This window comes from Altererythrobacter sp. KTW20L (assembly GCF_023501975.1).
In the GTDB taxonomy this organism is placed as follows: Bacteria; Pseudomonadota; Alphaproteobacteria; order Sphingomonadales; family Sphingomonadaceae; genus Alteraurantiacibacter.
On sequence record NZ_JAMFLH010000003.1, the window covers coordinates 168,309 to 223,741 of the forward strand.

Sequence of the window (55,433 nt, forward strand, 5' to 3'; positions counted from 1 at the left end):
CAAGCCCCTGGGCCGGGGCACGCGGCAGGCGGACCGGAGCGTCTTCAAGCGGCTGCCCGACTGCGTCGGGCAAAATAAGCGGATCTTCCGATCGCACTGTTACCGCAGTCAATTCCATGATTGCGCCGGACGCCCCCCAAGAAAAACGATTCCTTGCGTGTAAACACCTATATCAAGTGCATTGTTCCTTAACCAGCCGATATTGCACTTGCGAGAAGACCCGAAACGGGACTCGCCGCGTCCCGCGCACCGGTGGTCGCAGTCCGAATTGTCCCGTTCGGGATCGGATCAATGCCGGCGGACTGAAGCGAATCGGGCGATTCGGGTCAGTTCGTGAGCCAGGATCAGTTCCGCCGACTGGCTATTGGCGAGCAGGTCGCGGTGCAATTGCGCCAGGCGCGGAACCAGCCGCTCGAGCTTTTGCGGGGGCCAGGCGGGTAGCTGCTTGCGCAGGTCGCGCTTGTCGCGGAAAAATACCTTCTGCCGGTCGAGCAGCGCATCGACATCCAGCCCCGGTTCGCGTTTGGCGGCAATTGCCGCGATCTGCGCCACCCGCCGTTCGAGCGCCAATGCCACACCCACCGGGTTGAGCCCCAGTTCCCGCAGGCGTGCCAGCTCATGCGGCAGCTTCTTCGTCTCGCCCGCCAGCACCACGTTGACTATCGGCCCGAAGCCTTCATCCTCGGACGAGGCACCGATGGCCGCAAGATCAGCCACTTCCACTGTCCTGGTCGCATGAGGCGAGGCATCGAGATAGAGCGACAATTTCTCCAGCTCCGACTGCGCCAGCCGCACATCGAGATTGGCGCCGCGCGCAATCGCCTCGGCGATGTTGCCGCCAAAGCGCAGGCCGAGCCCGCCGGCCATGGCGTTGATCTCGGCCTTCACGTGCTCCAGGTCGGGCGGATAGAAGATCGCTACCACCGCATCCTTGCGGTCGATCAGCAGCTTGGCGGTGCGCGACTTGTCGGTGGCCGACGTGGCGACGATGAAGATCGGGCAAGCGCCGCCTGTCTCGCCGATATCGGCAAATTCGCAGAACGCCTTGACCGCATCGTGCGCTTCTTCGCCCGCCACCCGCGCCATGATGTACCGCGCGCCGCCGAACAGCGAAGTGCTACGCGCCTCGTCGATCAGGCGGACCGGATCGTTTTTCAGGTCAGCGCCGGACATGTCCACCCGCTCGCCCGCTTCGGGCAGCGTGGCGATGACCTTGGCGGCGGCGGCGGAAGCCCCCGCCTCGTCGGCCCCGCAGAAGAACCACAGCCGCGCGCTATCCTGTGCGCGCCGCGCCACATTGAGGAAATCGCGCTGGGTCGCCTTCACGGCTGCCCCGACTTCATGATTCGGGATCGGTGAGCGCCAGGGTGAGCCGGGTCACGATCCTGTCGGCCACCTGCTGGGCGAGGTTTTCCAGCGCGGTCTGTTCGGCCGCTATGGTGGCATATTCGGAAGAGACCACGTCGATCCCCGCATCCGATCCTGCCGTGGCATCGACCAGGATCGCGCCGCTGGCCGTATCGACCAGCTGGTAGCGGGCGCGCAGGGTCCGCCGTTCGCGCCCGATGGTATCGTCGGTCAAAAGCCCAAGCCCTTCGAGCTGGTCATCGAGCAGGACATCGAGCCGATAGCGCGGATTGGCGACATCGCCCGATGGATGACCCAGCCGGTCGTTCAGCGCATTGCGCACCAGCCAGCCTTCGCGGCCCTGGATCGGCGCAACTTCCACGCCCGCCAGCCCCTGCGCCACGGCACCGCTCGCGCCGCCAGCATAGATCGGTCGCAGGCCGCAGGCCGACAGCGCGCCGAGCAGCAATGCCGCCGTAGCAAGGTGCGCGGCAATCCTCATGTCACGATGTTGACCAGCCGGTCGGGCACCACGATCACCTTTCGCACTTCAGCCCCGTCCATCGAACGCTGGACCCTCTCGCTGGCGAGCGCAAGCGCCTCCAACTGATCTTTCGGCAATCCTTTGGCCACGGTCAGCGTATCGCGCAGCTTGCCCATGTGCTGCACGGCAACGGTCACTTCGTCCTCGACCAGCATGGCGGGATCGACTTCGGGCCAGGCGGCTTCAGCCACAAGGCCGCCCTCTCCCAGAGCGTCCCAGCCTTCTTCGGCCAGGTGCGGCATCATCGGCGAGACCAGCAGCAGGATCGTGCGGATTGCCTCGTTGCGGGTGGCAGACGGCGCGGCCTTCTCGGTCGCCGAAGTCAGCTCGTAGATCCGCGCTACGGCCTTGTTGAACGACAGGGCCTCGATATCGGTGGCAACGGCAGCGACGGTCTGGTGGGTCTTGCGGGCGAGTGCGGTATTGTCGCCAGTGGCAGAACCATCGAACTGTCCGAACAGCCGCCACAACCGCTGGACGAAGCGCCCGCAGCCTTCGATCCCGGCCTCGGACCACGGCAGGTCGCGTTCGGGCGGACTGTCGCTGAGCATGAACCAGCGCACAGCGTCAGCGCCATAGTCGGCGATGATGTCCTCGGGATCGACAACGTTCTTCTTCGACTTGGACATCTTGATGACCTTGCCGATCTGCACCGGCTGGCCATCGGACTTGAGCGTGGCGCCCGTGCCCGACCGATCGACCTCACCCGGTGTGAAATAGATCTCGCGCGGGCCGTCCTTGCGGCTGTAGGTCTCGTGCGTGACCATGCCTTGCGTGAACAGGCTGGCGAACGGCTCCTTCACATCGACCGCGCCGACATGCGCCAATGCGCGGGTCCAGAAGCGGGCGTAGAGCAGGTGGAGGATCGCGTGTTCGATACCGCCGATATATTGCTCCACCGGCAGCCACTGGGCCACTTCGGCCATGTCGAACGGCTTGTCCGCCGGCTGGCTGGCAAAACGCAGGAAATACCAGCTCGAATTCACGAAGGTGTCGAGCGTATCGGTCTCGCGCCGCGCAGCCGCACCGCATTGCGGGCAGTCCACGTGCTTCCAGGTGGCGTGGCGTTCCAGCGGGTTGCCGGGAACGGAAAAGTCCACGTCCTCGGGCAGAACCACCGGCAACTGGTCCTTGGGCACCGGTACCACGCCGCAGTTCTCGCAATGGATGAACGGGATCGGCGTACCCCAGTACCGCTGGCGGGAAACGCCCCAGTCACGCAGACGCCAGACGGTCTTGCCCGCGCCACATCCGTCGGCTTCAGTCCGGCGGATCACTTCAACCTTGGCTTCGGCCACGGCCATGCCATCAAGAAAGCCGGAATTGACGCAGACCCCGTCGCCCGCCTCGGCCTCGGTCAGCGGTGCATCGGCAGCGGAAGGTTCGGCGGCGATTACGCGCACGATCGGCAGGCCATACTTGGTGGCAAAATCGAAGTCGCGCTGGTCATGTCCCGGTACGGCCATGATCGCGCCGGTGCCATATTCCATCAGCACGAAGTTGGCGATGTAAACTGGCAGGTATTCGCCGGTGAACGGGTGCCTGGCCCCGATACCGGTATCGAAGCCCAGCTTTTCCGCCGTTTCGAGCTCGGCCGCCGTGGTGCCGCCCTGCTTGCACTGCGCGATGAAATGCGCCGCCTCGCAATTGCTGGCGGCGACACCCTGGGCGAGCGGATGATCGGGCGCGACCGCCACAAAACTGGCGCCGAAAATTGTATCGGGGCGCGTGGTATAGACCTCTACAATCTCGCCATTGGACAGATCGAAAGCGAACTGCAGGCCCTGGCTCTTGCCGATCCAGTTTTCCTGCATCGTGCGGACCTTGTCGGGCCAGCCGTCCAGCGTGCCGAGGCCCGCCAGCAGGTCTTCGGCAAACTGGGTGATCTTGAGGAACCACTGGTTGAGCTTGCGCTTCTCCACCAGCGCGCCCGAACGCCAGCCGCGCCCGTCCACCACCTGCTCGTTGGCCAGCACGGTCTGGTCCACCGGATCCCAGTTGACCGCGCTTTCGCGGCGATAGACCAGGCCAGCGGCATAAAGGTCGAGGAACAGCGCCTGTTCGTGGCCATAATAGGCCGGATCGCAGGTGGCGATCTCGCGACTCCAGTCGAGCGCGAAGCCGAGCTGCTTCAACTGCCGCTTCATTGTGGCGATGTTTTCGTAGGTCCAGCCTGCCGGATGGACGCCCTTTTCCATGGCGGCATTTTCCGCCGGCATCCCGAAGGCATCCCACCCCATCGGGTGCAGCACCTCGAACCCGCGCATGGCCTTGTACCGGGCCAGCACGTCGCCCATCGTATAGTTGCGCACATGGCCGATATGGATGCGCCCGCTGGGATAGGGGAACATCTCCAGCACGTAGCTCTTGGGCTTCGGACTGGCCGAATCGGCCTCGAAGCAGCGCGCCTCGTCCCACGCGGCCTGCCAACGGGCGTCGGCCTGTCCGGCATCGAACCGGACATCGAAACGCTGGTCAGTCATGCGAATTCCTGCCGGTTGTGCGGATCAGCCGATCGCCGAGCGGCGCAGGTCGCGCGCCTTGGTGAGGATGATGTCTTCCAGCCGCTGTACGGTGCTGGCCTGGACGGTGGCTTCCACCCAGACGCCGTCGGTCAACACCTGGCGGCTGGCAGCCACGCGCACGGCATCTGCGCGCAAGTCCGAATCGAGGATCGATACCGAGACCTTGACCCGTTCATTCGGGCTGGCGGGATTGGCATACCAGTCGGTCACGATCACGCCGCCGGCACTGTCGGCCTGGGTCAGCGGCATGAACGACAGCGTTTCAAGTGTGGCGCGCCAGAGGTAGGAATTGACGCCGATCGACGTCACCTGCGCCGCGGCCAGGTCTGCCTGCGGCCGACTGTTGCCGCCGCCGCAGGCCGCAAGCCCGAGCGCCAGCGCGCCGATCACCAGCCCGCGACCAAGGGTTTGCGCGACAGGTGCGATGGTTGAAGGCGTGCGGAAGCTGGAGATGGCCATGCGTGTTCCCGTAACTTGTTTCAAAGCGGTGCGCAGCGGCACCCGATGCGCCTCTATAACCCTCCAGCGCCGTGCGGCAAGGTGAAGCGCGCCCGGGCGGGTCGCGTGTCCCCATGGACGTTTCCACTTGCACGCCCGGGCGCTGAACGATCGCTGAATTGCCCGCTTCCGCCTCTCTTTAGCCAGCCTGCGCTGTTGAGCTGTTGCAACACTCTGTAAAAACACGTGTGAAGAGCCTTGAACTGCTGGTCATGTGCGGAACCGCTGCCTACAAAACGGATTGGAGGAGAGCCTGATTCGATTCGGCAGCCAGAAAGCGTTCAGCTCGGTTGTCTTATTATGGTCAGGTAATGATGGGAAAGCGGGCATTAGCGTGAGCATGAAGTCGACCTGGGGCCGCAAGGGCCGTTTTGCCGCCGGCATCGCCGGTGCGGCACTGGTCGTCGGCTTGCCGAGCGCGGGCATGGCCGTTGGCCTGCTCGACGGTAGCACTTTCTCGCGAGATGCGCTGTCCACTGTCGGTAGCCTTGCCTCGTTCACCCCCGCTTCCGCCGATCCCGACCTTGCCCGCATGATTGAATCACGGCGTGGCTCGTCCCGCATGATGCGCTTCACGCCCGCTGGCGCGATGACAGCTGAGGATCGCTCGGTCACCGTGGTTGTCCGCGTGGATGGCGAAGCGGCCCAGGCCATCTCGGTGCGCAATGCCATCGCCATGGCTCGCAGCGAACCCGCGGCCGAATCGGTCAACACCATCACCGCGACCCGCTACAACCTTGGCTTGGCGCGTGGCTATCGCAGCTTCGCAGCGGCGGCCCCTGCGCTGTCGCAGCCGTTGTCCAACGCAGCCATCCCCGATCTTGCCCAGTTCGAGCCCAGCCCGGGCGTGCGCGAGGAGCCGAGCCGGTTCGCCGCGCGCATTGCACTGGAAGAAGGCCGCAGCGCTGCTCCGGCCGCTCCGCAATCGCTTGATGCCGCGGGTGACCAGCGGATCGACGTGGCAGGCAGCTATCGCCTGACGCGCAACCTCGATGTGCGCGCGGGTGTGCGCTACGAACAGGATCGCAACCGCCTGTCACCGATCCCCAATCTGGAGCAACAGGATAGCCAGGCAGTCTATATCGGCACCCAGTTCCGGTTCTGACACCCAATAGGGTCAGACATCGCATGAAACCCCGCTCCGGCGGGGTTTTTGTTTGCCCGAAGGCCTCGCTGCCCTAGGAAAAAATGCATAGATCGAAACCGAATCGAGAGGGGATAGACCACATGGCACGTGTCGCAATCGTCACCGGCGGAACCAGGGGTATCGGCCGCGCCATTTGTGAGGCTTTGCAGGCCGACGGCATGACCGTGGTGGCCAACTATGCAGGCAATGACGACAAGGCCCGCGCCTTCACCGAAGAAACCGGCATCGTCGCCTACCGGTGGAACGTGGGCGACCATGCCGAAACGCTGGCAGGTTGCGCCAAGGTGGCAGAGGAAGTCGGCCCGATCGACGTGCTGGTCAACAATGCCGGCATCACCCGCGACGGCACGCTGATGAAGATGAGCTACGAGGACTGGACCGATGTCCTGCGGGTAAACCTCGGCGGCTGCTTCAACATGGCCAAGGCCTGTTTCGACCATATGCGCGACCAGAAGTGGGGCCGGATCATCAACATCGGCTCGATCAACGGCCAGGCGGGCCAGTATGGCCAGGTCAACTATGCCGCCGCGAAGAGCGGGATTCATGGCTTCACCAAGGCACTGGCCCAGGAAGGCGCGCGCTTCGGAGTGACGGTGAACGCCATCGCACCCGGCTATATCGATACCGACATGGTCGCTGCCGTGCCGGAGAACGTGCTGGAAAAGATTGTCGCCCGGATCCCGGTCGGCCGCCTCGGCCAGGCGAACGAGATCGCCCGCGGCGTCAGCTTCCTCGCCTCGGAAGACGGCGGCTTCGTCACCGGATCGACCCTGTCGATCAACGGTGGCCAGCACATGTATTGAGCACAGGCGGATTGGCTGACATCTACCACCCGCCGGTCAAGCATTCGGTCGAGATTGCCGGCCACAAGACCTCGATCAGCCTCGAACCACTATTCTGGAACGCCTTGCGGCAGGCCGCCGAAAACGAAGGCCTGCCGCTGAATGCGCTGGTGGCGCGGATCGATGCCCAGCGCATCGTTGCGGACACGCCGCCGGGCCTTGCCAGCGCGATCCGCCTGTGGCTGGCATCGCGCTGGCTGGAAACCACGAATCAATAGTTGGCGGGCGGATCGCTGGCGGGGAAGCTCTCGTCGCTTGCCTGGTCCACCTTCGACCACTGGCCCGCGTTGCCGTCCCGCATGGCGTTCGGCCCTGCGTCGCGCACCTTGGCAAAATTGTTGCCGACCGCCTGGCCGTCGGCGAAGGCGGCATCTTGCCGGTTCTTCTGGTAGTACTTGTACCCGAAATAGCCGAGCGCGCCGAGCATTGCAGTTTTCAAGATCATGGGGTCACCTCATAGTTTGCTTGTCCATCCAACGGTCGGTGCAGCGAAAGGTTCACGCATTTCGGCTAAGGCATGGAATATCGGTCGCAAGACAAACGCGGTTGACCGCAACGAGGGCCCATTCCTATGGTTTTTCCATGAGCGCCAAGAAACCGATCCGCAAAGCCGTGTTCCCCGTGGCGGGGCTCGGCACCCGCTTCCTGCCCGCCACCAAGGCTATCCCCAAGGAGCTGTTGCCGATCGTTGATCGGCCGCTCATCCAGTATGCGGTGGACGAGGCGCGCGAGGCTGGGATCGAACAGATCATCTTCGTCACCGGACGCGGCAAGACCGCCATCGTCGAGCATTTCGACATTGCCTACGAGCTTGAGAGTACCATGAACGAGCGCGGCAAGTCCCTGTCCGCGCTGGACGATACCCGCGCCACGCCGGGCGATATCATCACCGTGCGCCAGCAGGTGCCGCTGGGCCTCGGCCATGCGATCTGGTGCGCCCGCGCCATCGTGGGGGACGAGCCGTTTGCCATCATCCTGCCGGACGAGCTGATGGTGGGCGAACCAGGCTGCATGGCGCAGATGGTCGAGGCCTATAACGAAGTCGGCGGAAACCTCATCTCAGTGCTGGAAGTGCCGTGGGACGAGGTGTCGAGTTACGGCGTGATCGATCCCGGTGCGACGAGTGGCGCGCTGACAGAGGTCCGCGGGCTGGTGGAAAAGCCCCCGCAGGACCAGGCGCCGTCCAACAAGATCATCTCGGGCCGCTATATCCTCCAGCCCGAAGTGATGCGCACGCTGGAAAACCAGGGCAAGGGTGCGGGCGGAGAGATCCAGCTGACCGATGCCATGGCCCGCATGATCGGCACCCAGCCGTTCCACGCGGTCACCTTTGCCGGGCGGCGGTTCGATTGCGGCAGCAAGCTGGGCTTTGTCGAGGCCACGCTGGCCCTCGCACTGGAGCGTGAGGACATCGGCGCGGAAGTCAGGCTGTTGGCTGAACGGCTGCTGCGCGGCTGAGCAGGACCACAAGAGCACATACGAAAAAGGCGGCAGGTGACTGCCGCCTTTTTCGTGTCAGCTTGCGCCGGAGGACTTAGTCGCCGCCCTGGCCGCCTTCGCCCCGGGCAATCGAGGCATATTGCGTGGTCATGTAGGGGGTAGGATCGACCGATTCACCCGACACGCGAACTTCATAGTGCAGGTGCGGGCCGGTCGAGCGGCCGGTCGAACCGACATAGCCGATAAGGTCACCCTTGCGGACCATTTCGCCCGGCTGGACCGTATAGGAAGAAAGGTGGGCGAAGCGCGTCTGCAGCTCGCCGCCGTGCTCGATCTGCACGTAGTTGCCATAGGAGCTGTACCACTGTGCCATGCCCACGCGGCCATCGGCCGTGGCGTAAACCGGGGTGCCAGTCGGCGCGGCAAGGTCCACGCCGTTGTGCTGGCGGCGACCGCCGAGCACGGGATGGCTACGCATGCCGTAACCGCTGGTCAGGCGCATATTGTCGAGCGGCATGCCCGAGGGAATTGAAACGGCCATCCGCGGAGCGCCAACGATCAGGCCACTCTCGGTAACCTGGCCACCCTGGGCGATTTCACCCCAGCTGGCGAACAGTTCGCTGAATTCTTCGTCGGAGACCGTGGAGCTGGCGTCGATAGCAGCGGTGAACTGGGCCGAAGCGGGAGCCACGCCGTCATTCGCGAGAGCGGGCGCAGCGCCCAGAACTAGCGAGGCAGCGATGCCGAGTGCGGACTTGATGATCATGCGATCCCTTTAATTCCATTGCCTTGCGGCAAACCCGTCAGTTTCGCCGGACCCCTGTTCGGCCCTGCTGGGCCACCCGTCCGAAGAGCGAAAACCAGTGTGGGAACCTTCCCCCGTCTGGCCTGTTGGCATGGGTAAGGGCCTAAAGGTTAACTAGGCAAGGGTGCACCTGTGCCTGCGCGACGGACTGACTGCGAGACGGGGTGAGTCGTTGAACCGCAGATGAATTGCCGCCGCAAGGCCACGCTAAATCGCGGTTTTCCGCCAGTTGCCGCAATCTCACCGAACTCGCTTCATCGCCGGAACGAAACGGCTTGTGGCCTTGGGCTTCAGGAAACCGAATCGGGTCAACGATTCGTTGGGCACTTCACTCGCGGGGCATCACAGGCCCCGGGCTGCTTCGAGCACTTCGGCAGCGTGGCCCTTGACCTTCACCTTGCGCCAGACGCGGGCGATCCTGCCTTCCCGGTCCACCAGGTAGGTCGTGCGCTCCATCCCCATGTAGCTGCGGCCATACATGCTTTTCAGCGTCCAGATGCCCAACGCATCAGACAGTCCGTCTTCCTCTGCGTACGAGGCAAGCGGAACGGTCAGGCCGTGCTTGGCGGTGAACTTGGCATGCCTGGCGGGCGGATCCTTGCTCACTCCCAGAAGCGCAGTGCCGCCAGCCTCGAACTGGTCCTGCAGGGAAGAAAAGTCGATGTTCTCGGTGGTGCAGCCGGGCGTGTCGTCCTTGGGATAGAAGAAGACCACCAGCTTGCGGCCTTTGAAGTCCGACAATTTGAGCGGTGATCCATCGACCGCATTCAAGGCCACATCGGGCATCAGGTCGCCACTATCGGGCAGATTGCTCATCTCAAACCTCCAGTTCCTCGCCGAATTGTATCGCCCACTGCGCGGCGATGGCCTGGCGGGCCTCGCCCAGCGCAGCCAGCATCGCGGCATAGTCCTCGTGCCCGCAGGCCTGGGCCAGCGCAATACGGGCAGCAGGCGGTGGCTCCAGTCCATCGGGCGCCAGCAGCCGCGCCGAGATCAGCGCGCGCGCCAGGGCGGAGAAATGATCCGCCATGTCCGGCGGCAGCAAGCCCGCTTCGATCAGCCCGCCGATCGCCGTATCCACGCCGGGCGCCAGGCCACGGCGCTCGCGCAGTTGCAGGAAGTGGACGAGGAATTCGCAATCGACCAGCCCGCCCCGCAGCAGTTTCACATCGAGCGGGCCGCGCGGCGGCTTGTGCTTCGCGATCTCGGCCCGCATCGCCAGGACATCGGATTTGAGCTTGCCCGCATCGCGCGGGGTTTCCAGCACCTCACGGATGATTGCGGCCAACCGTTCACGCGCGGCAGCCGAGCCATAGAGCGGGCGGGCGCGACACAGGGCCATGTGTTCCCAGGTCCAGGCGTCGTCCTTCTGGTACTGTGCGAAACTGTCGAGGCTGACGGCGAGCGGCCCCTGGTTGCCCTGCGGCCGCAACCGGGTGTCCACCTCGTACAACGCGCCTTCGGCCGTCGGGACGCTGAGCGCTGCGGTTACGCGGGTGGCCAGCCGGTTGAAATAGAGCGAGGTGGTAAGCGGGCGTGGACCATCGGATTCCTCGCCGGTCTCGGCCCCGTTGAACAGATAGACCACATCGAGGTCGGAGGCGGGCGTCAGCGCCCCACCGCCCAGCCGCCCCAGTCCCAGGACCAGCAGTTCGCTGCCGTCGATCCTGCCGTGCTTGGCCTCGAATTCCGCCGTTGCCGCATCGGCTCCCACTTGCAGCGCCGCCTCGGCCACGCGGCACAGCCCTTCGGCAATCGCGAGCGGATCGTGTCGCCCCTCGACCAGCTGCACCCCCAGCGCGAACCGGGCATCGCCCACGACCAGCCGGATATGATCGAGGCGCGCTTCGTAGTCGGGCACTTCGCAGGCCGCCATGCGGGCGGCGAGGGCGGGTACGTCATCGGGCAGGTCGAGCGCGGTGGAATCGATCAGCGCGTCGAGCAGTTCCACCCGCCGCGCCAATGCATCGGCCAGCGGCGGGGCGAGCGTGATGATCCGCAGCACCTGTTCCAGCAGGCCGGGTCGCTGTTCGAATAGGCGGAATAGGTTAATCGCTGTCGGCAAACGAGCCAGAAGGGTTTCCCACCGCGCCATGGCCCGGTCCGGCTCGTTCGCCCCGGCCAGGGCTTCGGACAGGATTGGCGCGATGGCATCGAAGGCGATCCGCGCCTCGGTACCGCGCAGGGCATGGATATTGTCTTTCCAGCCGATGACCCGGCGGGCGAAATCGTCCGGCAGGCCGGCGGGCGCGCCGGGCGCGGCTGCAGTTGCCCGCGCATCCTCGCCCAGCAGCTCGTCATAGCGCGCCGCCACCTGCCCGCAGACCTGGGCGAGGTCAGCCAGCAGCGCCGCGCCATCGGGCAGTCCATCGAGCCGGGCGACATTGTTGAGCGCTTCGCCACTGGCGGGGAGTTCGTGGGTCTGCCGGTCATTTACCATCTGCAAGCGGTGTTCGACCACGCGCAGCCGGTAATAGCTCTCGCCTAGCACCCGCGCATCCTCGGCCGCGATGATCCCCTCTGCTGCCAGGGCATCGAGCGCGGCGCGGGTGCCCCGCTGGCGCAGGTCGGGCTGCCGGCCGCCGTAGATGAGCTGGTGCGTCTGGGCGAAGAATTCCACCTCGCGGATACCGCCTCGCCCCCGCTTGAGGTCGAACCCCGGCCCCGGTTCCAGCGGCCCGGCATAGGCCTTGCGGATGCGCATGGTGAGGCGGCGGATCTCCTCGATGGCCGTAAAATCGAGATTGCGGCGCCAGACGAAGGGCCGCATCTGGTCGAGGAACCGCTCGCCCGCCGCCAAATCACCGCCTGCGCTGCGCGCCCGGATATAGGCCGCCCGTTCCCAGGCCAGGGCCGAGCTTTCGTAATGCGACATCGCCGCGTCGAACGAGATGGCCAGCGGGCTGACCTCGCTGGCGGGCCGCAACCTGAGATCGACCCGGAAGACATAGCCATCGGCAGTCTGGCTCGACAGGGTCTCGACCAGCCAGCGGGCATAGCGCTGCGCCGCCTCTCCCGGTTCCTCGTTCGCGCGGCGCGGCAGGATCTCGGGATCGTAAAGCAGGATCGGGTCGATATCCGAGCTGTAGTTCAGTTCCCCCGCCCCGTGCTTGCCCAGAGCGATGGCCGTGAAGCCTGCCGGATCGGCATCGGGCACGCGGCGCCGGATCGCGGCAGCAATCGCCCGGTCGAGCGCGCGGTCGGCGAGGCTGGACAGTTCGGCCATCACCCGGTCGAGTGTGAAGTGCCCCGCCAGGTCGCCCACGCCCAGCACCAGCGCCAGCCCGGTGCGCTCGCGCCGGAGGGCCTTCCCGACATCCGCATCGTCCGTAGCCTTGGCAAGCGCCAGTGCCTCGTCCGCCCGGCCCTGCGCCAGCAGTTCCGCCAGGTCCGGCATCCGCGACAGGGCCAGCGTGAGGAACGGCGAACAGGCCCGCACCCGCGCCAGCGCCTCGTCCCAATCGCAATTTGTTTGGCCGTTCATGCGCCTACCCCTGCCGCGCATTCTACCGGAGGGCAAGACCGGTGCTTGCCACGGGCGCTTGCCTCTGGCCCCCCGCTTTGCCAATGCAGGGCCATGACATACCGCATGCCCGCCGAATGGGCCGAACAGGACTGGATCTGGATCGGCTTTCCCGCTGCTGCCGACCTGTGGGAGGACGACCTTGTCCCCGCGCAGGAGCAAGTCGCCGCCTTCGCTAATGCCGTGGCCGCAACGGGCCAGGAAGTGCGGCTGGTCGTGCGCGATGACGTGGCCGAACAACAGGCCCGCGCGCTGGTGCTGCCGGAGTTGGTGATCGAGCAGCACCCCTATGGCGATATCTGGCTGCGCGATACCGGCCCCCTGACCCTGCTCGATATGGACGGCAGGCGGGCTGCTCGGCGGTTCGGGTTCAACGGCTGGGGCGGCAAGTACCTGCTCGACGGCGACCAGCAGACCGGCCCGTCGCTGGTGGCAGCCGGTGGCCTGGAGGATCTTGGCCGCGCTGACTGGGTGCTGGAGGGCGGCGCGGTCGATACCGATGGCACGGGCCTTGTTGTCACCACCGAGCAATGCCTGCTCAACCGCAACCGCAATCCGTCGCTGAGCCAGGCCGACATCGCCGAACGGCTGGGCCGCGACCTTGGCCTTGCCCGCGTGCTGTGGCTGGGCGACGGCCTGCTGGGCGACCATACCGATGGCCACGTGGACAACCTCGCCCGCTTCGTGGCGCCGGGCCGCATCGCCATCCCGGTCGCCGCCGACAGCGATGATCCCAATGCCGCGACCTATGACGAGGCGGCATCGCGCGCCGAGGCCTTCGGGCTCGACGTGGTCCGCGTCCCCTCGCCAGGGCTGATCGGAGACAGCGAGGATGCCGAGCCCGCCAGCTACATGAACTTCGTGATCGCCAACCGCGTGGTGGTGGTTCCCATCTATGGCTCGCGTTTCGATGACGAGGCCGTGGCGGCCATCGGCGCCCTGTTCCCGGGGCGCGAGGCGGTAGGCCTGATGGCCGATGCCGTGCTCACTGGTGGCGGCAGCTTCCACTGTTGCAGCCAGCATGTTCCAATGGCGCTTTAGGCGCGCCAGAGGGAGGCGTTAACTTTTCGTTTACGATTTCGGCAGACAATGCCGCCCATGAGCAAAGCCATTGCCTTCACCCACACCCGCGCCGTCGATTCGGTAGAGGCCCTGCGCTTCGTGATCGTGGCGGCCTGCGGCACTGCGCTGATCGCTGCCGGGCAGTTCCTGCCGCTCTGATCCTCTCCAAGTTGCGGTAAATGCAAAGGTGACAGAAGTGACAGCGTGTCACTTTTGTTTTCGCCAGATTCCTGTTCAATTCCAGTCGCTTGGCCTAAGGGCGACAAAGTGACAGGGGGCCTGAAGAAACGCGCGCTCGCGCTGTTTGACGAGATGAAAGAGCCGTGCAGGTAGGTGCCCGCGCGGTGGGGATTGGCGGCTAGGGCCGGTGTAGGAAATGTATTTCACACGAAGACACGAAGATGGTGCGCCAGCGGCAAAGCCGCCCTCATTCCCGGCGCTGGTCCCTGCTGCACCCGGTGAACGAGAAACAGCGCCTACGGCGCAAGCGACATCTTCGTGTCTTCGTGTGAGAGTCTCTGGCCTAAGAAGCCTTCACCGCAAATCGGGCGCAGTCCCCTCCGCCTTGATCAGCGCCACCACGTCCGCCCGCGGCAGCACCTTCTGGTGTTCCGCCCCCAAGGTCCGCAGCGCAATCGTGCCTTCCTCGGCCTCGCGCTTGCCGACCACCAGCAGGTAGGGAACCTTGGCAAGGGAGTGCTCGCGCACCTTGTAGTTGATCTTCTCGTTCCGGAGGTCGGTTTCCACCCGAATACCCGCCGCGGCCAGTTGCGCCGCCACCTCTGCCGAATAACCATCGGCATCGGACACGATGGTCGCCACCACGGCCTGCGTCGGGGCCAGCCATGCGGGCAGGCGTCCGGCGAAGTGTTCGATCAGGATGCCGATGAACCGTTCATAGGAACCGAAAATCGCGCGGTGGAGCATGACCGGGCGGTGCTTCTCGCCATCCTCGCCCACATAGACCGCGTCGAGCCGTTCGGGCAGCACCCGGTCTGACTGGATCGTGCCGACCTGCCAGGTGCGGCCGATTGCGTCGGTCAGGTGCCATTCCAGCTTGGGGGCATAGAACGCGCCTTCGCCGGGCAGTTCTTCCCAGCCATATTCCGCCGTCGCCATTCCGGCATCGACCACGGCCTGACGCAGTTCGGCCTCGGCCTTGTCCCAATCGGCATCGGACCCGAACCGCTGGTCCGGGCGCAGGGCCAGCTTGATCTGATAGGTGAAACCGAAGTGGGAGTAGATCCGGTCCGCCAGTTCGCAGAACGCGCGCACTTCGGACACGATCTGGTCTTCGCGGCAGAAGATGTGGGCATCGTCCTGGGTGAACTGGCGCACGCGCATCAGGCCGTGCAGCGCGCCGTGCGGTTCATTGCGGTGGCAGCAGCCGTTTTCATAAAGGCGCAGCGGCAGGTCGCGATAGCTCGTGATACCCTGCTTGAAAATCAGCACGTGGGCCGGGCAGTTCATCGGCTTCAATGCCATCCACTGCGCATCGCCGCTGATAACCGGGCCTTCGTCCTCGGTATTGGGCACCTCGTCCGGGATTACGAACATGTTGGCGCGGTACTTGCCCCAGTGGCCCGATTGTTCCCACTGGCGGGCGTCCATCACCTGCGGGGTCTTGACCTCCTGGTAGCCTGCACCGTCGATGGCACGGCGCATATAGGCCTCCAGCTCGCGCCAGATCTTGTAACCGGCGGGGTGCCAGAACACCGAGCCGTGGGCTTCTTCCTGCAGATGGAACAGGTCCATCTCGCGGCCCAGCCGGCGGTGATCGCGCTTGGCGGCTTCCTCCAGCTTGTGGAGATGGGCATCGAGCTGCTTCTTGCTGAGCCAGCCGGTGCCGTAGATGCGCGTGAGCTGCGCGTTCTTCTGGTCGCCGCGCCAATATGCGCCCGCCACCCGCATCAGCTTGAAGGCCTGTGGATCAAGCTTGCCGGTGCTGGGCAGGTGCGGGCCGCGGCACATATCGAGCCAGTCCTCGCCGCTTTTATAAACGGTCAGTTCCTCGCCCTCGGGCAGCTCCTGGGCCCATTCGGCCTTGAAGCTTTCGCCATCGGCCTGCCATTTTTCGATCAACTGCTGGCGGCTCCACACCTCGCGCGTCAGCTTCTTGTCTGCCTGGATGATGCGGCGCATTTCCGCCTCGATCGCGGGCAGGTCGTCCATGCCGAACGGCTCGCGGCTGGCAGGCGCCAACACGTCGTAATAGAAGCCATCGTCCGTTGCCGGGCCGAAGGTGATCTGCGTGCCGGGGAACAGCGATTGGACGGCTTCGGCCAGCACATGGGCATAGTCGTGCCGCGCCAGTTCCAGTGCCTCCGCCTCGTCACGGCTGGTCACCAGCGCCAGTTCGCTGTCGCCATCAAACGGCCGGGTGAGATCGCGCAGTTCCCCGTTGACGCGGGCCGCCAGCGCCGCCTTGGCAAGGCCGGGGCCGATGGCGAGCGCGACATCGGCCGGGGTCGAGCCCTGCGGCATCTCGCGTACCGAACCATCGGGAAGGCTGATCTTCAACAGGTCGCTCATCAATCGCGTCTTTCACTTTTTCCGACGGGCGCCATGGCACAGAGCGCCAAGCGTCCACAAGGGGCGGCGTCGGGTAGAAGGGGAAGTCCGGGGAGCTCGACGCCGCACCACCCGAACCGGGCGGCGGCAGGCGCGGTATCAGCCCACGACCTGCCGGCCCCGGAAAACCGGGGTGGTGGTAGTTGTCGTGGTGGCACGGCCATGCGTCATGCCAGGCGATATAGGGGCACGCGGTTGCAAAGTCACTAAGGTGCTTCGCTTGCCCTTGGACTTGGTCGCGCGAACCGCCATGTTGGACATGATGACAGACCTTGCCGAAATCGCGGGCCGCCGCATTGCCTATAGCCATAATGCCGGAAGCGGCCCCGCCGTTGTGTTCCTGCCGGGTTACATGTCCGACATGGCGGGCGGCAAGGCGACCGCGGTGTTCGACTGGTGCGTGGGCCACCGGCGCGAGTGCTTGCTGCTCGATTATTCGGGCTGCGGGGAAAGCCCCGGCGATTTTGCGGACGGCACGCTGACGCGATGGTGCGAGGAAGTGGTCGGGCTTGCTCACGAGAAACTGGCCAACGAGCGGATCGTGCTGGTCGGTTCCTCGATGGGCGGCTGGCTGATGCTGCTGGCCGCGCAGCAACTGGGCGAGCGGGTGGCGGGGCTGGTGGGCATTGCCGCCGCGCCCGATTTCACCTCGTGGGGCTATTCGGACGAGCAGAAGGCGCAGCTCGCGGCTGGCGAAACCGTGCTGGAGGACAGTGCCTATGGCCCCGATCCGACTCCCACCCATGCGAAGTTCTGGGCCGATGGCGAGGGGCAGTTGCAGCTTGGGCAGGCCATTGCGCTCGACTGCCCGGTGCGCCTGCTGCACGGGCAGCTTGATGCCGATGTGCCGCCTGCCGTGTCGCTGCAACTGGCCGCGGCCCTGCGTTCAGAGGATGTGCAGGTGACGCTGGTCAAGGGCGGAGACCACCGGTTGAGCCGCGAAGGCGACATTGCCCTGCTGCTCCATACCCTGGCACAAATGCGCTGATCGGATCATTACACGCCCATGCTCGCTTTCCTCACCGCCTCGCTCGTGTTCTCGCAGCTGACCATCCCGCTCGACCTGCCGTTCGGCGGTCCGACGGTGGAGGACGACCGGCTGCTCGCCTGTATGACCGAGTCGCGGACCGATCCGGCGCTGGCGATCACCACGGCCTCGCAATGGCTCGAAGGGCTGTCCGGCCCCGCCACCAGCGCGCCGCAGCAGTGCCTGGGGTTTGCCTATATGGGCGTGCTGCGGTGGCAGGCGGCAGAGCAGGCCTTTACCGCCGCGCGCGATGGCTTGCGGGCGGATGACCGGGCCGAACGGGCGCGGATCGGGACCATGGCGGGCAATGCAGCACTGGGGGACCAGCGTCCCGCCGATGCGCTCACCCTGTTCGAAGTGGCTCAGGCCGATGCCACGGCGGCGGGCAACAGCGAACTGGCAGGCTCGATCTCTGCCGACCGGGCGCGGGCCTTTGTCGCCATGGGGCAGGAGCTGGACGGCGCGCAGGCGCTGGCCCAGGCGCGCGAGCTGGCGACGCAGGATCCCGCAGTCTGGCTGCTGTCGGCCACGCTGGCCCGGCGGATGGACGACTTTGCATCGGCCCGCGGGTGGATCGCCATTGCCGCCGCGCTCGATCCGGCCAATCCGGCGATCGGGCTGGAAGCGGGCGTGATATCCGTGCTGAGCGGCAGTGACGATGCGGCGCGACAAAGCTGGCAATCGGTAGTGGACCTCGCCCCGCGATCCCCGGAAGCAGACGTTGCACGAACCTATCTGGCACAGCTCGACGAAGTTGGCGAACCAGAGGAGGGCAGCCGATGATCCCGCTATCGGTCCTCGACCTCGTCCCCGTCCGCGAGGGCTCCGATGCTGCGACCGCCTTGCGCGAAGCGGGCGAGCTGGCGAACGTGGCGGAGGAGGCAGGGTACAAACGCTTCTGGGTGGCCGAACACCACGCCACCCCCGGTATCGCGGGCGGCGCGACTGCGGTGGTGCTGGCGCATATCGGCCATGCCACCAGCACGATCCGCGTTGGATCGGGAGGGATCATGCTGCCCAACCACAACCCCTTCGTCATCGCAGAGCAGTTCGGCACGCTGGATGCGCTGTTCCCCGGCCGGATCGACCTTGGCCTCGGTCGCGCGCCGGGTGCCGCGCCAATCCTCGGGCAGGCCCTGCGCAAGGACCTGCGCAGCGCGGCGGACTATTTCCCGCAGGACGTGGTCGAACTGCGCGCGCTGCTGACCGGCGACATCGACCTGCCGATCGCTGCCACGCCGGGGCTTGGCTCCAATGTGCAGATGTGGATGCTCGGCTCCAGCCTGTTCGGCGCGCAATTGGCCGCGCGGCTGGGCCTGCCCTATGCCTTTGCCAGCCACTTCGCGCCCGACCACCTCGACGCCGCGCTGGAAACCTATCGCAGCCAGTTCCAGCCCTCGACCGTGCTCGACAAACCCCACGCCATGGCGGCCATGACCATGATCTGCGCCGACAGCGACGAGGAGGCGGCACTGCTCGCCTCGTCGCAGGACCAGTCCTTCGTGCGGCTGCGCAGCGGCGATCCGGGCAAGCTGCCGCCGCCCAAACCGGGCTACCGCGAGAGCCTGGACCTGTCGTCCCGCGCCATGCTGGAGAGAATGGACGTAGCCCGCGCCGTAGGCTCGCCCGCTACGGTCGCGGCAAAGATCGACCGCTTCGTGGCGCGCACACAGGCTGACGAGATCATCGTTTCGGGTGCCACCTTTGATCCCAAGGCGCGGCAACGCTCGCTACGGCTGGCAATAGATGCGCTGAACTGAACCGGTTTCATTTATTACCAACAGGGGGTGCCAAGCGCCTGTCCTCCCTGTATTGAACCGCGCCGGAAGAGGAGAAATACCGCATGACGGCGAAATCGGACAAGATCCTGCTGACTGAACTGGAGCGACGCATCGCAGGTTCGATCCTGCCAGGCGAAGCCGCGCTGGAAGGCCAGCCGCTGGCCGATGCAGCGCAGTTCCTGCTTGAAGCCGCAGCTGTCCGCGCGAAGAACCGCCCTGCCATCCTTGTTCGCAGCGCCACAGATGCCCGCCGCATCACCCGCATCGCCGTGGTCAACCGCGACGTACCGTTCCTGGTCGATTCGATCAGCCGGGCGATTGCCGATCACGGCCTGGCAGTGGACCTGCTGGTCCACCCGATCCTGCCGGTCCTGCGCGATGACTGCCGCCAGCTTGCTGGCCTGCCGAAAGACGACGCACCCGGCGCCATCCGCGAAAGCTTCATCTATCTGGAGACAGACCGGATCGACGCGAAGCAGCGCCGCGCGCTGGAAGCCGAACTGGTCCGCACCGTGGCCGATGTCCGCAAGGCCGTGGCCGACTGGCCGCAAATGCGCGCAGCGATAGAGGCCGATGCCGAGACCCTGCAGGATAGCGAAAGCGCCGAACTGCTGCGCTGGCTGGGCGGCGGCATGATGACGCAACTGGGCCATGTTACCCGCCACGCCGACGGCAGCGAAAGCGCAGCGCTGGGCATATGCCGCAAGAGCGCGGGCAACGTGCTGGCCGAACCGAGCTGGAAGCTCGCCTTCGCCTGGTTCAGGGACAAGGCGCGCCAGAGCCGCGTGTTGATCGTCAAGGCCAACCGCACCAGCCTGGTCCACCGCCGCGTGCCGCTGGACCTGTTCATCGTGCCGGTGATCGAGGGAGGCAAGGTCGCCGCCCTGTCGGTCCATGCGGGCATCTGGACCAGCGCCGCGCTCTCCACGCCGCCCGATGGCGTGCCCGTGCTGCGCCGCCAGCTGGAGGCTATCACTGCCAGCCTCAACTTCACCCCCGGCAGCCACGATCACAAGGCGCTGGTCCATGCCCTGTCGGTCCTGCCGCACGACCTGGTGATCGGCTTTGAGGCCGAGGACACCTGCCGCGTTGCCACGGCCATGATGGCCCTGATCGACCGCCCGCGCCCGCGCTTGGCCCTGGTCGCCGCCCCGCTGAAGCGCCACCTGTTCGCTTTCGTCTGGCTGCCGCGCGACATGCTGTCCACCACGGTGCGCGAGCAGATCGAAGCGCTGCTGACCGAAGGCACCGGCACGCAGATGCTCGACTGGAGCCTGACGGTGGAAGGCGGCAACCTCGCTATGCTGCGCTATGTCCTCGATGCGCGCAGTTCCGGTGCCAGCGAGCACGCGCCCGAACTGGACGCCCGGCTGGCCGACATGCTGCGCGGGTGGAACGATGCGGTCGAGGCGGCGCTCGCCAAAACCGGGGAAGCGGGCCGCGCCGCCGCGCTCGCCCTGCGCCATGCGGGTTCCTTCCCGCAAGCCTACCGCACCACATACGGCGCCGAGGAAGCAGCACGCGACATCGCCTGCCTGCGCGCTCTCGGCGCAGACACCACGCTCCAGCCGCTGGGCCGCGACGTGCGGCTTTACAGGCTGCCGGGCGATCCGGCGGAGCATTTGCGGCTCAAGGTCTATCAGGCGGGCGGTTCGCTGCCGCTGTCCGATGCCGTGCCCGCGCTGGAGAACTTCGGCTTTCGCGTGCTGGCCGAAGTGCCGACCGACCTGATCGGCGAGGACGAGGTCACGATTCACGATTTCCTGCTCGGCACGGGTGCTGGTGCCCCGGCGCTGGAACGGGCCGAAGCGATCGAGCAGGCCGTGGTGGCCGTGCTCAATGCCCGGGCCGAGAACGACGTATTCAACCGGCTGGTGGTGAGCACCGGGCTTTCTGCCGTCGAAGCCGAATGGCTGCGGGCCTTCTACCGTTACCTCCGTCAGGCCCATGTCGCCTTCACCATCTATTCGGTGGTCGATGCCCTGGCCGCCGCGCCCGATGTTACCCGCGCACTGGTCGATCTTTTGCGCACGCGCCACGATCCCCGTTTCAAGGGTGACCGCGCGGAGGCTTCGGCCCGGATCGACGAACAGGTCCGCGCCGGGCTGGCGGGCGTTGGCGCGATCAACGATGACCGGATCCTGCGGCTCTACTGGCAGGTGATCCATGCCGTGCTGCGGGCCAATGTCTTTGCTGATGCGGGCGAGGAGGCGCTGGCCTTCAAGTTCGATTCCAGCCTCGTCCCCGGCCTGCCCAAGCCCGTGCCGTGGCGCGAGATTTTCGTCTATTCGCGGCGGGTCGAAGGCATTCACCTGCGCGCCGGGCCAGTGGCGCGCGGCGGGCTTCGCTGGTCCGACCGGCGCGACGATTTCCGCACCGAAGTGCTCGGCCTGATGAAGGCCCAGCGGGTGAAGAACGCGGTGATCGTGCCGACCGGTGCCAAGGGCGGGTTCTATCCCAAGCAATTGCCCAATCCGGCGCTCGATCGCGATGTCTGGGCGGCGGAAGGCAAGGCAAGCTACAAGCTGTTCATCCGCACCCTGCTGTCGGTCACCGACAATATCGTCGATGGCAAGGTCGTCCACCCGGCGGGCGTGGTGATCCATGACGGGCCGGACCCCTATTTCGTGGTTGCCGCCGACAAGGGCACGGCGAGCTTTTCCGACACGGCCAATGCCATCGCGCTTGAGCACGGCTTCTGGCTGGGCGATGCCTTCGCCAGCGGCGGTTCCAACGGCTATGACCACAAGGCCATGGGCATCACCGCGCGCGGGGCCTGGCTGTCGGTCCAGCGGCACTTCCTCGAAATGGGCGTGGACGTGCAGGCAGAGCCCGTGCGCGTGGTCGGTTGCGGCGACATGTCGGGCGACGTGTTCGGCAACGGCATGCTGTTGTCAAAGTCATTGAAGCTGGTGGCGGCCTTCGACCACCGGCACATTTTCATCGACCCCGATCCCGACCCCGCGACAAGCTGGGCCGAGCGCAAGCGCCTGTTCGACCTGCCGCGATCGAGCTGGGCAGACTATTCCGCCGAACTGCTGTCGAAGGGTGGCGGGGTCTTTCCGCGCAGCCAGAAGCGCATCGCCCTGTCGAAGCAGGCCCAGGCGGCACTCGGCGTGACCGAGGCGGAACTTGATCCCGACAGCCTGATTTCCGCCATCCTCAAGAGCCCGGTGGACCTCGTCTGGTTCGGAGGCATCGGCACCTACGTGAAGGCGAGCGGCGAGAGCCATGCCCAGGTCGGCGATCCGGCCAACGATGCCCTGCGCGTCGATGGCGGCGACGTGCGTGCCAAGGTAATCGGCGAAGGCGCCAACCTCGGCGTGACCCAGGCCGGGCGGATCGACTATGCGCTGCATGGCGCGAGTGGCGCGGGCGGGCGGATCAATACCGATTTCATCGACAATTCGGCCGGGGTCGATTGTTCGGATAACGAGGTCAACATCAAGATCGCGCTCACGGCAGCGCAAGTCTCGGGCAAGCTCGGCGACAAGCGGCGCAATATGCTGCTGGCCGAAATGACCGACGAGGTCGCCGAACTGGTGCTGGAGGACAACCGCCTCCAGGCGCTCGCCCTGTCGATTGCCGGGATGGCCGGGGCGGACGCCATGGGCGCCTACCTGCGGCTGATCGAGACGCTGGAGGAACTGGGCGAACTGGACCGGCGGACCGAAGGTCTTGCCGCCAGCGACGTGCTCGCCCGCCGCGCGGCCGAGGGGCATGGCCTCACCCGTCCTGAACTGGCCGTGCTGCTGTCCAATGCCAAGCTCGCCCTGCAAGATGCGATCGAGCAGGGCCCGCTGGCCGGTGATCCTGCCGCCGATGCCCTGGTGCTGGGCGATTTCCCGCCGCAGTTGCGGGACAAGTACCGCAAGGAACTGCTGAACCACCAGCTGCGGCGCGAGATCGTGGCGACCGTGGTGGCCAACCAGATCGTCAACCGGCTGGGGCTGATCCATCCGTTCGAACTGGTGGAGGAGGAAGGCACCTCGCTGGCGGAACTGGCCTGCGCTTTCGTGGCGGCCTGCGACCTGCTGGGCATGCACGAGCTGTGGCAGGCGATCGACACGGCGGCCATGCCGGAAGCCGCACGGCTGCAAATGTTCGACCAGGTGGCCCGCGCACTGCGCGGCCATATGGCCGACCTCTTGCGCACCAGCGGCTGTTCCCATGGTCCCTCTGCGCTGGGCAAGTCGCTCGGGCCGCTGGTGGGCGAACTGTCGGCCCATGCCGAAAAGCTGCTCGGCCTCGAAGTGCGCGGCCAGCGCGATGCGCTTACCTCCGGTATGGTAAAGGCAGGCGCGCCAGAGGCTCTCGCCGGACAGGTCGGACGGCTGTTCGCGCTCGACGGGGCGATCGGCCTTGCCACCCTGGCGCGCGATACGCGGATACCGGCGGTGGACCTTGCCAATGCCTTCATCGCGCTTGGCACCATGCTCGGCCTCGACTGGGCCCAGGCCCGCGCCGCCACGATGAGCCCGCCCGATCCGTGGGAGCGGCTGCTGGCGGCAGGCCTGGCGCGCGATTTCCAGCAGATGCGGTTCGATTTCCTGCGCCACCTGGCAAACGGCAAGGCGCGCGGGATAGACGAGCGGATAGACCGCTGGGCCGCCGACCACGCGCCCGCCATCGCCCGGTTCCGCGCCATCGTGTCGCGCGCCCAGGCCATGCCGGCGGCCAGTCCCGCCATGCTCGCCCAGATCGCCGGACAGGCGCGCAACCTGCTGCAGGGTTGAGCGCAGCGCTTGACGGATGGCCCATAAGGCGCAATCGCTCGTGCCCATGACCAGAGCCGATATCGTGATCGTGGGAACGGGCCATGGCGGGGCGCAGGCCGCCATCGCCTTGCGCCAGAACGGCTATGCAGGCTCGATCCTGATGATCGGGCGCGACAAGGCCCTGCCCTATGAACGCCCGCCGCTGTCCAAGGAATATCTCGCGGGCGACAAGCCGTTCGAGCGCCTGCTGATCCGCCCGGAGAATTTCTGGGCCGACAAGCAGGTGTCGCTGATGCTTAGCACCACCGTCACCAAAATCGATCCGGTGGCAAAGCAGGTCATGCTGGCTGGCGGCGCAGGGCCGGTGGAATATGGCACACTGATATGGGCCGCAGGCGGCGATGCACGGCGGCTGTCCTGCGCGGGCGCGCATCTCGATGGCATCCACGCCGTGCGCGACAAGCGCGATGTCGATGCCCTGATGGCTGACCTTGCGGGCGGCAAGCGGCGCGTGGTGGTGGTCGGCGGCGGCTATATCGGGCTGGAAGCAGCGGCTGTGCTGACCAAGCTGGAATGCCAGGTCACCCTGCTCGAAACCCTGCCGCGCCTGCTGGCCCGCGTCGCGGGTGAAGAGCTGTCGGACTTTTTCGCCCGCGAACACCGCAGCCACGGGGTGGACGTGCGGCTGGATTGCGCGCTGGAATCGATTGTCGGGGATGCGGATGACCGGATGACCGGCGTGAAACTGGCGAGCGGCGAGGAAGTGCCTTGCGACATCGTGGTGGTCGGCATCGGCATCGTGCCCGCCGTCAGCGCGCTGATCGCGGCGGGTGCGGCCGGGGCCAACGGCGTGGACGTGGACGAATACTGCCGCACCAGCCTGCCCGATGTCTATGCCGTGGGCGACTGCGCGGCCCATGCCAATGCCTATGCCGACGGCGCGGTCATTCGGCTGGAAAGCGTGCAGAACGCCTCCGACATGGCGACCGTCGCGGCCAGGGATATCTGCGGCATGGCAGAACCCTATGACGCGCTGCCGTGGTTCTGGTCCAACCAGTATGACCTGCGCCTGCAGACCGCGGGCCTCAGCATGGGGCACGACACGGCGGTGCTGCGCGGCGATCCGGCCAGCCGCAGCTTCTCGGTGATCTACCTCAAGGACGGGCGGGTGATCGCGGTCGATGCGGTCAATTGCGTCAAGGACTATGCGCAGGGCCAGAAGCTGGTGAAGGCGCGCAGCGCGGCCAGTGCCGAGGCGCTGGTGGACGTGGACGTGCCGCTCAAGGATCTGCTCTAGCAGCGCCTAACACATTCCGGGCTCCCGTTCGTGTCGAGCGAAGTCGAGACATCGGCGCAAGGTGTCTCGACTTCGCTCGACACGAACGGACCCTGGGGGAACTTCAGGAAAGCCGCGCTATCGCCCACTGCGCGGCTTCGGCCACCACCTCGTCCGGATCGTCCAGCAGCGCCTCTACCGCCGGGACCAGCGCCCGATTGCCGCTGTTGCCCGCAGCATAGAGGCAGTTGCGCACGAACCGGTCCCTCCCCACCCGCTTGATAGGCGAGCCGGAGAACTTCGTGCGGAACGCCGCGTCATCCAGCGCCAACAGCGCCGCCAGATCGGGCGCGACCAAGTCTTCGCGCGGGGCGAAGGCCTGGTGCCGCGCCGCCACTTCGGCAAACTTGTTCCACGGGCACACGGCAAGGCAATCGTCGCAGCCATAGATGCGGTTGCCCATGTCTTCGCGGAATTCGTGCGGGATCGGGCCTTTGTGCTCGATAGTCAGATAGGATATGCAGCGCCGCGCATCTAACCTGTATGGTTCGGGAAAGGCGTCGGTCGGGCAGGCCACCTGGCAGGCTTTGCACGATCCGCAGCGGTCCTGCCCCGGTTCGTCCGGCGTAAACGGCAGGGTGCAATAGATCGCCCCGAGAAACAGCCACGATCCATGTTCGCGGCTGACCATGTTGGTGTGCTTGCCCTGCCACCCCAGCCCCGCTGCCGAACCCAGCGGCTTCTCCATCACCGGGGCCGTATCGACAAACAGCTTGAGCGCCATGTCCAGTCCGTGGCTTTCGGCCTCGGCCACCAGCCAGCGGGCCAGCGCCTTTGCTGCCTTCTTCAGCACATCGTGATAGTCCCGCCCCTGGGCATAGACCGAGATGCGGGCCTTGTCCGGATCGCCTTCCAGCGCCAGCGGGTCGTGTTCGGGCGCATAGGACATGGCCAGCGCGATTACGCTGGCAGCCTCGGGCCACATCGATTGTGGCCCCTGCCGCACCTCGGCGCGGTCCTTCATCCAGCCCATCGTGCCGTGATGGCCTGCATCGAGCCACGCGTGCAGCCGCGCGGCGCGCACCGGATCATCCTCGGCCGGAGCAAAGCCGACCGCGGCAAAGCCCAGCTCGGCCGCCTTGGCCCGCAGCTTTTCCTGGATCAGCGATATCACCGCTGCGTTAACCATAATCGCACTTGCTCGCGTTCATTGTTCGCCTGTACCCCGCCCCGATGGACATTGCGACCACCCAGAAACCCGAAGCCGCGCCAGAGACCGCCCGCGAACCGGCAATCGAAGCCCGGGGCCTCGTCAAGCGGTTCGACGATACCCTGGCGGTGGACGGGGTGGATATCATTGTCCCGCGCGGATCGATCACCGGCATCCTGGGGCCGAACGGCGCGGGCAAGACCACGACCCTGCGCATGTTGCTGGGCATCATCGACCCGGACGAAGGCATGCGCCGCGTGCTGGGACATGAGAACCCGCGCGATGTGGCCCGCCTGATCGGCTACCTGCCCGAAGAACGCGGGCTCTACCCGTCGATGAAGGCGGTCGATGCCATAGCCTTCATGGGCGCGCTGCGCGGCCTGTCGCTGCCAGAAGGGCGCAAGCGCGGGCGGGAATTGCTGGAAGACTATGGCCTTCGCCATGCCGCCGACAAGCAGATCCGCCATCTGTCCAAAGGCATGGCGCAGATCGTGCAACTGCTCGGCACCCTGGTCCACGATCCGCAGCTGGTCATCCTGGACGAGCCATTCTCCGGGCTCGACGCAATCAACCAGGGCAAGCTGGAAGTGCTGATCCGCAGCCTGGCCGACAAGGGCGTGACGGTGATTTTTTCGACCCACGTGATCGCCCATGCCGAACGCCTGTGCGAAGGCATCGCCATCATCGCCGGTGGCAAGGTGCCCTTTGCCGGGCGGGTGGACGAAGCGCGCGACCGGATCCCCGCGCAGGTGCGGCTGGAAACTTCGGCCAATGAAGGGCCATGGCGCGCGGCCCTGCCTGCCAGCGCCCGCCGTTCTGGCAAGTTCTGGCAGTTCCCGCTGCCTGAAAGCGGGATCGAACCGCTGCTGCGTGCCCTGATAGACGGCAATGCCGGGATCCTGTCGCTGTCGATCGAGCGCGCGGGCCTGCACGATGCCTTCGTCGCCATCGCGGGCGAGGCGGCAGCGGCCAGTCTTGTAGCCACCTCAACCGGGGAGATGGCCGCATGAGTGTCAGAGATACCGCTGGCCGGTTGTCGCTGTGGCGCGCTGCCTATGTCGTGGCGCGGCGCGATTTCACCGCCATCCTGCTGAGCCGCGCCTTCATCTTCTTCCTGCTCGGCCCGCTGTTCCCCATTGCCGTGGCCGTGCTGGCAGGCGGAGCAGGCGCACAGGTGCAGAGCGAGGCGGCTGCCGCCAATGTCGGCATTGCCATGTCCGCCGAAGATAGTGCCGCGATGATCGAAGCGCGCGACCAATTGACGCGGCAGGTGGGCAACGTGATCCCGGCCTTCGTTGCGCTGGACCACGGCCCCGAGTTCGATCCCGAGGAAGTGCTGGAAGGGCGCGAGGGGCGGCTGGCAGCCATTGTCACCGGCACGCTTGCCGCACCCGAGCTGACCGCACCGCCGGGCAACCTGGCGCGCTGGAACGGCACCGTCAGCCTGATCGCCACCAATGCGGCCAATTCCGCCAGCGGGGCGGGGCCGCCGGCCTATCCCGAGGTGCGCAACACCTCTGTAACCACCAGCGGCGCAAGCGAGAATCGCGGCCGCTACCAGACCGCGCAGGGCGGACAATTGCTGCTGTTCCTGCTGATCATGCTGCTGGCAAGCATGGTGCTGTCCAACCTTGTTGAGGAAAAGGGCAACAAGATCATCGAGATCCTGGCCGCCGCCGTGCCGATGGACGCAGTGTTTATGGGCAAGCTGTTCGCCATGCTGGCGATCTCGCTGGTCGGCATCGTGGTCTGGGGATCGGTCGGCACCGCGGGCCTGCTGATGACCGGTCGGTCGCTGTCCGAATTCGCCAACCCGGGGGTCGGCTGGCCGCTGTTCTTCACACTGGGCGCGATCTATTTCGGCATGGGCTACCTGCTGCTGGGATCGGTGTTCCTGGCCGTGGGATCGATGGCCGCCACGGTGCGCGAAGTGCAGACGCTGGCCATGCCGGTGACCATGGCTCAGGTGCTGGTGTTCTTCTTTGCCACCATCGCCATGACCCAGACCGGCAGTGCGATCGAATATGCCTCGATCATTTTTCCGCTCAGTTCGCCCTTCGCCATGCTGGCCCGCGCGGCGGTGGACGAAGCGGTCTGGCCGCATGTCATCGCGCTCGCCTGGCAGGCGGTCTGCGTGGCGCTGTTCATCCATGCGGGCGCCACCTTGTTCCGCAAGCGGGTGATGAAAGCGGGGTCGCAGGGCAGCGGCAAGTCGTCGCGCTCTTTGAAGATGCTGCTATCCGGGTTATTCAGCGCAGGTTCGGACAAGCGAGCCTAGGATGACACCATGCCTGACATGACCATTTCCCGCCGCCGCATGCTGTCCTGGCTGGGAGCCGGGGCCGCCATGCCGATCCTCGCCGCCTGCGGCTCGCCAACACCCGCTCAGGCCCAGGCCCAGCAGAACTTCCGCGTCCGCTACACCGAGGCGCAGTGGCGCGAACGGCTGACGCCCGAACAGTTCCGCGTGCTGCGCGAAGCGGGGACCGAGCGGGCCTTCACCTCGCCGCTTGATCGCGAACGCCGCACCGGCACCTTCCTGTGCGCAGGCTGCGGCAACGAGCTCTATTCCTCGCGCACCAAGTATGACAGCCGCACCGGCTGGCCCAGCTTCTATCGCGAGCTGCCCGGCGCGGTCGGCTATTCGACCGACTATCACCTCGGCTATCCGCGGCGCGAGGTGCATTGCGCCGATTGCGGCGGGCACCTGGGCCACGTGTTCGACGATGGTCCCGCGCCCACCGGCAAGCGCCATTGCATCAACGGCGTGGCGATGACCTTTCGGCCAGCCTAGGCTCTACCTTACGCGATAGACCTTGAGCGGTCCTTCTTCAAAACCAGTAACCGGCTCCAGCCAGTCTGGCTCCTGTCCGGCGTCCAGCGCATCGGCGAAATTGCCGGGCGCGACGCTGCGGTAAAACGCGAAGTCAGCCTTTGCCGTGCAGGCGACGACATAGTCTGCGCCATTGCGCCGCACCACCTCGTGCGCGCCTGCCACCGGCCCGCTGAAGGCCACGATCACGTCGCGCATGCGGGGCTGGTTGCGGTGATAGCTGGCTGCCAGGATGGTATGCCCGCTGTGCCCGAGAATTTCCGGCCCGGCATCCATCGGCACCAGCATATGGCCCGGCGGCAGGGCGGCGAGGCGGGAAAAATCGCACTCTTCGTCCAGGGCCCGGTCGCGATCGACACGCACAGCCGTTGCTGCACCCGGCAGCACCCGCGTCTCGACCAGCTTGGCCGCCCCGCTCGCCACCATCGGCGTGGCGAGGGCGAAGCAGGCGAGGGTCGCGCCAATGCGTGGCAGGGCAGAGGGGATGGCCCGCGCGCGCGGCAGCCAGGTGGCCAGCAGCACGGCGGCAAAGGGGATCGCCAGCATCTGCGCCAGCACGCCCGCCCGCATCAGCATGAACGAAAACAGGCAGGCGAGCAAAGCAACCAGCGCCAGCCCGTCGCGCGCCCGCGCCGCACTGCCGACACCGTCGCGCTTCATCTGCCACCAGCCCGCCACCACCAGCCCCAGCGACCAGGCCAGCATGGCGATAACCGCCGGCTGCTGGCTCCAGACCGGCAGGCCCTCGGTGATATTCTCGTACCAGAACCGCCGCACCAGCGGGTCCATCTCGCCAAACGGGCTCGTGAGGCAAGGGCCGAGTGCAGCCAGGGCCAGCGGCAGGCTGGCAAGCGGGATGAGCGCCAGCCCCACCAGACGCCCGGCTCGCCGGTCCTTCCATGGAAGGACCGGCAGCAGCAGGGCTACACCTGCCGCAGCGGCAAAGGCGAGCATGTGCCCGGGCAAGAGGATATCGCAATAGGGGAGCGCAAAGGCGCTGGCGGGCCGGGTCGCCAGGCTCAGCAGCGGCGCGGCCACGGCCAGCGTAGCGAGGAACACGCCCAGCCGCCGATCACCGTCCAGCCACCAGGCAAGGCCCAACACGCCCGCCATTCCCGCAACCATCGGCAGGCCTTCGAGCGAGATTACCAGCCATGCCGCCGCCAGAACCCCGGCCAGCGCAGCCCAGCTCCGGGCCGGTTGCAGCAGCAGCGCCGCCACGCACAAGCCCAGCACGGCCTGCGGGGCGTGGTGGTCGATCCGCATCGGCAGGAAGCTGTCGGGCAGCAACGGGAACATCGGCATGGCGATAAGGGCCAACGCCAGCGCCAGAGGCCCTGACCCGAGCCGCAACATGATCGCCCGCAGCGCAAACAGCGCAGGCAGCAACCATAGCAGCGGCACCAGCGCCATGGCCGCAGTCTCGCCCAACAACAGCACCAGCACAACCAGCGGCAGGTCCACCAGCCGCGACCAGTGCATCGAGGCACCATGCGGCGGATCGATCCGGTATTGCGCGACATCGAACCACGACTGGCCAGCCAGAAGGTCGCGCACCTCGAACAGGCGCATCCAGTTATCCGGCCCATCGATGGCAAAGCCCTGCGCGGCACCGGCGGCCAGCGCCACCACGCACCACAGCGCCCAGACCGCCAGCACGGCGGCGGGGCGGGAGGCAAATGCGCTCCAGCGGATGGGGTCGGCAGCAGTCATTGCGGAAGGTCTAGCGGAAAACGATCTTGGAGCGCAGCAGCCAGGTGGCGGCAAAGCTCACCGCGATGGCCACCAGCTTGGCCAGCCGCGGATCGATTCCACTGGCATCGCCCGCCCAGACGATCGAAATGGTGAGGGCAAGGCCAACCAGGGCCGACATCACGAACAACGCCTTCTGGCGCGTGCGCCGTCCGCCACGCAGGGCGACATTGCCGACAAATACCGTGCGGCTCGACAGCAGCCAGTGAGCCACGATGCCCGCGCCATAGGCAAGGGCACTGGCGCCCGCCGCCCACATGCCCGTGGCCAGCAGCGCCAGAAAGCACCCCATGTCCACCGCCAGCGCGCCGACGCTTGCCAGCACATAGCGGATGAAACGCACATCGCGCAGCCGGAGGAACATGGCGGGCATCGCCGCTTCAGGCCGCGCGCCGGTCATCGCTTGCCGCAATTCGCGTCGGCACGTCGCGCACCGATGCCAGGGCAGCGGCCTGGTCGGGCGTGACCGCCTCGCGAACCGGCAGGGCCTTCTCGGCCCCCTCGTCGCCCGCCTCGTGGTATTCTGCATCCTCGTTGACGCACCAGGTGTCGTAAATCCGCTTACCGGCGACGATGTTCTCCACCGTCAGCATAGCGGTCATCATCGCGTGGTCCTGGTTGTTGTAGCGGTGCATCCCGTTGCGCCCCACCAGGTGCAGCGTGGGGAAGCGGTCTTCCAGTTCGGCCCGCATCGCGGCGACATTGGCGGCATAGTCCTCGTCATAGACGGGATAGGCCTTCTCCTGGCGCACCACGGCGCCACCGATCACGTCTGCCGGATCGGTGAGGCCGAGGATCGCCATTTCCTTCTTCGCCAGTTCGACCAGATCGGCATCGGCCATCGACCACAGCCCGTCGCCTTCGAAACAGAAGTATTCGAGACCGACGCAGGCGACATCGCTGTCGGGCACCATTTCGGGTGACCACGAGCGGAAGTTCTGCACCCGGCCCACCTGCACCTTGTCATCGTGGATATAGATCCAGTTGTCGGGGAACAGGTCGTCCGACCGGATCATCAGCGCCACGGTGAGGAAATCGCGGTATTTCAACCGGCTCGCCTCCAGCGTAGTGGCGGGCAGGGGGTGAAGCCGGGCGGCCAGTTCGCGCATCGGCGCGCTGCTGATGGCATGGGCCGCCCTGATCACGATCTCGCCTTCGGGGCCGGTGGCCGTCATCCGCCAGCCATCGGCACCATCACTGGCGAGCTGCTTGAGCGAGTGGCCCATGATCACCTGGCCGCCCATCTCCACGATCCGGTCGCGCGCGGCATCCCACATCATGCCGGGACCGAGGCGCGGATAGCGGAAGGTTTCGAGCAGGGTCTTGGCCTGTGCGCCGCTGCCATCGTTGGGCGCCTTGTTGAGGCCGAGGCTGCGCTTCAGGCCATCGACCACCGCACCCCACAGCGAAAGGCCCTTGATGCGCTGGGCCGCCCAGTCGGCGCTCATCTCGTCGCACGGCATGCCCCAGACCTTCTCGGTATAGGTCTTGAAGAAAATCGAATAGAGCTTGTGACCGAACTGGTTGGTGGTCCAGTCGGCGAAGCTCTTGACCTCGCGGATGGGGAACACCTTGTATTTCAGGTAGCTGGCCATGCACATCGCGCTGCGCCACAGGCCAAGGTTTGCCAACGCCTCGAACGCGCGCAGCGGATAGGAGTAGAATTTGCCCTCGTAATAGATGCGGCTCATCCGCGGGCGCTGGATGAAATCATCCGGCAGGATCTCGTTCCACAGGTCGACCACGGCGGCGCTCTTGGAAAAGAACCGGTGGCCGCCGATGTCGAAGCGATAGCCCTCGTGCTCCACGGTGCGGCTGATGCCGCCGACATAGGTCGCATCCTGTTCGATGATCGCCACGCTCTTGCCGGCCTTGGCCAGCAGGTATCCGGCAGTAAGGCCCGCCGGCCCCGCCCCGATGATGGCCACGTCTACGCTGATATCTCCCGGAACCTTACCGGTCGAACTGGCTGCGCTGCTGGTCATCTGTACCCCCGTGTCGTGTCCTGACCGGGAGTGAAGGAAAATGGTTATGGGCAGGTTAACGCAGGTAGCTTCTCACACAGGAAATGCCGCATTTTTCCCTAGCTGCAACGTGGCCACGATGCGCGCCATGTCGCCGAACTGGAACGTATCCTCGAACACCAGGCCATAGGTTTCGCCCCGCCGCCAGCGGACCTTGGCGTTCACTTCGGGCAGCCCTTCGGCCGACAGGCGCACGCGCTGGTCGATCGCGAACCGCGTGGTGCTGGTGATCTTGGCGCCCTGCTGCGAGATATCGTGGATCTCCACCACCGCGCTGGCGAGGCCGCCGACGAGTTGGGCCGCGGCATTGAGGTTGATGCGGATCGGGCGCTTGGCAAAGCGGCTGGGGCATTCGACGATGCGGGCAATATTTGCCGGGGCGAGGAACTTCAGGCCGGCGCGGTCCCGGTCCACCCAGACCAGTTCCAGTTCATGGCAGTCGCCGTTCTGCAGTTCCAGCATCAGCCGCTCCTCATCGGGCAGCGGGTGGAACAGGCGCACGCTTACCCCGGTGTCGGATGCATCGCGCACCACGCACATGAATTCGCCCGCCGGGCAGCGCAGCTTGGCCGCACGGACAAGCATGGTGAAACGGGGGGAGGTGCGCTGGTCGGCGTAGTGGTCAGTTCCGGGTTCGGCCCCGGTCCCCGCAAGCGGGGATAGGGCAGCGGCGTGCAATGCGTCGCGCATGGAAACTCCATCAGTATAGCGGCAGCTATCCCCAGCCCGCCGCAATGTTTCGAACAGCCTGTCTTACCGGCAAGATGCTTTCCGAACCGCTAACGATGGTGGAATTTGGCAGATTTCCGCTACGGGTGGCCCCTTCGCCTTGCTCGGGCGTTTTTGCCCAAAACAGTCCCCCGGACTGTTTTGGGTAGCAGGTCCCCCTCCCTTGCGGTCGGGAGCAATTCGGCCAAATCGATCCCCCGGATCGATTTGTGTCGCGAATTGCTGGTGCGGGCGGTGGGACTCGAACCCACACGAGCAAGGCTCAGGGGATTTTAAGTCCCCGGCGTCTACCATTCCGCCACGCCCGCAATTGCACCATGGTTGCGCCCCGGACGGCCTGCAAACGGCACTCCGCTTCGCTTCCGGTGCTCACGACCCATAGGGTCGCTGCGCGCCGGGTCTCGCCGGAGCACCATTTTCGGCTCGTCCGGAGCACAACCACGGCACAATTGTTTCTCAGCTAGCGGGAGTCGGCCGCGCTTACCAGTAGCGCCTGCTGGCGATCTCTGCGCCTTGCGCCAGCGCAGCCAGCTTGGCCCAGACAATTTGCGGATCGAGGCTGTTGCTGCCCGCATGGACCGAGAAGCCGCAATCCACGCCCGCCATCACGCGCTCGCGGCCCAGGAGGTCGGCATAGCGGCCGATGCGCTGGGCGATGAGCTCGGGATGTTCGATATAGGGTGATTGCGGTTCGATCATGCCGGGGCAGAGGACTTTTCCTTCGGGCAAGGAATTGTCCTCGAAGAAGGCGAACTCGTGGTTGTGGCGCGGGTTGGCACCTTCCAGCAGCACGGCCTGGGGTTTGGCGCTCCATACGATATCGGCAATCTCGCCCAGGGCCACGTCGCAATGGTGCGGGCCGGGGTAGTTGCCCCAGCACAGGTGCATGCGGCACTGTTCCGCCGGAATGTTGCGCAGTGCATGGTTCAATGCGGCCACGTTCATGCCGATGCGCTTGCGGAATTCGGGCAGGTCCAGATGCGTGAACTGCACGTGGCGGCCCATCGCAAGGTCCGGGCAATCGACCTGCAGCGTTATGCCGGCCGCGGCGATGGTCTCGTATTCGTGGCGCAGGCCTTCGGCGAGGGCGAAAACATATTCCTCGTCACTGGCATAAAACTGGTTGGGGAAGAACAACGCGGTAACGCCGGGGCTGGCGGCGGACATGAAGCTTTCGTGGCCATTTGCCAGCCGGTTCAGCCGCTCGGCATCCTCGCGCGGGGCATCCATGTCGATCACCGTGATCGGCGCGGTGCAGGCGGGCGCAGAGCGTTTGGCGCGGCCCTTGTTGCCGAACACCTGGGCCTTTGCGCCGGGAAAGTCCTCCAGGTCCTGGAATTCGTACTGCCCCGCCTCGCCGCCAAAGCCCGACAGGCGATGCTTGATATAGGTGGCATAGCTCGGCTTCGACATTTCCCCGTCGCCGACGATGGAGATGCCCGCCTTGACCTGATGGGCGAGGACTTCGGCCGTAGCCTTGTCGATCGCTTCATCGAGCGCGGCCTCGTCCACGGCCTCGCCACCCTCGCGGGCGAACATCAGGTCGAGCAGATATTCCGGTCGCGGCAGGCTGCCGGTGTGGGTGGTCTTGAAGGTCACGAAATCTCCGCCCGCACAATTGCCGCACCATCGACCATGGCCTTCATCTTACCGAAGGCCACTTCGCGCGGGAGGTACTTCAGCCCGCAATCGGGCGCCACGATGATCTTGTCGGCGGGAGCGTGTTCCAGCCCCCGGCGGATGCGCGCGGCGACCACTTCGGGTTCCTCCACCGCATGGGTCGACAGGTCAAGTACGCCGAGGATGATGGTCTTGCCCGGCAGGGTTTCCAACACCTTGGTATCGAGCTCGCTCTGCGCAGTTTCGATGGAGATCTGCTGCACTGCGCTTGCCGACAGTTCGGGCAGGAAGGAATAGCCCTCGGGCCGTTCGTGGATCAGGTGCGCATAGCCGAAGCAGATGTGCAGCGCGGTGGTGCCCTGCACGCCCTCCAGCGCGCGTTCGAGCGCTTTGAGGCCATAGGCCCGCGCCTTGTCGGGCCGCGCCTGCATATAAGGCTCGTCAAGCTGGACCACGTCGGCCCCGGCTGCGAACAGGTCCTTGATCTCCTCGTTCACGGCGCCGGCATAGGCGAGCGCGAGCGCTTCCTCGTCGCCGTAGAAATCGTCCTGCGCCTGCTGGGCCATGGTGAAAGGGCCGGGGACGGTGATCTTGATAGCCCTGCTGGTGTGCAACTTCATGAACTCGACATCGCGCACCTGCACCGCATGGCGGCGGCTGATCGGGCCGACCACGCGCGGCACCGGCACCGGTTCGCCCGACCGGTCGAGCGCCGTGCCGTGGTTGTCCATGTCCACGCCGTCCAATGCCGTGGCAAAGCGGTTGGAATAGCTCTCGCGCCGCATCTCGCCATCGGTGATGATGTCGAGGCCGGCGCGCTCCTGTTCATGCATGGCATAGACCGTGGCATCGTCCCAGGCTTCCTCCAGCATGTCTTCGGGAATGCGCCACAGCTCCTTCTGGCGGGTGCGCGGCGGGAAGCGGCCGGCCAGCTTCTTGCGGTCGATCAGCCATTCGGGCTGGGCATAGGATCCGACCAGCGAAGTCGGCAGGAGCGGCAGGGTCATTGGGGAAAACCTTGTTGGTCGCCACTCCCGCTATAGCGGGGATGACGGGGAATGGGCTGGACTGGAATGGCGCGAGGCACCGGCCTCAGGCGGCGATGTCTTCTTCCGAACGGAAATTGTTGTTCGACGTGTGGTCGCCTGCCAGCCAGCGCTTCAGTTCGGCATGGGCATTGGCCTTGCGCGCCGCATCGCCCGCCGCCGCGCGCGGATCGTCGAGGGTGAATTCCACCGTCATGCCGTTCGGATCGACCACATAGACCGAGCGGCAATAGCCGTGTTCCAGCACATAGTTGGCCTTCAGCCCATGCTGCTTGATGCGCTGCTCCACCTCGGCCTGGAATTCGGCATCGACGTTCAGCGCGAGATGGACGAAAGGCGTGGCCGGGATATCGGGGACGAACAGCTCTTCGTCCTCCTTGTCGGCAAACTGGAAGAAGGCGAGCGCCCCGCCATCGCCGATGCCGAAGAAGCAGTGGCAATAGGTGCGCATCTTGCCGAACAGCTCGTCGCTCTCGCACCAGGTGGCCACCAGCGGCAGGCCGAGGATATCCTCGTAGAAGTGGCGCGTGGCTTCCATGTCCTTGGTGACATAGGCGGTGTGGTGCAGGCGGCTGGGCAACTTGGCCATGGCAATATTCTCCCTCGGTCCGACTCTTTCGGTCCCCTCTTATGCTGCGCAGTCTATCAAAGAGCGGCGGCTGTGCAAATCATGCCTTTCGGCCCAGTATCGCCTCGTTGTCTGCGCCGAGTTCGGGCGGCGGGGTGACGCTGTCCTGACGCTCGCCATCGAAGCGGATCGGGCTGCGCACGGTGCGGAAAGTGCCGCGCTGGCCTTCACCTGAAACCACCAACTTGTGGTGCGCGGCAAGCTCGCCCTCGACCACTTCCTTCGACGAATAGACCGGCGAGTGGGGGACTTCGAGGCGCACCAGCCGCTCCTCCCAATCTGCGCGGGGCTTCGTGGCGAAGATCGGCGCGAGGAATTCCACCACCTTCTCGTAATTGGCGATGCGCGCCGGGCGGCTTTCGAATTCGGGCCGGGCGAGCATGTCGGGCTGGCCGACTGCTTCGGCCAGGTTCTCCCAGAACTTGGGCGGCGATGACATGTGCAGCGCGATCCACCCGCCATCCGAACACTGGAACACATAGCTTTGCGACACATGCGGGCGAGAGCTTGGCCCCATCACCTCGTCCACGCTGAGGTAATGGGTGAAATCGTCGAGGTTGAAGTGGCACATCGCCTCGAACATGGAGGTTTCTACCAGGCGGCCCTTCCCCGTCTTCTCCCGCTCGAACAGCGCGGCGAGCACGCCATAGGCGGCATAGAACCCGGTCACTGCGTCGCCGATGGCAGGCCCCACCACGCGCGGGTTGGCGGGGTTGACCAGCAGGCGCAGGAAGCCGGTGGCGGCCTGCGATACCGTGTCGAACGCCGGGCGGTCCTTCCACGGGCCATCGTTGCCGAAGCCCGAAATATCGGCATAGACGAGGCGCGGATTGATAGCCTGCAACCGCGCCGCATCCACGCCCAGCCGCTCGGCCACGCCGGGGCGGAAGTTCTGGATGAACACGTCAGCGCTTTTCACCAGCTCGTCGAACGCGGCGAGGTCGCCTGCCTCCTTGGTGTTCAGTTCGACCGACTTCTTGTTCCGGTTATAGGTCTGGAAATGCGGCGAATAGAGATCGCCCTTGAAGGCGCGGAACGGATCGCCGCTGCCCGGCATCTCCACCTTGATCACCTCGGCCCCGAGGTCTGCCAGCAGCATGCCGCAGGCGGGCCCGGTGATGAAAGTCCCCATGTCGAGCACGCGAATGCCTGCCAGCGGTTGTGCCATTTGTTCTTGTCCTCTCCCGGCCCTTATCAGGCCCACCCCTAGCCCCTCCCGCAAGCGGGAGGGGGACAGGTAGCGCGACCCTCTCCCCTCCCGCTTGCGGGAGGGGCCGGGGGTGGGCATGGTGCAAGCGCTAGAGAAGCCGTGGGGAGAGAGCAATGCGCATCGGCAAACAGGACCAGCCCTTTTCCGCCATCTGCACGTCGGATGCAGACAGCATCACCGTGCGGGGGCTCGACCTGTGCGAAGACATTATCGGCAAGTTCGATTTCTCCAGCTACTTCTGGTTCCTGGTCACGGGGGATGAGCCGAACGAGGACCAAAGCTTCTTCCTCAACGCCGTGCTCTGCGCGCTGGCCGAGCATGGCCTGGTGCCAAGCGTGGTCGCCGCCCGCATGACGCTCGCCGCTGCGCCGGAAGCGGTGCAGGGCGCGGTGGCGGCGGGGTTATTGGGCTGCGGATCGGTGGTGCTGGGCAGCGCCGAGGTGGCGGGGCGGTTCTATGCCGGGTGCGTAGCCGACCAGCGGGCAACGGGCGATGACCTCAACACCGTGGCCGTCCGCCAGATCATGTCGCTGCGCCTGACGACCAAGGCGATCCCCGGCTTCGGCCACCCGCAACACTCCGCAGGCGACCCGCGCGCCAACCTGCTGCTCAAACTGGCCGACGAGCGCGGCGTATCGGGCGAACACGTCGCCATGATGCGCGCGCTGCAAGCCGCTTTGCCCGAAACCATCGGCCGCACGCTCCCGGTGAACGTCAACGGCCCGATCCCCGCGATAATGCTAGACCTCGGCTGGCCGGTGGCGGCCTTGAAGGGCATCGGGCTGCTGTGCCGCACCGCCGGCCTGATCGGCCACCTGACCGAGGAGGCGACACGGCCTATCGGCTTCGTGATGAGCGGAGCGGCTGCGGAGGCGATCGGGTATGATGGGGAGTGATGGCCTCATTGTTTGGGCGGTAATGTAAATGTCGATTTTTGACTGGCTTAGGGGAATCGTCGGTTCGCTGAGAGGCGACAAGGTCGCGCCAAACGTGACGGCACTCCAACGGGACTTGGCCGCGCTCGCTCGAGTTACAGAGCGGGTGACGTGACCCCCAGCTTTCCTCCACCTGGGATTAGAGCCGAGCCGTTTTGTTGCGCATGAGCGCGGTTGAAGCAATGGGCAGCGTAGCGGAGCCCGAAGGGCGTAGCGGAGCAGGCCATTGCTTATCCAGTTCGGCGGCGAACGCCGCCGGGGTTGCGTAGCCAAGGGATGAGTGTGGTCTCTCCCGGTTGTAGTCTTCCACCCAGGCCGCGATCTCGACGCGGGCATGGGCCAGACTGATGAACAGGGTCTCGTTCAGCAGTTCGTCGCGCATGCGGCCGTTGAAGCTCTCCACGTAGCCGTTCTGCATTGGTCTGCCCGGAGCGATGTAATGCCACTCCACGCCGATCTCCCCGCACCATGCCAGCACGGCATTGCTGGTGAGCTCCGTGCCGTTGTCGCTGACGATCATACCGGGCTTGCCGCGCCGGGCGATCAACTCGGTCAGCTCGCGCACGACACGGCGCCCCGAGATCGAGGTGTCCGGCACCGCTGCCAGGCACTCCCGGGTCACGTCATCGACTACGTTGAGCACGCGGAACCGGCGACCCGACGCCATCTGGTCGTGCACGAAGTCCAGGCTCCAGCGATGGTTCGGCAACGCCAGCACCGGAGCAGGTGCTCTGGACCCAGCGGCTCTCCTGCGGCTGCGCCGCCGCCTGACTGCCAGTCCTTCCTCCTGGTAGAGCCGCTGGGTCTTCTTCCGGTTGATCATCACCCCCTCCCGGCGCAGCAGGATATGCAGACGGCGATAGCCGAACCGGCGACGCTGGTTGGCCAGCTCGCGCAGCTTCTCACGCAGACCGGCATCATCGTCCCGGGTGGAACGGTAGCGCACGCTCTTGCGATCGGCATCGATGACACGGCACGCCCGCCGTTCGCTCATCCCGTGGCAGGCCTGGAGATGAGCTACAGCTTCCCGCATGGCGGCGGGCGTCAGAACTTTTTTGCCAGCAGATCCTTCAACGCCACGTTATCCAGCATCGTGTCGGCCAGCAGCCGCTTGAGCTTCGCGTTCTCGCTCTCAAGCTCCCTCAGCCGCCGGGCCTCGGATACCTCCAGCCCGCCATACTTCGACTTCCAGTTGTAGATCGTCGCTTCCGACACCCCGTGCCGCCGGGCCAGGTCAGCGGTCTTCGCGCCAGCCTCGGACTCCTTCAGCACGCCGATGATCTGCTCTTCTGTAAACCTCGTTCGCTTCATCTCGTCCGTCCTTCTGTCAGGGCCGGACTCTAATCGAGACTGGAGGAAAATCAGGGGGTCACGTCACGGGTCATGCGGAATGGCAATCCTGAGATGCGTGACGTGCCTCTCCCTCTCCTGACATTAGAAGAGTTTTTTGATGGAAATGACTTCGTCGGCTCTATTGGCTGCAATTTGGAATCCATCCCGCGGCCAGCCGACTTTTACAACTGGCTCACTCACGTCCGCAACAAGCCAGAGGTCAGCGATGTTAGAATCCAGATCACTTGCGTTGACGATCCCGGAAATGACTGGCCGTTTTCCGACACGATCTGGGTCATCACAAGCGAAAGCGCATCCTCGGTAAAGGAGTGGGTTCCGGAGAAACTCGGTCCTTGTGAGACTTGGGAAGGTTGGTCCGAAAGAACCAAATATGATGAATGCCATGTCGCGGAAGGGCACACTCCGATCGCGGTCTGGTACGACTAGCCTAACCCCACCCTAACGCTCGATACAATCCTCCTTGCCAAACCCCCCTCCCGCTCGCGCACCATGAGCGGCGGCAGGAGGTAGCTTCGATCAGACCCCCACAACTTCCCGCCTCGACGCCAACGCATCCCGCGCAGCGTCCGCCAGAAACCCGCTGCGGTTCGCCGCCACCCTGTCGATCGCCGCAACCAGCCCTTCGTCCAGCGTAATGTTGATCCGCACCGATTTGCCGGGAAGTTCGGCACGCACCAGAATGCGCGCCACTTCGTCCACCTCGGGGTCGGGCTCAAGGTCGTCGATGGTGCTCGGCTGTGCAATCGGCTCCTTGTACCGGGCCAGTTCAATCAGGTGGCCAGCCAATGCTTCTTCCGCATTCAGCGCAGCTTCCTGCAGGCTAGCACCGGCCGAGGTGCAGCCGGGAAGATCGGGGAAGAACACGCTGAACCCTGCGCCAGCGCGCTCGATGATTGCAGGATAGAGGGCAATGGTCACAGCAAGTCTCCTTGTGTGTATCAATACTCACAAGGAGCCAAAAGTCAAGGATTGTGTGTATCAGTGCGCACTAACGCAGTTTTACTCCGCTCTGCCGCTCGATGCTCTTGATCGTACCGATGGCCATGTCGCTTGATGGGTGAGGCACGGTGACGATGCCGGGCTTTTCCGGGTGCCGGAAATGGAGGTGACTGCCGCGCTGGCGCACTTCCTCCCATCCATCGGTCCGCAAGGCCTTGATAATATCCCGGCTTTTCATCCTGCGCCTTTATCCGCAGTCAGATGCTGGGGGCAAGTAGAGCCCCACCCTAACGCCCGTGACAATCAGCCTTGCCAAACCCCCTCCCGCTCGCGCACCATGAGCGGCGGGAGAGACGAGACACATGCTGGCTGGTGAATTCGACTATATCGTGATCGGCGCAGGCTCGTCCGGCGCGGCGCTGGCGGCGCGGCTGGGGGAAGATTCCACCAAGACCGTCTGCGTGCTGGAGGCGGGAGGGCATGACAGCCATCCGTTTATCCACGTGCCCAGCTTCGTTGCCGCCGCCATCGGCCGCAAGGAAACCAACTGGCGGTTCGAGACCGTGCCACAAGAAGGCATGGCCGGGCGCAAGATCGGCGTGCCCCGCGGGCGGGTGATCGGCGGATCGGGCGCGATCAACGGCATGGTCTATTTCCGCGGGCACCCGACCGATTATGATGACTGGGCGGATGCGGGCTGCAAGGGCTGGTCCTATGCCGAAGTGCTGCCCTATTTCACCCGCACCGAGAACAACGAGGATTTCCCCGCAAGCGTGTTCCATGGCAGCGGCGGCTCGATCAACGCCAAGATCGTCGAGGGGCCGAACCCGCTCAACTACGCCTTCATGGATGCCCTGGCGGAGCTGCAATTTCCCAAGTGCCCCGATTTCAACGGCCCCAATCCGGAAGGCTATGGCCGCCGCCAGGGGCTGATCCGCAACGGCCTGCGCGAATCAAGCGCCAAGAACATGCTCCGCCCGGCGATGGAGCGCGGCAACATCCACGTCCAGACCGATGCGCAGGTCGCCCGCGTGATCGTGGAACTGGGCCGCGCCACAGGGGTGGAACTCACCGATGGCCGCGTCATCGCTGCCCGCCACGAGATCGTCCTCAGCGCCGGAACGGTGCAGACCCCGCAGATCCTGATGCTGAGCGGCATCGGCCCCGCCGCCCACCTGAAAGAGATGGGCGTCGAGGTGTTGGCGGACCTCCCCGGAGTGGGCAGCAACTATCACGACCATGTCGCCAGCCCGATCCACATGGAAACGAGCGATTCCACCTCCTACGGCATCAGCTGGAAGGCCATGCCGCGCGACATATTCTGGTTCTTCTATTACCTCGCCACCCGCAAGGGGCCACTGGCAGGCAACGTGTTCGAGAGCGTGGCTTTCCTGCGCACCGATCCCAGCCTAGCCAAGCCCGACGTGCAGTTCGTGTTCCAGCCCGCCCGCCGCCTGACCAACCCCAAGGTGCCGTTCCCGATTGGCCACGGCTATGCGATCAGCCCGGTGGCGCTCTATCCCAAGAGCCGCGGCACCGTGCGCCTCGCCAGTGGCGATCCCACCGCCGCCCCGCTGATTGATCCCAACCTACTCAAGGAACCGGAGGATATCCTCCCCCTGATCCGCGCCCTCAAGATCAGCCGCGCCGCCTTTGCCACCCGGCCTTTTGCCAAATACCAAGGCACCGAAGTCGCCCCCGGCCCGGAATGCCAGACCGATGCCGAGTGGGACGCCTATATCCGCGCCACCGGCTATACCGTCCACCACCCGGTCGGCACAGCCAAGATGGGCAGCGTGGATGACGCCAGCGCCGTGGTCGATCCGCAGCTCCGCGTGCGCGGGATCGCCGGGTTGCGGGTGGCCGATGCCTCTGTCATGCCAAGCGTGATCGGGGGCAACACCAATGCACCTTGCGTGATGATCGGCGAACGCTGCGCCGATTTCATCCTCGGCAAGCCTGCACTGCCTGCTGCGCAACTGCCGCCGGAAAGCGTGGCGCGCTATAAGCCCAAAGCGAAACGAGCGGCAAAAGCCGCCTGAACCGGAGAGAACCTGACGTGGCACGCGAAACCATGATGAGCTGGCAGGTGGGTGAGGTGAAAATCACCCGCATTGTCGAGATCTACAACTTCACCGACAACATCAACATGACCATGTCCGATGCCACGGCAGAGGAAGTGATCGCGCTCGAATGGCTGCACCCGCACTATGCCACGCCCGAGGGGCTGCAGCGGATGAACTTCCAGGGCTTCGTGGTCCAGGCGCCCAATAGAAATGGTGGGGGCCTCAACATGGTGGTCGACAGCTGCATCGGCGCGGGGCGCGAGCGGGACTTCGACGTGTTCTGCAACCTGCCCGAAGGCTTCCTGGAGGATCTCGAATCGCTCGGCCTCTCGCGCGCCGAGATCGACACGGTGATGTGCACCCACCTGCATTTCGACCATGTCGGCTGGAACACCTACAAGGACCCGGAGAGCGGCGAGTACCGGCCGACCTTCCCCAAGGCCCGCTACCTGTTCGGCAAGACCGAATATGATGCCTGGCAGAACGTGATCCGCCACGATGGCCACCATTCGGACAATCACCTGGTCGAATGCGTCGATCCGATCGTGGCGCTGGGCATGGCCGATTTCATCGAGGCCAACCACGTGATCGCCGAGGGCGAAGGATGGCGTATCGTCACCGAGCCGAGCCACGGCCACACCCCCGGCCACGTCCACGTCTGCATCGAAAGCGGAAGCGAGCGGGCGGTCATCACCGGCGACCTGATGCACCACCCGATGCAGTGTGCCATGCCGCACCGCACCGCCACGTTCGACATGGACAAGGACGCCGGCCGCCAGTCGCGCCAGTCCTTCGTGGAGAAATACCGCGACAGCGGCGTGGTGGTGATCGGCGCGCATTTCTTCGATCCCACGGCGGGCCACATCGAAACTGCACCCGATGGCGAGACCTGGTTCCACGGGCTGGGGTTGTGATGGCCAGCCTCCCAGTCCCGTTCGTGTCGAGCGAAGTCGAGACACTGGCGCGCGGCATCTCGACTTCGCTCGATGCGAACGGAAGGGTAGTTTGAGATGAAAGAGATCCCCCTCTTCCCCTACGACATCTTCACCCCCGATGCCGTGCGCAATGCCCGCGCGGTGGATGACGAGGTGCGCGAATTCGCCCCTGCCGTCCGCCTGCACGATGGCACGGTGATGATCGCCCGGCACGAGCATGTGACCAGCGGCCTCTTGGACTGGAAGAGCTTTTCCAGCGCCAGCCGCCCGTGGCACGATCCCAACAGCCCCCGCCCGGAAATCCTCCTGACCGACGATCCGCCCCGCCATACCCAGGTGCGCAAGGTGGTGCAGGATGCGCTGTCGCCCCGCGCGCTGGAACGCACCAAGGCGGTGTTCGAGGCGGCGGCGCAGGAATTCGTCGACGAACTGCGCGCGCGTGAAGGCGAGGCGGTCGATGCCGTGGGCGAGATCACCCAGGCCTATATCTTCCGCGTACTGCCCGATGTGCTGGGCCTGCCGCAGGAAGGCCGCCACCACATGCATGGTTTTTCGCAGATGGTCTGGGCCACGATGGGTCCGCCGGGAGAACTGTTCGACGAAGCGATGGCGCACGACTTTTCCGCCGTGATCGAATGGCTCGGCACGGCATGCGACCGCGATGCGATCGATCCCGAAGGTATCGGGGCTGAAATCTTCCGCGCGGCCGATCGCGGGCAGGTGACGATGGACGAGGCCAAGCTGCTGTTGCAGACGATCCTTTCCGCCGGGGCCGACACCACCTACCTCACCATGGCCAATGCCATCCGCGCCTGGGCGCTGTTCCCCGACCAGTATGCCAAGTTGCGGGCCAATCCCAAGCTGCTGCGCAACGCTTTCGACGAGTCGCTCAGGTGGGATTCGCCCAGCCGCATGGCCGGCCGCATCGCCACCTGCGATGTCCAGATCGATGACCTGGTGGTCCCGGCAGGCACCCGTTGCGGCCTGATGTTCGCCGCCGCCAACCGCGACCCGCGCTATTGGGCAGAACCGGAGCGCTACGACATCGAGCGCGACAACAAGCACTCGCTCGGGTGGGGCTACGGCGTCCACGGCTGCGTCGGCCGCACCCTGGCGCAGACCGAGGCATCGGCTTTCCTCGGCACCCTGGTGCGCGAAGTGGCGGGGTTCGAAATCGCGGGTGACTATGAGCCATGGATGACCACCGTCGGCCACGGGCCGATGAAACAGCCGGTGCGGTTGCGGTTTGGCTGAATTGGCACCCGTCACCCGCATCGACGCCATCCGCTATGCCCGGCACGAACGACCGGCGGCGGAGAACTTCGCCGCGCCGGTGGATGACCACGACCTGCCGATGCCGCTCGACTATTTCGTCTGGGCAATCCACCGGGAGGGCGAGCATCCGGTCATCGTCGATACCGGCTTCGGCGAGCAGGCGGCCGTCGCGCGCGGGCGGATCATCACCCGGCCGCTGATCGAAGGGCTGCGCGATGCGGGGATCGATCACCTGTCGGTCGAACACGTGATCCTGACCCACCTGCATTATGACCATGCCGGATCGCTGAGCACCTTCCCCAATGCCACGTTCCACGTGCAGGATGCCGAGATGGCCTTCGCCACCGGCCGACAGATGTGCGACCACGGCGTGCGCGGTCCGTTCGATGGCGAGCCGGTGGCGCAGCTCGTACGGCGGCTCTACGCCGATCACGTGGTGTTCCATGATGGCGACGAGGATTTTGCGCCGGGCATCAGGCTGGCACTGGCCCAGGGGCACACGGCGGGCCTGATGGTGGTGGTATGCGACACCGCGCGCGGGCCCGTTGTGCTGGCGAGCGACGCGGCGCACCTCTATGCCAACATCACCCGTGCCATTCCCTTCCCGATCTTTGTCGACGAGGCAGACTATGCCGCAGCGCAAGACAAGGTCATGACGCTCGCAGGCGGTTCGCTCGACCATGTGATCCCCGGCCACGATCCGCTGGTGCTGGCCTGCTTCCCTTGCGAAAACGACATTGCCCGCGTGGACCTCGCGCCGCATAGGCCGATCCTGGAGGCTTTATGACGACAATCGGGTTTCTGGGTTTGGGCCGCATGGGCGCGCCGATGGCGGCCAACCTACTGAAAGCGGGGCATAAGCTGCTGGTTCATGATGTCTCGGCAGAGGCCGTGGCCGCACTAGTGGCGCAAGGTGCCACGGCGGCAGGTTCCGCCGCCGCTTTGGGCGAGCAATGCCAGGTCGTGTTCACCAGCCTGCCGACACCGGCCATTGTGCGCGAGGCGGTGCTGGGGGCCGATGGCATCTGTTCAACCAAGGCCCCCGCGATCCTGTGTGACCTCTCCACCTCCGGCCCGCAACTGGCGGTCGAACTGGCCAGCGCCCTGCCGCAGGTCGCCTGTTTCGATGCGCCGGTATCGGGCGGGATAAAGGGCGCCGAGCAGGCGACCATCTCGATCATGGTTGGCGGACCATCCACAGAATATGAAGCTAACCTGAGGTCGTTGCTCGAAGCTATCGGCAAGCCGTTCTACATGGGCGAAACGCCGGGCGCCGGCCAGACCATGAAGCTGGTCAACAACCTCTTGGGCGCGGTCGCCATCGGGGTGACGGCGGAAGGTATGGCCTTCGGCATCAAGCAGGGGCTGGACCCGGCCAAGATGATCGAGGTGCTCAATCAGTCCACCGGCATCAATTCGGCCACGCGCGACAAGTGGCCCAGGAGCGTTTTGCCGCGCACCTTCGATTTCGGTTTTGCTGCAGCGCTCAGCCTCAAGGACACACGGCTGCTGATGGACGAGGCCCAGGCCGCCGGTGTGCCGCTGCCGCTGGGCCAGGTCGTGCAGGACTATCTCGAACGCACCCTGGTGCGCGAAGGCCCCGCCGCCGATTTCACCGCCATAGCCAAGGTGGTTGAAGCAGCAGCAGGGCTTGATCCCGAACGCTGAAACTCAGGTCGCGGACGTCGTGCGTTTGTCCGGCCCGCGGCCAGCCTTGCGGGCTTCGCGCCTGTCATAGGCCTTCTTGGCGAAATAGCCGCCCACGCCGACCACGGCCAGCGCGGGTATGCTCATGCGGGCGATGAATGGAACGGCAACCGCGCCAAGCAATGCTCCGCCTTTGCCGCCGACCTTGGCCGTGTGCTTGGCTGCCTGCGAGCCTGCAATCGCGCCAACAATTCTTCCGAACATGGTAAACTCCCTTTCTTTACAGGATAAACTGGCAGAACATCATCCCGTTCCAGCATTTGGAGTCGTGATCGATGCTAGCCCTGTTGACCGGCCTGGTGCTGGCGCAATTGAACCCGCAGTCTTCGGAGACGATCCGTCTGGAGGGGCGCTGCACCTATCCCCCTGAAGTGTCAGCCGAAGTGGAAGGCGCCACACTGGTACAATGCGGCGAAGCCCTGTTGCGGGAGGATGGCATCGCCTTCGCCTCGCGCGGGTTCGAACCGTCGATCCGTTTCGTGGGAAGCTGGAACGGGAGTGAACTCGACCTGCACCACGTAGCCCGCCGCGGCCGTAACCGGGCCGACGAGGCGCGCGGCTGGTGCCGGCTGCAATATCGCGGCGAGGATGTCTCCGCCATCGTGTGCACCGCAGTGGCGGGACCGCGCAGTTATCTCGCCAACTTCATCGTGCCGAATATCTAGCGCAATTGGCTGTCCTTGCTGCCGCGACGGTTGATTCCGGCGGATCGCCGCTGCACATCACGGGCAGACTGGCAGGCAACACAGGTCCGCGCGTGCGGCAGCGCCTGCCGCCTAGCGAGCGGGATGTCCTCGCCGCAATCATCGCAATAGTCAGCGCCCTTGCCGCCCGCCAGCCCGGCGCGGGCGGCGGCCACGGCATCGCTCACCGTGTCGTCGATCTGGTCCTGCACCGCGCCATCGCGGGTCCATCCGCCTGCCATGTTCCAAGGTTCCTTTCGCAGGATGAACGAGACTGGCTGCCCGGCGGTTCCGCCGGATCAGTCTTCCGACAACCGGCTCACACCTCCGAAGCAGGCGGGCGGTCGCGATAAAACCGCACCACCAGCGGGATGAGGGCAAATCCGATGACGGCAACGGCCAGGTTGAACAGCAGGTGCGCGGTTGCCACGGCCACGGTGCCAGGGCCGGTAAGGTCCAGCACATAGGCACTGAACCGGCCCAGGAACGGCAGGAAGGCCAGCACGCCGACAAAGTTGAACACCAGGTTGGCAAAGGCTGCTCGCCGGGCAAGTGTGCCCATCGACAGGGCCGCGAACAAGGCGGTGGATGTGGTCCCGATATTCGCCCCCAGCACGATGGGGACAACATCGGGCGTGGTCAGTAGGCCTTGCGAAACGGCCACCACGGCAAGCCCCACCACCACGCTGCTCGATTGCAGCATGGCTGTCAGCACCACGCCGATCAGCAGTCCGATCAGCGGATTGCTGGCATGGACCAGCCAGGCCGCCACATCTTCCGACTGGCGCAGGGGCGCGACATAGGTGCTGATCAGTTGCAGGGCGAGCAGGATGATGCCGAGATAAAGCACCGCATGGCCGAACAATCGCACCCGCTGCGGCGCAAAGGACATCAGCGCGCTGGCCACGATCAGGAACGGCCCCAGGATCGTGGCATTGATCGCCACCAGCCAGGCGGTGGAAGTGGTCCCCACATTGGCGCCAAGGAACACCGGCAGGCTGCCGCGAAAGCTGATCGTGCCCGCCTGCACCAGGGCCACGGTGATGCCCGAAATGGCGCTGGACGATTGCACCAGTGCGGTCAATACGGCGCCCAGTCCGAAACCCGATACCGGATTGTTCGTAAGCCGCGTCAGCAGCCGGTCCAGCGCCGCCCCTCCGGCCTTGCGGATATCGTTGCTGAAACCCTTCAAGGCATAGACGAACAGGATCACCGCCGCAGCGATCGACACCCCGATTTCAAACAGCGGATAAAAGTCCATGACCCCCCTGCTGCCCGTGACCGGGGCAGGAGGCAAGCAGAAGTCCTAATCGTTGCAACACGCTTGGCGCCGCCGGACGCGGCCGTGTCAGGAAGGCGCCGTGTTCCCGCTAGATGTCGTTGCGGATCGTCGCCAGCGCGCCGCCATCGATCTCCCACTTGGCGCCGTTGACGTAGCTCGCCTCGTCGCTGAGCAGGAAGCTGACCACGTCGCCCACTTCGCGCGGCTGGCCGACGCGGTTGAGGGTGGCGACTTCGCCCAGCTTCTTCATGCCCGCGGCAACGTCGTCGAACATCTGTTCGAGCATGCCGACCAGCAGCGGCGTTTCGATCACGCCGGGCATCACGCAGTTCACCCGCACGCCCTTTTGCGCCACTTCGCTCGCCGCCGTACGGGTCAGCCCGACCGCGCCGTGCTTGGCGGCGTTATAGGCGCAGGCCCCCGCAAGGCCGCGCTCCGATCCGATGGAAGCGGTGTTGACCACTGCGCCCTTGCCCGCTTCCACCATGTGCGGCAGCACGAAACGCAGGCCGAGGAACATGCCGCGCAGGTTCACGTGCAGCACCTTGTCGAACATCGCGATATCGTATTCGTGGGTGGGGGCAAGGTCGCCCTCGATCCCGGCGTTGTTGAAGAAGCCGTCGATCTTGCCGAACTGCTCCATCGCGGCCTTGGCATAGCCTTCGACCGCGGCCTCGTCGGCGCAATCGGCGACATGGGCCAGGGCGCGATAGCCCTTGGCGGCCAGTTCGGCGGTGCGCGCCTGCAACCCTTCGGCGTTGATATCGACCAGCAGCACCTCACCCCCTTCGCGGCAGAGGATTTCGCTGGTGGCAAAGCCGATGGCGCCAGCAGCGCCGGTAACGATGTGGGATTTGCCCTCGTGGCGTTTGGTCATTTGCTGTCCTTCGACTTGCGGAACGGCAGGGTGAGGATGAACCAGGCGAGGCCCGGCGTCAGCAGCTTGAGGAAGGCCTTGGCCTCCTCGGGGCTGAGCGTCGCGGTCATCGGCATCGTGCCATAGACCTTGCCCTTCAGCACCAGGTCGTTGCCCTTGCGCTCGATCTTGCTGACCTGCATCAACTCGCTCTTGTCGGCGGCGCGGATTTTCATGGCCTGATCTCGTCAAAGTCCACGCCAATATCTTCGGCCATCACCATTGCGGTGGCGCGCCCAGCACCGAACACGCCACCGCCGGGATGCTGGAACGGGCCGACGAGGTAGAGCCGCTCGACCCCCGGCACGCGGTACTGGCCCAGTTCCGGCGTGGGGCGGTGGCTGCCTGATTGATAGGTGGTCGTGGCAATGCCGTGGAGGTCACCGCGGTAGAAGCTGGGGCTGGTGCGTTCCATGTCGACCGGACTATCGCAGTGGTAGTCGAGCACCACATCGGGCACGTTCTCGATAAAGTCGCCCATCCGGCTGATGATGCCATCGGCAAATTCGCGCTTGGCATCATCCCAGTTGCGCCCGTCCTTGCGGGTGTATGGCACGTAGTCCCAGGCGTGGAAGATCGCCTTGCCATCGGGCGCGCGGCTGGGATCGTGCTGGGTCAGTTGCCCGACGCCGACCAGCGGCGTGGGGCTGAAATTGCCATAGCGCAGCTCGTCGAAGGCGCGGCGCATGTCCTCGTATTCCGCCGGCATCAGTTCGTACATTACCGCCGACAAGTTGCTGCCGTCCGCCGCCTTGGCCTTGAACTTCATCGGTGCGTCGAGCGCAGCATGGACGGTGAAGCAGGCGGCATCGGTGATGTGGGTGCGCAGCGCGTTCTTCGCCACGTTCGCAGGGAGCGAAGGCACCATGTCGGGCAGCACGTGCGGGTGGATCGCGCCGATGATGCCATCGGTACAGGACAACCGCTCGCCATCATCCAGCACCACGCCGCAGGCCTGCGCGCCATCGGTGACGACCTCGCGAACGACCTTGTTCGCCAGCACCGTGCCGCCGTGGTCGCGGATGCAGGCGATCAGGGCATTGGTCAGGCTGCCCGACCCGCCGACCGGCACGCCGAAGCCGAACTTCTCGAGGAAGCCGAGGAACACATAGGCCCCGATGCCGGTCGATTTCTCGTCCGGGCTAACGAGGTTCTCGCCCGCCACGCGGCCGAAGTGGGCCTTGACCTTGTCGTGCTCGAACAGCTCTTCCATCAGGTCGAAGGTGGAGACCGCCATGGTCCGCATGATCTCGCGGCCCTCGGCGCTCTGGTCCATCATCGCGGTCTGCGCGCCCATCGGCATCGGCGGGGAATAGAGCCCGGCCTGGATCATCGGCAGCCACTGTGCGGCCTGCTCGCTCATCTTGAGGAAGGTATCGGCATCCTTGCGGCTGAACCGGGCAATGGCCTCGGCGCTTTTCGCCGGATTGCGGTGTAGCGGCAGGGTCGAGCCATCCTCCCACACGCTCATCATCGGCGTATCGGGGAACACGTATTTGAGGCCGTATTTTGATTTCAGGCCAAGGTCGTCGTTCAAGAGCAGCGGATTGCCCTGGATGAAGATGTGGCTCATCGAATGCTGGTCGTGCATGTAGCCGGGCAGCGTCAGTTCGCGGCTGACCACCCCGCCGCCGAACCATTCGTTGCGTTCCAGCACCAGCACCCGCTTGCCCGCACAGGCGAGATAGGCGCCCGCGACCAGCCCGTTGTGGCCCGATCCGATGATAATGATATCTGCGTCGCTCATCTAAAATGCTCCGTGATCCGTTCGTGTCGAGCGAAGTCGAGACACCTCGCGCCATGGCCTCTCGACTTCGCTCGAGGCGAACGGAGGTTGGGGGTTATGCATTAGAGGCACGCGCTCAGCGCGAGGTCCGACAACTTGCCGCAGCGTTCGATATTCGCTGCCTGGGTCATCACGCCCGCGCTGACGAGGGAGAAGGTCATGTCCGCTTCGGGGTCGATCCAGAACATGGTCGATCCGGCGCCGTAGTTGCCGAAAGTTTCGGGGCTGGAAAGCTGGCCGAACAGGTGCTGGAACACGCCCCCTCCTTTCCCGAAAGTTGGCCCGCGCACCTGGAACCCGAGGCCCTGGTTGGCGGGCGGCACCTGCCACCCGGCTTTCAGCGCCACGCCCTTGTAGAGCTCGTTCGGCTTGTCGCCGGTGTGGACCCGCCGCGCCAACCGCACCATGCGGGGGGAGAGGATACGCGCTCCATCCAGCTCGCCCTCGCGCCGCAGCATCTCGGCAAAGCGCCACAGATCGCCCGCCGTGCTGGCACAGCCGACATGCGGGGCCTCTACCTGTGGATCCTCGAACAGCGCATGGTCGCCTTCGATATTGCGGCTGAGGTGCTTGATCGGCACCGTGCCGCGCATGTCGGGGCGGACGTGGCGCTTGTCGAGATCGGTCCGCAGGCCCATCGAGGTGTCCGCCATGCCCAAGGGCGCGAACAGGTCTTCGTGCAGCAGCGTCTGGTAGTTGCGGCCCTTGGGGTCGGTGCGGACCAGGGCCATGCCCATCAGCACGTGGTTGACCAGCGGCGAATAGTCGCTCTTTTCGCCGGGCTTGCTGGTGCCGTGGACGTGGGCGATGCTTTCGTCGAACAGCTCCTGCAGCCGGTCGAGGAACATGCCGGGCTTCGGGCTCCACACGCCCGGCATCCCGGACTGGTGGGTGAGCAGGTGGAAGAATGTCGCCTCGTCACGCGGGGCGCCGGTGAATTCGGGCAGCACGTCGCGCACGCGGGTGTTGAGGCTGAAGCGCCCCTCCTCGATCGCCCGCATCACCAGAACGTTGGTGAAGGCCTTGGTGACCGAAAACAGGCTGAACACGTCGTCCAGCTTCAAGGGCCGCTCGCCATTGGCATAGGCGTGCCCGATAGCCTGCTCGAACACCGGCCTGCCGCCGCGCCCGATCTTCAGCACGACGCCATAATAATCGCCGCGCGCGATATCGGCTTCGATCACAGCTGCCAGCTGGTCCAGCCGTTCCTGCCACATGGTCATGCTATCTCCCCTCCCGCTTGCGGGAGGGGCCGGGGGTGGGCCTGTCCCGCACGAGTGGTCGCTGTTGTGCGCCCACCCCTGACCCCTCCCGCAAGCGGGAGGGGGACTTGTTGTTCGATGGCGAAATCGCGTTCCATCACCCCGCCGCGATAATCCCGCCGTCGACCGCCAGCATGGCCCCGTTGATAAAGCTCGCCTCGTCGCTCAGCAGGAAAGCCGCCGCCTGGGCCACGTCCAGCGGCGTGCCGTTGCGGCGCAGCGGGATGTTCTTTGCGCGCTGTTCGTATTGCTCGGCCGTCACGAAGCCTTCGGTGGCGGGCGTGGGCACCGATCCCGGCGCGATGGCGTTGACGCGAATGCCGCGCGGGCCAAGCTCGCCCGCCAGCACCTTGGTCAGGCCCGCGATGCCCGCCTTGATCGTGGTATAGGCCCCGGTATTGGGTCGCCCCCGATAGGCGACCGGGCTGGAATAGTTGAGAATGTTGCCGGGCGTGTTCTCGTCACGGTGGGCGAGGAAGGCCTGCACCCCCCAGAACACGCTTTTCAGGCCTGCCGACAGCATCCGGTCGAGTGTCTCCTCGGTCACGGCCTCGATCGGCTCGTAGACCAGCACGCTGGCGTTGTTGATCACCGCCCGCAGCGGACCTGCATCACGCGCGAAATCCTCCGCCAGTTGCAGGAACTCCGCCCGGCTGCCGCAATCGGCGCCATAGCTGAAGGCGCGGCCCCCATCGGCGATGATCGCTTCGGCCACGGCCAGCGCGGTTTCGCCATTGATATCGGCGATCCCGACAATAGCGCCTTCTGCCGCCAGATGCCGCGCGATCCCTTCGCCCAAGCCCCGCCCGGCGCCGGAAATCAGAATCGGCTGGCCGTCAAAGCGTCCCATTACTCCATTCCGAACAGCTTGGCGGTGTAATGCGAATCCATGTACTCGCGCATCGCGTCGATCTTGCCGTTCGAGACTTCGAACACCCAGCAATAATCGTTGTCGTACACCAGCCCGTCCATCGTCTTGCCGGTGGAATTGCTCTCCACGCAGACCCACGGACCGACGCTGAACATGTTCTGCACATGGATCTTGGGATCGCCCGGCATGAACATGCCGCGCACGGGCGCGAGGAACTTGTCGATGATGTCCATGCCCACGTGCTTGCCAGATCCGGCGATGTCCTTGACCTTGGGCTCCCACACCGAATGCTCGTGGTAGAAGGCACGCAGCGCCTCCAGGTCGCCCGAGGACAGCACCTTGAAGAAATCGAGCACCAACTGCTCCTCGGCGTTCTTGGCTTCGACCATCACTTGATTCCTCTTGCTTCATCGCTGGGGGCGGGAATGTTGGGCATGGCGCCGCCCGAATGGAGCACCACGCGCCCATAGCGGCTCATGAAGCGCCACTTGCCTTCGCTCAGCACGTAGTGATCGTCGAACCCGCCGACATAGATCGCGCCCGAAGGCTGCGGCGGCTCGGTGCCTTCGTGGCTCGACAGCATGGTGAGGTAATTGGTGCCGCGCGCCTCGGTTTCGGAAATCACCTCGACCAGCACATTGGTGACGATGTGGCGCACCAGGATGGGCGGGCGGTCGCGGAAGATCGCCTGCACCCTGTCGCGCCCGTGATAGGGATGGTCGGGCTGGAACGGCCGGGCAAGCTGGCAATCCTCGGTGAACAGGTCGGCCAGGGCCTCGTGATCGCCGTTGTCGGCAAATTTGGCGAACAATAGCGGCAGCTTGGCGACTTCGACCTCTATCCTGAGGCGCTTCTTGTCCTTCATGCCTCGGCCCCCTCGGCGTCGATCTCGGCGAAGGCCTCGTTGGCCAGCCGGAAACTGTCGACCGCCGCAGGGATGCCGCCATAGATACCCACCTGCAGCAGGACTTCGCGGATCTCCTCGCGGCTCAGGCCGTTGTTGAGCGCGCCGCGGATATGGATTTTCAGCTCGTGGCTGCGGTTGAGGATCGCGATCATGGCGAGGTTGATCAGGCTGCGGTCGCGCAGCGGCAGGCCCTCGCGGCCCCAGTTCCAGCCCCAGCAATAGGTCGTGACCAGTTCCTGCAGCGGCTCGTTGAAGGGCCCGCTTTTCGCCAGCGCCTTGTCGACATAGGCATCGCCCAGCACCTGGCGGCGGATCGCCATTCCCCGGTCGAACATCTCGGCTCCGGTCATGTCAGGGG

55 protein-coding genes and 1 tRNA gene (2 of these 56 cut by a window edge) are annotated in these 55,433 nt (G+C 65.4%); 22 read left to right on the top strand and 34 right to left on the bottom strand.

Translation table 11 applies throughout. The features are described 5' to 3' along the window. From M3P36_RS03950 to M3P36_RS03970, 5 genes are all read right to left on the bottom strand, one after another. On the bottom strand, positions 1 to 118 hold the start of the coding sequence (locus M3P36_RS03950) for a sugar transferase (protein WP_249700942.1). Its footprint begins 1,889 nt before the window's first position; only the first 118 of its 2,007 coding nucleotides appear in the window; its start codon is at positions 116 to 118; the stop codon falls past the left edge of the window. Between the two features lie 170 nt (positions 119 to 288). After that, on the bottom strand, positions 289 to 1,326 hold the full coding sequence (holA, locus tag M3P36_RS03955; protein ID WP_249700944.1) for a DNA polymerase III subunit delta: 1,038 nt from the start codon (positions 1,324 to 1,326) through the stop codon (positions 289 to 291). A gap of 13 nt (positions 1,327 to 1,339) precedes the next feature. Continuing rightward, on the bottom strand, positions 1,340 to 1,849 hold the full coding sequence (gene lptE / locus M3P36_RS03960) for an LPS assembly lipoprotein LptE (protein ID WP_249700946.1): 510 nt from the start codon (positions 1,847 to 1,849) through the stop codon (positions 1,340 to 1,342). Further along, entirely contained in the window at positions 1,846 to 4,374 is a 2,529-nt protein-coding gene (gene leuS / locus M3P36_RS03965) for a leucine--tRNA ligase (protein ID WP_249700949.1), read from the bottom strand. Before leuS ends, lptE begins: the two co-directional genes overlap by 4 nt. 24 nt (positions 4,375 to 4,398) lie before the next feature. Beyond that, complete coding sequence (locus M3P36_RS03970) at positions 4,399 to 4,875, bottom strand: DUF3576 domain-containing protein (RefSeq protein ID WP_249700952.1); 477 nt, start codon at positions 4,873 to 4,875, stop codon at positions 4,399 to 4,401. 379 nt (positions 4,876 to 5,254) lie between these two features. Here M3P36_RS03970 and M3P36_RS03975 point away from each other — a divergent pair, with 379 nt between their 5' ends. From M3P36_RS03975 to M3P36_RS03985, 3 genes are all read left to right on the top strand, one after another. After that, positions 5,255 to 6,019: a hypothetical protein gene (locus M3P36_RS03975; RefSeq protein ID WP_249700954.1), complete on the top strand. Its 765-nt coding sequence runs from the start codon at positions 5,255 to 5,257 to the stop codon at positions 6,017 to 6,019. Between the two features lie 122 nt (positions 6,020 to 6,141). Beyond that, positions 6,142 to 6,864, top strand: coding sequence for an acetoacetyl-CoA reductase (gene phbB / locus M3P36_RS03980; RefSeq protein WP_249700956.1), 723 nt, complete (start codon positions 6,142 to 6,144; stop codon positions 6,862 to 6,864). 11 nt (positions 6,865 to 6,875) lie between these two features. Further along, positions 6,876 to 7,121, top strand: a complete 246-nt coding sequence (locus tag M3P36_RS03985; protein ID WP_249700958.1) for a ribbon-helix-helix domain-containing protein — start codon at positions 6,876 to 6,878, stop codon at positions 7,119 to 7,121. Here the strand turns inward: M3P36_RS03985 and M3P36_RS03990 are convergent. Beyond that, on the bottom strand, positions 7,115 to 7,348 hold the full coding sequence (locus M3P36_RS03990) for a hypothetical protein (RefSeq protein WP_249700960.1): 234 nt from the start codon (positions 7,346 to 7,348) through the stop codon (positions 7,115 to 7,117). The two genes, M3P36_RS03985 and M3P36_RS03990, sit on opposite strands and share 7 nt — an antisense overlap. Positions 7,349 to 7,485: 137 nt before the next feature. Between M3P36_RS03990 and galU the strand changes: the two genes are divergently transcribed. After that, entirely contained in the window at positions 7,486 to 8,361 is an 876-nt protein-coding gene (gene galU, locus M3P36_RS03995) for a UTP--glucose-1-phosphate uridylyltransferase GalU (protein ID WP_249700962.1), read from the top strand. A gap of 76 nt (positions 8,362 to 8,437) precedes the next feature. On the opposite strand, the gene M3P36_RS04000 is transcribed toward galU, so the two are convergent. The 3 genes from M3P36_RS04000 to M3P36_RS04010 all read right to left on the bottom strand — a co-directional run bounded on the left by M3P36_RS04000 (position 8,438) and on the right by M3P36_RS04010 (position 12,632). Continuing rightward, positions 8,438 to 9,109 (bottom strand): M23 family metallopeptidase, encoded by a 672-nt coding sequence (locus tag M3P36_RS04000; RefSeq protein ID WP_249700964.1) that lies wholly within the window; start codon positions 9,107 to 9,109, stop codon positions 8,438 to 8,440. A 381-nt stretch (positions 9,110 to 9,490) separates the two neighbouring features. After that, positions 9,491 to 9,964: a peroxiredoxin gene (locus M3P36_RS04005; protein ID WP_249700967.1), complete on the bottom strand. Its 474-nt coding sequence runs from the start codon at positions 9,962 to 9,964 to the stop codon at positions 9,491 to 9,493. Position 9,965: 1 nt separating this feature from the next. Continuing rightward, positions 9,966 to 12,632 carry a [protein-PII] uridylyltransferase family protein gene (locus M3P36_RS04010; RefSeq protein ID WP_249700969.1) on the bottom strand — a complete coding sequence of 889 codons (2,667 nt, stop codon included), beginning with the start codon at positions 12,630 to 12,632 and terminating at the stop codon, positions 9,966 to 9,968. A 93-nt stretch (positions 12,633 to 12,725) separates the two neighbouring features. Here M3P36_RS04010 and M3P36_RS04015 point away from each other — a divergent pair, with 93 nt between their 5' ends. Beyond that, complete coding sequence (locus tag M3P36_RS04015; RefSeq protein WP_249700971.1) at positions 12,726 to 13,712, top strand: agmatine deiminase family protein; 987 nt, start codon at positions 12,726 to 12,728, stop codon at positions 13,710 to 13,712. A 57-nt stretch (positions 13,713 to 13,769) separates the two neighbouring features. Beyond that, complete coding sequence (locus M3P36_RS15140) at positions 13,770 to 13,892, top strand: hypothetical protein (RefSeq protein ID WP_283773315.1); 123 nt, start codon at positions 13,770 to 13,772, stop codon at positions 13,890 to 13,892. Positions 13,893 to 14,267: 375 nt separating this feature from the next. On the opposite strand, the gene thrS is transcribed toward M3P36_RS15140, so the two are convergent. Then, entirely contained in the window at positions 14,268 to 16,265 is a 1,998-nt protein-coding gene (gene thrS / locus M3P36_RS04020) for a threonine--tRNA ligase (protein ID WP_249700973.1), read from the bottom strand. Between the two features lie 298 nt (positions 16,266 to 16,563). Between thrS and M3P36_RS04025 the strand changes: the two genes are divergently transcribed. The 5 genes from M3P36_RS04025 to M3P36_RS04045 all read left to right on the top strand — a co-directional run bounded on the left by M3P36_RS04025 (position 16,564) and on the right by M3P36_RS04045 (position 25,127). Continuing rightward, a complete protein-coding gene (locus tag M3P36_RS04025; protein ID WP_502798357.1) occupies positions 16,564 to 17,292 on the top strand; it encodes an alpha/beta fold hydrolase in 729 nt (242 codons plus the stop codon). A gap of 18 nt (positions 17,293 to 17,310) precedes the next feature. Continuing rightward, entirely contained in the window at positions 17,311 to 18,114 is an 804-nt protein-coding gene (locus M3P36_RS04030; protein ID WP_249700976.1) for a tetratricopeptide repeat protein, read from the top strand. Next, positions 18,111 to 19,091 (top strand): LLM class flavin-dependent oxidoreductase, encoded by a 981-nt coding sequence (locus tag M3P36_RS04035; RefSeq protein WP_249700981.1) that lies wholly within the window; start codon positions 18,111 to 18,113, stop codon positions 19,089 to 19,091. Before M3P36_RS04030 ends, M3P36_RS04035 begins: the two co-directional genes overlap by 4 nt. Before the next feature lie 83 nt (positions 19,092 to 19,174). Then, positions 19,175 to 23,848, top strand: coding sequence for an NAD-glutamate dehydrogenase (locus M3P36_RS04040; protein WP_249700987.1), 4,674 nt, complete (start codon positions 19,175 to 19,177; stop codon positions 23,846 to 23,848). 46 nt (positions 23,849 to 23,894) lie between these two features. Continuing rightward, on the top strand, positions 23,895 to 25,127 hold the full coding sequence (locus M3P36_RS04045) for an NAD(P)/FAD-dependent oxidoreductase (protein ID WP_249700990.1): 1,233 nt from the start codon (positions 23,895 to 23,897) through the stop codon (positions 25,125 to 25,127). A 103-nt stretch (positions 25,128 to 25,230) separates the two neighbouring features. Here M3P36_RS04045 and queG read toward each other — a convergent pair whose 3' ends face one another. Further along, positions 25,231 to 26,295, bottom strand: coding sequence for a tRNA epoxyqueuosine(34) reductase QueG (gene queG / locus M3P36_RS04050; RefSeq protein WP_249700995.1), 1,065 nt, complete (start codon positions 26,293 to 26,295; stop codon positions 25,231 to 25,233). A 44-nt stretch (positions 26,296 to 26,339) separates the two neighbouring features. On the opposite strand from queG, the gene M3P36_RS04055 reads away from it, so the two are divergent. The 3 genes from M3P36_RS04055 to msrB are packed head-to-tail and all read left to right on the top strand — an operon-like array spanning position 26,340 to position 29,110. After that, entirely contained in the window at positions 26,340 to 27,326 is a 987-nt protein-coding gene (locus M3P36_RS04055) for an ABC transporter ATP-binding protein (protein WP_249701002.1), read from the top strand. Then, positions 27,323 to 28,594, top strand: coding sequence for an ABC transporter permease (locus M3P36_RS04060; RefSeq protein ID WP_249701007.1), 1,272 nt, complete (start codon positions 27,323 to 27,325; stop codon positions 28,592 to 28,594). Before M3P36_RS04055 ends, M3P36_RS04060 begins: the two co-directional genes overlap by 4 nt. A 9-nt stretch (positions 28,595 to 28,603) precedes the next feature. Beyond that, on the top strand, positions 28,604 to 29,110 hold the full coding sequence (msrB, locus tag M3P36_RS04065; RefSeq protein ID WP_249701009.1) for a peptide-methionine (R)-S-oxide reductase MsrB: 507 nt from the start codon (positions 28,604 to 28,606) through the stop codon (positions 29,108 to 29,110). 3 nt (positions 29,111 to 29,113) lie between these two features. Here msrB and M3P36_RS04070 read toward each other — a convergent pair whose 3' ends face one another. From M3P36_RS04070 to M3P36_RS04110, 9 genes are all read right to left on the bottom strand, one after another. Beyond that, positions 29,114 to 30,862 carry a hypothetical protein gene (locus M3P36_RS04070; protein ID WP_249701011.1) on the bottom strand — a complete coding sequence of 583 codons (1,749 nt, stop codon included), beginning with the start codon at positions 30,860 to 30,862 and terminating at the stop codon, positions 29,114 to 29,116. 10 nt (positions 30,863 to 30,872) lie between these two features. Next, entirely contained in the window at positions 30,873 to 31,265 is a 393-nt protein-coding gene (locus tag M3P36_RS04075; protein ID WP_349630536.1) for a GtrA family protein, read from the bottom strand. Positions 31,266 to 31,281: 16 nt separating this feature from the next. Next, positions 31,282 to 32,886, bottom strand: a complete 1,605-nt coding sequence (locus M3P36_RS04080; protein WP_249701013.1) for an NAD(P)/FAD-dependent oxidoreductase — start codon at positions 32,884 to 32,886, stop codon at positions 31,282 to 31,284. A 72-nt stretch (positions 32,887 to 32,958) separates the two neighbouring features. Beyond that, positions 32,959 to 33,615 (bottom strand): PilZ domain-containing protein, encoded by a 657-nt coding sequence (locus tag M3P36_RS04085; RefSeq protein WP_249701016.1) that lies wholly within the window; start codon positions 33,613 to 33,615, stop codon positions 32,959 to 32,961. A gap of 262 nt (positions 33,616 to 33,877) precedes the next feature. Then, positions 33,878 to 33,962 (bottom strand) — tRNA-Leu (locus tag M3P36_RS04090). A gap of 172 nt (positions 33,963 to 34,134) precedes the next feature. After that, positions 34,135 to 35,253 carry a cobalamin-independent methionine synthase II family protein gene (locus M3P36_RS04095; RefSeq protein ID WP_249701023.1) on the bottom strand — a complete coding sequence of 373 codons (1,119 nt, stop codon included), beginning with the start codon at positions 35,251 to 35,253 and terminating at the stop codon, positions 34,135 to 34,137. Beyond that, entirely contained in the window at positions 35,250 to 36,281 is a 1,032-nt protein-coding gene (locus M3P36_RS04100; RefSeq protein WP_249701032.1) for a uroporphyrinogen decarboxylase/cobalamine-independent methonine synthase family protein, read from the bottom strand. Before M3P36_RS04100 ends, M3P36_RS04095 begins: the two co-directional genes overlap by 4 nt. 85 nt (positions 36,282 to 36,366) lie before the next feature. Beyond that, positions 36,367 to 36,909, bottom strand: coding sequence for a VOC family protein (locus M3P36_RS04105; RefSeq protein ID WP_249701038.1), 543 nt, complete (start codon positions 36,907 to 36,909; stop codon positions 36,367 to 36,369). Positions 36,910 to 36,988: 79 nt separating this feature from the next. Continuing rightward, positions 36,989 to 38,116, bottom strand: a complete 1,128-nt coding sequence (locus M3P36_RS04110; RefSeq protein ID WP_249701040.1) for a CaiB/BaiF CoA transferase family protein — start codon at positions 38,114 to 38,116, stop codon at positions 36,989 to 36,991. A gap of 155 nt (positions 38,117 to 38,271) precedes the next feature. Between M3P36_RS04110 and M3P36_RS04115 the strand changes: the two genes are divergently transcribed. Beyond that, positions 38,272 to 39,054, top strand: a complete 783-nt coding sequence (locus M3P36_RS04115; protein ID WP_249701043.1) for a citryl-CoA lyase — start codon at positions 38,272 to 38,274, stop codon at positions 39,052 to 39,054. Between the two features lie 178 nt (positions 39,055 to 39,232). On the opposite strand, the gene M3P36_RS04120 is transcribed toward M3P36_RS04115, so the two are convergent. Next, a protein-coding gene (locus M3P36_RS04120; RefSeq protein ID WP_249701053.1) for an IS3 family transposase occupies positions 39,233 to 40,404 on the bottom strand; the annotation gives its coding sequence in 2 pieces (ribosomal slippage) (positions 39,233 to 40,152 and positions 40,152 to 40,404; 1,173 coding nt in all). Between the two features lie 39 nt (positions 40,405 to 40,443). Here M3P36_RS04120 and M3P36_RS04125 point away from each other — a divergent pair. Then, on the top strand, positions 40,444 to 40,872 hold the full coding sequence (locus M3P36_RS04125) for a YfbO family protein (protein ID WP_502798358.1): 429 nt from the start codon (positions 40,444 to 40,446) through the stop codon (positions 40,870 to 40,872). A gap of 90 nt (positions 40,873 to 40,962) precedes the next feature. Here the strand turns inward: M3P36_RS04125 and M3P36_RS04130 are convergent, their stop codons facing one another. Both M3P36_RS04130 and M3P36_RS04135 read right to left on the bottom strand, forming a co-directional pair. Further along, positions 40,963 to 41,364, bottom strand: a complete 402-nt coding sequence (locus tag M3P36_RS04130; protein WP_249701072.1) for a type II toxin-antitoxin system HicB family antitoxin — start codon at positions 41,362 to 41,364, stop codon at positions 40,963 to 40,965. Between the two features lie 70 nt (positions 41,365 to 41,434). After that, positions 41,435 to 41,623 carry a type II toxin-antitoxin system HicA family toxin gene (locus M3P36_RS04135; RefSeq protein WP_249701094.1) on the bottom strand — a complete coding sequence of 63 codons (189 nt, stop codon included), beginning with the start codon at positions 41,621 to 41,623 and terminating at the stop codon, positions 41,435 to 41,437. Positions 41,624 to 41,747: 124 nt separating this feature from the next. Here M3P36_RS04135 and M3P36_RS04140 point away from each other — a divergent pair, with 124 nt between their 5' ends. The 5 genes from M3P36_RS04140 to M3P36_RS04160 all read left to right on the top strand — a co-directional run bounded on the left by M3P36_RS04140 (position 41,748) and on the right by M3P36_RS04160 (position 47,329). Further along, positions 41,748 to 43,427: a GMC family oxidoreductase gene (locus M3P36_RS04140; protein WP_249701114.1), complete on the top strand. Its 1,680-nt coding sequence runs from the start codon at positions 41,748 to 41,750 to the stop codon at positions 43,425 to 43,427. Between the two features lie 17 nt (positions 43,428 to 43,444). Beyond that, entirely contained in the window at positions 43,445 to 44,365 is a 921-nt protein-coding gene (locus M3P36_RS04145; RefSeq protein WP_249701117.1) for an MBL fold metallo-hydrolase, read from the top strand. A gap of 96 nt (positions 44,366 to 44,461) precedes the next feature. After that, the gene (locus tag M3P36_RS04150; protein WP_249701146.1) at positions 44,462 to 45,640 is read left to right on the top strand and encodes a cytochrome P450; all 1,179 of its coding nucleotides are present in this window, start codon (positions 44,462 to 44,464) and stop codon (positions 45,638 to 45,640) included. A gap of 1 nt (position 45,641) precedes the next feature. Beyond that, positions 45,642 to 46,448, top strand: coding sequence for an N-acyl homoserine lactonase family protein (locus M3P36_RS04155; RefSeq protein WP_249701162.1), 807 nt, complete (start codon positions 45,642 to 45,644; stop codon positions 46,446 to 46,448). Further along, the gene (locus M3P36_RS04160) at positions 46,445 to 47,329 is read left to right on the top strand and encodes an NAD(P)-dependent oxidoreductase (RefSeq protein WP_249701164.1); all 885 of its coding nucleotides are present in this window, start codon (positions 46,445 to 46,447) and stop codon (positions 47,327 to 47,329) included. Before M3P36_RS04155 ends, M3P36_RS04160 begins: the two co-directional genes overlap by 4 nt. A 3-nt stretch (positions 47,330 to 47,332) precedes the next feature. Here the strand turns inward: M3P36_RS04160 and M3P36_RS04165 are convergent, their stop codons facing one another. Then, positions 47,333 to 47,572, bottom strand: coding sequence for a hypothetical protein (locus tag M3P36_RS04165; RefSeq protein ID WP_249701166.1), 240 nt, complete (start codon positions 47,570 to 47,572; stop codon positions 47,333 to 47,335). Between the two features lie 71 nt (positions 47,573 to 47,643). On the opposite strand from M3P36_RS04165, the gene M3P36_RS04170 reads away from it, so the two are divergent. Next, positions 47,644 to 48,033 carry a hypothetical protein gene (locus tag M3P36_RS04170; RefSeq protein ID WP_249701168.1) on the top strand — a complete coding sequence of 130 codons (390 nt, stop codon included), beginning with the start codon at positions 47,644 to 47,646 and terminating at the stop codon, positions 48,031 to 48,033. On the opposite strand, the gene M3P36_RS04175 is transcribed toward M3P36_RS04170, so the two are convergent. The 10 genes from M3P36_RS04175 to M3P36_RS04220 all read right to left on the bottom strand — a co-directional run. Continuing rightward, entirely contained in the window at positions 48,030 to 48,293 is a 264-nt protein-coding gene (locus M3P36_RS04175; protein ID WP_249701185.1) for a DksA/TraR family C4-type zinc finger protein, read from the bottom strand. The genes M3P36_RS04170 and M3P36_RS04175 overlap by 4 nt on opposite strands. Positions 48,294 to 48,370: 77 nt before the next feature. Beyond that, positions 48,371 to 49,312, bottom strand: a complete 942-nt coding sequence (locus tag M3P36_RS04180) for a Na/Pi cotransporter family protein (RefSeq protein WP_249701189.1) — start codon at positions 49,310 to 49,312, stop codon at positions 48,371 to 48,373. Between the two features lie 109 nt (positions 49,313 to 49,421). Next, positions 49,422 to 50,210, bottom strand: coding sequence for an SDR family NAD(P)-dependent oxidoreductase (locus M3P36_RS04185; protein ID WP_249701191.1), 789 nt, complete (start codon positions 50,208 to 50,210; stop codon positions 49,422 to 49,424). Then, complete coding sequence (locus tag M3P36_RS04190; protein WP_249701193.1) at positions 50,207 to 50,425, bottom strand: hypothetical protein; 219 nt, start codon at positions 50,423 to 50,425, stop codon at positions 50,207 to 50,209. Before M3P36_RS04190 ends, M3P36_RS04185 begins: the two co-directional genes overlap by 4 nt. Beyond that, entirely contained in the window at positions 50,422 to 51,996 is a 1,575-nt protein-coding gene (locus M3P36_RS04195) for a phytoene desaturase family protein (protein WP_249701211.1), read from the bottom strand. The genes M3P36_RS04190 and M3P36_RS04195 overlap by 4 nt, the downstream gene beginning before the upstream one ends. A gap of 101 nt (positions 51,997 to 52,097) precedes the next feature. Beyond that, positions 52,098 to 53,258 carry a serine hydrolase domain-containing protein gene (locus tag M3P36_RS04200; protein WP_249701215.1) on the bottom strand — a complete coding sequence of 387 codons (1,161 nt, stop codon included), beginning with the start codon at positions 53,256 to 53,258 and terminating at the stop codon, positions 52,098 to 52,100. A 136-nt stretch (positions 53,259 to 53,394) separates the two neighbouring features. Continuing rightward, entirely contained in the window at positions 53,395 to 54,147 is a 753-nt protein-coding gene (locus tag M3P36_RS04205) for an SDR family NAD(P)-dependent oxidoreductase (protein WP_249701217.1), read from the bottom strand. Further along, the gene (locus M3P36_RS04210) at positions 54,147 to 54,557 is read right to left on the bottom strand and encodes a nuclear transport factor 2 family protein (protein WP_249701232.1); all 411 of its coding nucleotides are present in this window, start codon (positions 54,555 to 54,557) and stop codon (positions 54,147 to 54,149) included. Before M3P36_RS04210 ends, M3P36_RS04205 begins: the two co-directional genes overlap by 1 nt. Then, the gene (locus M3P36_RS04215) at positions 54,557 to 55,033 is read right to left on the bottom strand and encodes a nuclear transport factor 2 family protein (protein WP_249701241.1); all 477 of its coding nucleotides are present in this window, start codon (positions 55,031 to 55,033) and stop codon (positions 54,557 to 54,559) included. The genes M3P36_RS04210 and M3P36_RS04215 overlap by 1 nt, the downstream gene beginning before the upstream one ends. Beyond that, positions 55,030 to 55,433 carry the 3' portion of a carboxymuconolactone decarboxylase family protein gene (locus M3P36_RS04220; RefSeq protein WP_349630537.1) on the bottom strand. 19 nt of this gene lie beyond the right edge of the window, so the window shows 404 of its 423 coding nt (coding positions 20-423); the start codon falls outside the window, past its right edge; it ends in the stop codon at positions 55,030 to 55,032. Before M3P36_RS04220 ends, M3P36_RS04215 begins: the two co-directional genes overlap by 4 nt.

Excerpts from the sequence above, each read along its gene's own strand:
- M3P36_RS04015 (WP_249700971.1), top strand. The coding sequence starts at position 12,726 with ATGACATACCGCATGCCCGCCGAATGGGCCGAACAGGACTGGATCTGG.
- M3P36_RS04085 (WP_249701016.1), bottom strand. The coding sequence starts at position 33,615 with ATGCGCGACGCATTGCACGCCGCTGCCCTATCCCCGCTTGCGGGGACC.
- M3P36_RS04075 (WP_349630536.1), bottom strand. The coding sequence starts at position 31,265 with ATGTTCCTCCGGCTGCGCGATGTGCGTTTCATCCGCTATGTGCTGGCA.
- M3P36_RS04025 (WP_502798357.1), top strand. The coding sequence starts at position 16,564 with ATGATGACAGACCTTGCCGAAATCGCGGGCCGCCGCATTGCCTATAGC.
- M3P36_RS04205 (WP_249701217.1), bottom strand. The coding sequence starts at position 54,147 with ATGGGACGCTTTGACGGCCAGCCGATTCTGATTTCCGGCGCCGGGCGG.
- queG (WP_249700995.1), bottom strand. The coding sequence starts at position 26,295 with ATGGTTAACGCAGCGGTGATATCGCTGATCCAGGAAAAGCTGCGGGCC.
- M3P36_RS04045 (WP_249700990.1), top strand. The coding sequence starts at position 23,895 with ATGACCAGAGCCGATATCGTGATCGTGGGAACGGGCCATGGCGGGGCG.
- M3P36_RS04055 (WP_249701002.1), top strand. The coding sequence starts at position 26,340 with ATGGACATTGCGACCACCCAGAAACCCGAAGCCGCGCCAGAGACCGCC.
- M3P36_RS04030 (WP_249700976.1), top strand. The coding sequence starts at position 17,311 with ATGCTCGCTTTCCTCACCGCCTCGCTCGTGTTCTCGCAGCTGACCATC.
- M3P36_RS04105 (WP_249701038.1), bottom strand. The coding sequence starts at position 36,909 with ATGGCCAAGTTGCCCAGCCGCCTGCACCACACCGCCTATGTCACCAAG.
- M3P36_RS04165 (WP_249701166.1), bottom strand. The coding sequence starts at position 47,572 with ATGTTCGGAAGAATTGTTGGCGCGATTGCAGGCTCGCAGGCAGCCAAG.
- M3P36_RS15140 (WP_283773315.1), top strand. The coding sequence starts at position 13,770 with ATGAGCAAAGCCATTGCCTTCACCCACACCCGCGCCGTCGATTCGGTA.
- phbB (WP_249700956.1), top strand. The coding sequence starts at position 6,142 with ATGGCACGTGTCGCAATCGTCACCGGCGGAACCAGGGGTATCGGCCGC.
- M3P36_RS04210 (WP_249701232.1), bottom strand. The coding sequence starts at position 54,557 with ATGGTCGAAGCCAAGAACGCCGAGGAGCAGTTGGTGCTCGATTTCTTC.
- M3P36_RS03990 (WP_249700960.1), bottom strand. The coding sequence starts at position 7,348 with ATGATCTTGAAAACTGCAATGCTCGGCGCGCTCGGCTATTTCGGGTAC.
- M3P36_RS04035 (WP_249700981.1), top strand. The coding sequence starts at position 18,111 with ATGATCCCGCTATCGGTCCTCGACCTCGTCCCCGTCCGCGAGGGCTCC.
- M3P36_RS03975 (WP_249700954.1), top strand. The coding sequence starts at position 5,255 with ATGAAGTCGACCTGGGGCCGCAAGGGCCGTTTTGCCGCCGGCATCGCC.
- M3P36_RS03970 (WP_249700952.1), bottom strand. The coding sequence starts at position 4,875 with ATGGCCATCTCCAGCTTCCGCACGCCTTCAACCATCGCACCTGTCGCG.
- M3P36_RS04195 (WP_249701211.1), bottom strand. The coding sequence starts at position 51,996 with ATGAGCGACGCAGATATCATTATCATCGGATCGGGCCACAACGGGCTG.
- leuS (WP_249700949.1), bottom strand. The coding sequence starts at position 4,374 with ATGACTGACCAGCGTTTCGATGTCCGGTTCGATGCCGGACAGGCCGAC.
- M3P36_RS04010 (WP_249700969.1), bottom strand. The coding sequence starts at position 12,632 with ATGAACGGCCAAACAAATTGCGATTGGGACGAGGCGCTGGCGCGGGTG.
- M3P36_RS04180 (WP_249701189.1), bottom strand. The coding sequence starts at position 49,312 with ATGGACTTTTATCCGCTGTTTGAAATCGGGGTGTCGATCGCTGCGGCG.
- M3P36_RS04190 (WP_249701193.1), bottom strand. The coding sequence starts at position 50,425 with ATGAAAATCCGCGCCGCCGACAAGAGCGAGTTGATGCAGGTCAGCAAG.
- M3P36_RS04080 (WP_249701013.1), bottom strand. The coding sequence starts at position 32,886 with ATGACCAGCAGCGCAGCCAGTTCGACCGGTAAGGTTCCGGGAGATATC.
- thrS (WP_249700973.1), bottom strand. The coding sequence starts at position 16,265 with ATGAGCGACCTGTTGAAGATCAGCCTTCCCGATGGTTCGGTACGCGAG.
- M3P36_RS04070 (WP_249701011.1), bottom strand. The coding sequence starts at position 30,862 with ATGACTGCTGCCGACCCCATCCGCTGGAGCGCATTTGCCTCCCGCCCC.
- M3P36_RS04150 (WP_249701146.1), top strand. The coding sequence starts at position 44,462 with ATGAAAGAGATCCCCCTCTTCCCCTACGACATCTTCACCCCCGATGCC.
- M3P36_RS04185 (WP_249701191.1), bottom strand. The coding sequence starts at position 50,210 with ATGACCAAACGCCACGAGGGCAAATCCCACATCGTTACCGGCGCTGCT.
- M3P36_RS04110 (WP_249701040.1), bottom strand. The coding sequence starts at position 38,116 with ATGGCACAACCGCTGGCAGGCATTCGCGTGCTCGACATGGGGACTTTC.
- M3P36_RS04060 (WP_249701007.1), top strand. The coding sequence starts at position 27,323 with ATGAGTGTCAGAGATACCGCTGGCCGGTTGTCGCTGTGGCGCGCTGCC.
- M3P36_RS04100 (WP_249701032.1), bottom strand. The coding sequence starts at position 36,281 with ATGACCCTGCCGCTCCTGCCGACTTCGCTGGTCGGATCCTATGCCCAG.
- M3P36_RS04215 (WP_249701241.1), bottom strand. The coding sequence starts at position 55,033 with ATGAAGGACAAGAAGCGCCTCAGGATAGAGGTCGAAGTCGCCAAGCTG.
- galU (WP_249700962.1), top strand. The coding sequence starts at position 7,486 with ATGAGCGCCAAGAAACCGATCCGCAAAGCCGTGTTCCCCGTGGCGGGG.
- M3P36_RS04135 (WP_249701094.1), bottom strand. The coding sequence starts at position 41,623 with ATGAAAAGCCGGGATATTATCAAGGCCTTGCGGACCGATGGATGGGAG.
- msrB (WP_249701009.1), top strand. The coding sequence starts at position 28,604 with ATGCCTGACATGACCATTTCCCGCCGCCGCATGCTGTCCTGGCTGGGA.
- M3P36_RS04140 (WP_249701114.1), top strand. The coding sequence starts at position 41,748 with ATGCTGGCTGGTGAATTCGACTATATCGTGATCGGCGCAGGCTCGTCC.
- M3P36_RS04000 (WP_249700964.1), bottom strand. The coding sequence starts at position 9,109 with ATGATCATCAAGTCCGCACTCGGCATCGCTGCCTCGCTAGTTCTGGGC.
- M3P36_RS04175 (WP_249701185.1), bottom strand. The coding sequence starts at position 48,293 with ATGGCAGGCGGATGGACCCGCGATGGCGCGGTGCAGGACCAGATCGAC.
- M3P36_RS04200 (WP_249701215.1), bottom strand. The coding sequence starts at position 53,258 with ATGACCATGTGGCAGGAACGGCTGGACCAGCTGGCAGCTGTGATCGAA.
- M3P36_RS04170 (WP_249701168.1), top strand. The coding sequence starts at position 47,644 with ATGCTAGCCCTGTTGACCGGCCTGGTGCTGGCGCAATTGAACCCGCAG.
- M3P36_RS04160 (WP_249701164.1), top strand. The coding sequence starts at position 46,445 with ATGACGACAATCGGGTTTCTGGGTTTGGGCCGCATGGGCGCGCCGATG.
- M3P36_RS04005 (WP_249700967.1), bottom strand. The coding sequence starts at position 9,964 with ATGAGCAATCTGCCCGATAGTGGCGACCTGATGCCCGATGTGGCCTTG.
- lptE (WP_249700946.1), bottom strand. The coding sequence starts at position 1,849 with ATGAGGATTGCCGCGCACCTTGCTACGGCGGCATTGCTGCTCGGCGCG.
- M3P36_RS04040 (WP_249700987.1), top strand. The coding sequence starts at position 19,175 with ATGACGGCGAAATCGGACAAGATCCTGCTGACTGAACTGGAGCGACGC.
- M3P36_RS04115 (WP_249701043.1), top strand. The coding sequence starts at position 38,272 with ATGCGCATCGGCAAACAGGACCAGCCCTTTTCCGCCATCTGCACGTCG.